Source organism: Roseovarius dicentrarchi, from assembly GCF_003316635.1.
GTDB lineage: Bacteria > Pseudomonadota > Alphaproteobacteria > Rhodobacterales > Rhodobacteraceae > Roseovarius > Roseovarius dicentrarchi.
The window spans coordinates 1-41,794 of the sequence record NZ_QNQP01000025.1 but is presented as its reverse complement, the minus strand read 5'-3'; the positions used below and the strand labels follow the sequence as shown (position 1 = coordinate 41,794).

Genomic DNA, 41,794 nt, shown 5'->3' with positions numbered 1-41,794 from the left:
CGCCTTTCCGGTGACGGAAAATCAGCCCGAAGGCTCCGTCTCGCAGGTCGTGTTTACCATCGGCGCGGACGGGCAGGCCGACAGCGTGACGGTCGAGCATCTGAACGACGCGGGGCTTGGCGGCTTTGACCGGCGATAGGGCGGTGTCGGGCAATATCTGATCGCGTCCACGGTCATTTGGCTTTTCGCGGTTGCTGCGCCCCGACCCGGCGGATTTTTGCCGCGCCTTTGCACGCTCTGCGCTTTAATTGGCGCGGCCCGTCCAAACGGACGGGGCGCAGGGGGCGGCGCCTGTGCGATCATCCCCGCAAAAGGCGCGTCACCCGGGGGACATGCCGCCACCGCCGTCGGCGACCACCGGCGGCGTTTTTGTCCCCTCTCGCAGCGCCGCGACCGGCCAGCATCACAGGAGCCTTGAATGAAACAGCACCACCGCAAACCGGCCCCTACACGTGCCACGGCGCTTGCCATGGCGCTTGCGCTGTCGTTCCTGCCTGCCGGGGCGCAGGCGCAGGATGGCGGCGGATCGGTCATCAACCCGGCGCTGGCGCAGCAGGCCGTCATGGAAATCCTGCCCGATATCCCCGCCGAGGTGGGCCTGTCGCCGAAAGACTATGTTTTCGGCAATGACCATACCGGCGATTTGCGAATGGTGCATGTCTTCATCGGGCCGGACGGCCATATGATGCCGCACGAGGCGTGGCGCCTGACCCATCCCGCGCAATGCCGCAAACAGGCGCGCGAGACGTTCGAGCCGGTGCAGATCCTGACCTTCGAGATTGTGCGCGAGACGGAAACCCATAACGGCCTGACGCGCCATCAATACTACGCCAACGCGCGGCTGTCCGATCTTGATGTCGGCCCCGAAAAACGTGTGATGGCGCGCAGATCCTCCACCGGCGGCGCGACCGTGGGGCGGTATCCGACGGGAAGCGGCGGCAGGCTGTCGCTGGCCGATTACGATGCGCTGGTCCCGGCATTCCGGGATGCGATGCAGAACCTCGGCATTGATTTCGGGGCGCCGGGCGATGGCTGCGGCGATATTCGCCTGACCCATCTTTATGGCGCCAAGGTGGATCAGGAATTCGGCTTTCTGGCCGGATATCAGAACGAATCGGTGCCGAGCATGACCTATGAATGGGATTTCGGCGGCGCGGGCGGGCAGGGCGATCAGATCGGGCGCCATGTCTACACCGCCAAGGGCACCTATACGGTGACCGTCCATATCGGCGGCGATGGCGTGCGCGCGGGCAGCGCAAGCATTGCCGTCGCCGTGGATGACGGGCCGATCCAGCCCAAGGACGGCACCTGGGCGATCAGCCTGGTCAACCACGAAACCGAAGGCTGCGCCCCCAAGATCGTCAGCGGCATCGAAAAGGCCATGGCCACGATGTTCGGCGACGAAAAGCGCGAGACGCTGACATTCGCCAAGCCGTTCCACCCCGAACCCCTGATGAAACACGCCGACAATCTGGACTGGGCGCAGCGCGGGATGAACACCTGGGACACCGTGGTTGCCGACAAATCGGTCAGCGGCATGAAACAAAAGGTGGTTCTGGTGGCCGAAGTCCTGTCGGAGACGCGGATCAACGAGGTCATGGATCATGAAATCATCATGTCGGAAAATATCGCCGCGCTGCTTGGCGGGTCCGAACGCTGCCTTGCCACCGGCACCTATGATTTGACATGGGTAGGCCCGTGATGGCGCGGCGCGCGGGCGCGCTGATCGGGCTGGCCGTGCTATGGGCCGGCCTTGCGCTGGCGGGGGGCGGTGCGGCGCTGGCGCAGCAGATCGGCAGTTATGCGGCTGTCGACGTGCGCGCGCTGAACCTGCGCGCGGCGCCGGACCCCCGCGCGCGGGTGATCCGCACGCTGCCGCGCGGCACGGTGGTCAGTATTCTGGACCGGCGGGGCGGATGGGCGCGGATCTTTGTGCAGGATGGCGGCGATGTCGAAGGCTGGCTTGCCGCGCGGTTTCTGCGCCGCAGCGCGCATGGCGGGGGAGCGGGGCAAGGGCATGGCCACCATCACGCCCGCCCGGCGCCGCTTCGCGTCAGCAAGCTGGATTTCGATTGCCGCGCGCCGCTGTTCGGCGATAGCGGCATCCGCAAATGCGTGGCCAGCGCGCGGGTGCAACTGGCGCATGGCGCGTATGACCCCGCCCGCGCGGGCAGCGTTCCGATTGTCTGCCGCGGGCAGATATCCTATCGCACCCGCGACGGCGCCTCGGCGCGAATGTTTGCCTATGACCGCGGCAGCATCGCCTATGACGACCGGCTGGGGCAATCCATGCGGATCAATTTCGATGTCCGCGCGATCAAGGCCAAGATCGACAGCGCCCACCTGACGGCGTTTTACTGCGCGCAGGGCTGACTGAACCTTCGCCGCGTTCGGGCAGACAGGTTTGGATGCCACCCGGTCAATGGCCCATAATCCGTCTTATGTAATGCGCGGATTTTGCCCGATCGCACGCGCGCCCCGGCAAGCCGTGCCGCCGGGGCGCGCCGGTGTCGCCCTCAGGTCAGCAACTGGCCCAGCAATGTGCCCGGCCCCGCGCCGGTGCTGGCACCCGGCCAGACGGCGGCGCCGGTGTGATACAGCCCCTCCAGCGGGGTGGTGCCGTCCGAATAGCCGCGCACCGGGCGGAACAGCGCGTTTTGCGACAGGTGGTGACTGCCGCAGACTTGATCGCCGCCGACAAGGTTGGGGTTGTCCGCCTCCAGATCCAGCGGCGAGACGCAGCGCATGTCCAGAATCTGGCCCCGCAGGCCGGGCGCGTGCCGCTCGACAATATCCAGAACGCGATCCGCGAACGGCTCCAGCGCGCTGGTCCAGTCGGTCGCCGCGATCTGGCCTGCCGCGTCGCCCTTGATGTCGCCCGGCACCATGCGCACCTGAAGCCACAGCGTATGCTTGCCCTCGGGCGCGCGGCTGGGGTCCACCGCCGTGGGCTGGCCGACGACGATCACCGGCGCCTCGGGCAGCAGCCCGGCCAGCGGTTGCTGGTAGGCCAGCGCCATCACGTCCAGACTGGGCGCGATGGTGACGTAGGCATAATCGCGCAGCTCGGCGCCCGCGCGCCAGTCGGGCAGATCCGACAGGGCCAGATGGATCATCACCGTGCCGGGCGCGTGGCGGAATGTGGCCAGCCCCGCGTCGTAATCGGCATCCGGGGTGCCGCCGGTCATCCGGGCCAGCGCGCCGGGCGCGACGTTGGCGATGATCGCCTTTTCAGCCGCAATCCGGCGGCCATCGGCGGTGATGACGGCCTGCGCCTTGCCGCCCTCGTGCAGGATCTGCGTGACTTCGGTGCCGCATTCCACGCTGCCGCCCTGCGCGGTGATTTCGGCCACCATGGCGCGAATGATGGTATCGGCGCCGCCCTTGCCCAGGGCCATGCCGCCGGCCTGATCGCCGAACGCCTCCAGATAGGGAAATATCGCGCCCGAGGCGATATCGGGCGCGTAATCCACATGCATCCCCCAAGGCGCCAGCGCGGCGCGGATCTGCTCGGATTCAAAGGTGCGATGCAGCCAGTCGCGCGGCGAGGACAGGGCAAACCGCGCAATATCGAACGTGCCGCCCCAGCCATGCTGGCGCAGCGCGTTAAAGCCCAGACCGGCCAGTGATGTCCATTTCATCGGGCTGGACATCAGCCCGCCGACCACGGCGGCCCGCGCGGCAAAGCCGTCGGTCAGCGCCTGCCATGTCTCGGCATCCTTGGCCGACAGGGCGCGGATGCGGCGCAGGTTCGCCTCCAGATCGGTGCCGACGCCAAACCACGTGCCATCCTCGAACACCGAGGCAAAGCAATGATCGGCGGCGACAAATTCGGCGCCCTGCGCCTCAAGCGCGGGTCCGAAATCGGCGTAGAAGGCGGAATTCTTGAAGTTGGTGATGTTCATCGCCGCCCAGTCATGGCGAAAGCCGGGCAGCGTCAGCTCCTGCGTCTTGACCGCGCCGCCGGGGGTGCCTGCCCGCTCCAGCACGCGGACGGACCAGCCCGCGCGCAGCAGGTAGAGCGCGCAGACCAGGCTGTTATGGCCCGATCCGATGATGATGGCGTCATGCGGGGGCTGGTCGGGCTGGGGCTGGTCGTGCCGGGGCTGGTCGGTCATGGAAGGCTCCGTTTATCTGCAATGGGTTACCCCATGACATATGCCCCAAAGACCAAAGCGCAAGCCGCCCTAGCCCGCCCGCACAACGCGCAGCTTGTCAATGCGGCGCCCGTCCATGCGCAGCACCTCGATGGACCAGCCGCCGATGCAGATCCGCTGGCCGGGGCGTGGCAGATGCCCCAGCCGGTCCAGCACCAGACCGGCCACCGTTTCAAAATCACGCTCCGCCGGCAGGTCCAGCGCCAGCAGATCGGCAAATTCGTCCGCCGGCATCCAGCCCGCGATCAGGTAGGCGCCGCCGGGCTGCGGCACCACCTTGGGCGGGGCGGCATCCGCGCCGGGAAAGGCGCCTGCAATCGCCTCCAGCACGTCCATGGGGGTGATGATCCCCTCGAAATGGCCGTGGTCGTCATAGACCAGCAGCAGATGCGCGGGCGCGGTGCGCAGCCGCTCGACCACCTCCAGCGCGCCCTGGGTGTCGCGCACGCGCGGCGCCGCGCGCAAGAGCGCGCGCAGATCCACCGGCTGCCCGGTCAGCACCGGCGCCAGCAGATCGCGCAGCACCAGCACGCCGATCACGTCGTCGGGGCTGCCGTCCCAGACCGGGATCTTGGTGCGGTTCAGCGCCTTCAGGCTGGGCAGGATATCGGCGGCGCGGCTGCCGGCCTCCAGCATCTCGACCTCGGTGCGGGGGGTCATCAGGCCGCGCGCGGTGCGGTCGGCGACGCGCATCACGCCGGCGATCATCTCGCTTTCGGCGCGGGCCATTGCGCCGGTGCTTTCGGCCTCGGCCACGATCAGGCGCACCTCTTCGTCGCTGACATGGTGGCGCGGCGGGCCGCCCTGGCCCAGAAGCGCCAGCACCAGCTGGCCCGAACGGTCCAGCAGCCACACCAGCGGCGCGGCGATGCGGGCGATCACCTGCATCATCGGCGCGATGCGGGCGGCGACCCGTTCGGGCGCGCGCAGGGCGATCTGTTTCGGCACCAGCTCGCCCACGATCAGCGACAGGTAGGTGATGACCACCACCACCGACCCGACGCCGGCAGGCTGCGCCACGGCGCCCGGCACCCCTGCCCCCTGCAACGCGGCGGCCAGACGCGCGCCCAGCGTGGCGCCGGAAAACGCCCCGGCCAGAATGCCGACCAGCGTGATGCCGATCTGCACGCTGGACAGGAACCGCCCCGGATCCTCGGCCAGCCGCAGCGCGGTGGCGGCGCCCCGGCTGCCCTTGGCCGCCAGCAGTTTCAGCCGGGCGGGCCGGGCCGACACGATGGCCAGATCGGACATGGCCAGCAGGCCGTTCAGCAGCGTCAGCAGGATGACAATCGCAGTCTCGGCGTACATTTGCCCCCCGGTTTACGGCGCATCCCCGCCAGCGGCAGGATATCAGGGATCGCCATGAATTCCAGCGCGGTCTGCGCCCGCACCGGGCGCCGGGCGGCAGGCCGGCTTGATCATCGCGCCCCGCATCTGCAATAGCTGGCCCAAAGGAGCGCCGCCAATGCCACATTCCCCCAAAACGCCGCGCCCGCCGCGCGTGGCAAAACCCGCCTGGATCGAGGCGGTGATGGCTGCGCTGCTGGCGGGTGTGGCCGGCTGGGTCGATGCGGTGGGGTTCCTGCATTTCGGCGGGCTGTTCCTGTCCTTCATGAGCGGCAACACCACCCGGCTGGGGGTCAGCGTGGCGCAGGGCAATCTGGGCGTCGCGTTCCTGCCCGCGCTGGTGATCGGCTGTTTCGTGCTGGGCGCGCTGGCCGGCACGTTGCTGGACCGCGCCGGGCGCAGCTATGGCGGGGTCTTGGTGCTGGTGGTGGTCATGGCGGGGCTGCTGGGCGCGCTGGCCCTGCTGCGCGGCGATCCGGGCGAAGCGCCGGTGGTGGCGCTGCTGGCGGCGATGATGGGAATGCAGAACACCGCGATGCAGGGCGTCGGCGGTCATGCGGTCGGGCTGACCTATCTGACCGGCAACCTGACCAAGCTGGGCCAGAACCTGGCCCGCCGCATCATGGGCGAGCCTGTGGGCGCCAAATGCCTGCTGTTTGCCGGGATGTGGTGCGCGCTGATCAGCGGCGCCATAGGCGGCGCGGCGACCTATGACCGGGCGGGCATGGCCGCGTTATGGCCGGTTGTGTGGCTTTTGGGCGTCATTGCAGCCCTGCGGGCCGGCTACATCTGGTATCGGCTGAAACAGTCCCCATATTGAGGGTGGCCATGGACGGGCGCCCTGCCCCATGCCATGGCCCTTCGGAGGATTGCACAAATGTTGATCTTTTGCCTTGCTGCCCTGATCCTGACGCTGCCGCTGCTGCCCCTGTTTGCGCCTGCCGCTGCCCCCGCACGCATCCCCGTCCCGGCCCAAGCACCGGCCCAAACATCTGCCAGCCGCGCATTGCCCGTTGCATAAACCGCGCCGCTAGGGTGTTATCTGGCCGATGACACAATCGCTGCGCGAGGTTCTGTCCTCGGTCAAATCCCTGCTGGTCGGCACTGCGGCCTTTACCATCGGCAACAGCCTGCTGGGCGTTGTCCTGCCGCTTCGGATGGAGGCGGCGGGATATCCCGTGGCGCTGACCGGCGCGATCATGGCGGCGTATTATTTCGGCCTTGCGCTGGGGGGCTGGCGCGGCAAGCGGGTGATCCTGCGCATCGGCCATATCCGCGCCTTTGCCGTGTTTGCGGCGCTGACGGCGGCGACCACGCTGGCCTATGCCAGCTTCTTTGACCCCGCCGCATGGGTGATATTCCGCATTATCAACGGCTTCTGCATTGCCGGCATGACCGCCACCATTGAAAGCTGGCTGAACATGCGCAGCAGCAACCAGACGCGCGGGCGCGTTCTGGGCTATTATATGCTGACGTTTTATCTGGCCATTGCGGCGGGGCAGACCATGGTGAACCTGGCTCCGGTGGCCGGGCCGGACCTGTTCATGCTGTCCGCCGCGCTGATCGGTCTGGCGCTGATCCCCGTCGCCGCAACCCGCCTGGGCGAGCCGAACCTGAGCGACAGCCGCGCGCTGCGGGTGCGCGACCTTTATGCCGCGTCGCAAGTGGGGGTGGTCGGCGCCGCCGTGGCCGGGCTGATGGTGGGATCGTTCTATGCGCTGGGGGTGGTCTTTGCCCGCCGCATCGGGCTGAGCGTGCCGGAGGCGGCCATGTTCATGAGCGTTGTCGTGCTGGGCGGGCTGGCCGCGCAGGTGCCGATGGGGATGCTGGCCGACCGGTTTGACCGGCGCATCGTCATGGCGGGCGCGCTGCTGGCGGTGGGCGGCGCGTGGGTGGCGCTGGCGGGGTTCATGGCCTCGGGCGTGCCGCTGATCGTGCTGCTGGCGGTGGCGCTGGCCTTTGGCGGCGCGATGAGCAGCGTCTATCCCTTGTGCGTTGCGCAAACCTTTGACCGGCTGGAGCGGCAGTATTACATCGCGGCGGCGGGGCGGCTGGTGATGGTCTATTCCATCGGCGCCACCATCGGCCCGCTGCTGGCCTCTGGGCTGATGGCGGTGTTCGGGCCGTCCAGCTTTTTCATGTTCGAATCCAGCGTGGCGATCCTCTATGCGCTGTTCGTTCTGGTGCGCGTCGCGCGCAGCCCCTGCCTGCCCGCCGAAGAGCGCGAGCCATATGTGACCCTGCCCGACGTCACCCCCGTCGCCATGGCGCTGGACCCGCGCACGCGGCCCGACCCGGACGGCGCGCAGGACGGCTAGAGCGGGCGCGTCTCCATCACGTAGGATTCAAAGAAATCGGAAAAGGTGGCAACGCGCAGCGGCAGCTGCTCATAGGGCGGATAATACAGCGTCAGCCAGATTTCCGGCGCGGACCAGTCCGGCAGCACCGCCGCCATGCGCCCCTGAGCGATATCGTCGCCGATGATGAAGCGCGGCAGCAGCGCGATCCCCTCGCCGCAGCGCACCAGCCCGGCCAGCAGATCGCCGTTATTGGCGCTGACGCGGCCCGCCGCCTTGTGGCTGTGCTGCGCCTTGCCGCGCGACAGGTGCCACAGCTCGGCCCGCTTGCCGTCGCGGTAGCCCAGACAGGCGTGATCGGCCAGATCCGCGGGCTTTTGCGGGGTGCCATGGGTGCGCAGATATTCGGGCGCGGCCACCAGAACGCGCGGCACCTTGCAAATCTTGCGCCAGATGGTGGATTTATCTCCGGGCGGGCCGGACACGCGAATGGCCAGATCGAAATCCCCCTCGACGATATCGACAAAGGCATCGGACAGATGCACATCGACCGTCGTTTCAGGATAAAGCAGGCCAAATTGCGACAGCACCGCCGGCAGCACCTGAACGCCCAGCGACAGCGGCGCGCTGATGCGCAGCCGCCCCGAGGTGATGCCCTCCGCCTCGCGGGTTTCCACCGCCGCCTCCTCCAGCGCGTCGGCCAGCGGCGCGGCGCGCGCGGCATAGACCGCCCCGGCCGAGGTCAGCGATACCTGCCGCGTCGTGCGCACCAGCAGCTGAACGCCCAGCCGCGCCTCCAGCGCGGCGATGGTGCGCGTCACCGATGCCGGTGTCATGCCCAGCTGCCGCGCCGCCCCGGCAAAGCTTTGCTGGTCGGCCACGGCCAGAAACACACGGATGGATTCCAGTTCGCCCATCTGCTATCATTACGATAACCGCAACAGTGAATGCAAGATTATATCTGTTCACGAAACATAACAGCGCGGCTATATTTTCAATCACACCGCAGGCCAATGGAACGGAGCGCGCCGCACCCCGTTGCCTAGGCCAGGGCGACACGATTCACGCAACCCCAGACAGGAGCTTTCAATGACCGTCAAACTCGCAATCATCTACTATTCCAGCTACGGCACCAACCACCAGATGGCGACCATCGCCGCCGATGCCGCCAAGGCTGCCGGCGCCGAAGTGCGCCTGCTGAAGGCCCGCGAAACCGCCCCCGCCGAGGTGGTCGCCGGTGTGGACGCGTGGAAGGCCCACGCCGACGCCACCGCCGACATCCCCGAGGCAACGGCCGAGGATATGGAATGGGCCAACGCCTACCTTATTTCCAGCGGCACCCGCTTTGGCGTGATGACCAGCCAGATGCGCGCCTTCATCGACACGCTGGGCGGCGTCTGGGGCAAGGGCGGTCTGGCGAACAAGCCGGTGACGGCCATGACCTCGGCCCAGAATACCCATGGCGGGCAGGAAACCACGCTGCAATCGCTCTACACCACCGTGATGCACTGGGGCGGCTTTGTCGTCGCGCCGGGATATACCGATGAGATCATCTTCAAGACCGGCGGCAACCCCTACGGCTACAGCCACACCCAGGGCGATGATTTCGACGATGCCGCCAAGGCCGCGATCGGCCATCAGACCCGCCGCCTGGTCGAGGTGGCCGCCAAGCTGGCCTGACCGGAGGCGCGCAAACACACAGCGCCGGGGCGCGTGACCGCCCCGGCGCCCTATTTCAGAAAGGATGGATTCGCATGGGACTTTTGGTTGACGGCGAATGGCACGATCAATGGTATGACACCAGCAGCAGAGGCGGCAAATTCGTGCGCGGCGACTCGCAGTTTCGCAACTGGATCACGCCCGACGGCGCGCCCGGCCCCACCGGCACCGGCGGGTTCAAGGCCGAGGCGGGCCGCTATCACCTATATGTGTCGCTGGCCTGCCCATGGGCCAACCGCGCGCTGATCCTGCGCAGCCTCAAGGGGCTGGAGGATGCCATCAGCGTTTCGGTCGTGCATCCGCATATGGGCGAAAACGGCTGGACGTTTCAGCCCGGCCCCGGTGTGATCGCCGACCCGGTGGGGGACGCAGATTACATGTATCAGGTCTATCTGCGCGCCGATCCCGAATATAGCGGCCGCGTCACCGTGCCGGTTCTGTGGGACTTGCAGCAGGGCACAATCGTCAATAACGAATCGGCGGAAATCATCCGCATGCTGAACTCGGCCTTTGACGGCATCGCCACCAAATCCGAGGATTACACCCCCGAGGATCTGCTGCCCCAGATCGACGAGATCAACGCATTCACCTATGACGCCATCAATAACGGCGTCTACAAGGCCGGCTTCGCCACCGATCAAAAGGTGTACGAGGACGAGGTGACCGCGCTGTTTTCCGCCCTCGACACGCTGGAGGACAAGCTGGGCAAGCAGCGTTTCCTGGTCGGCGACAGGATAACCGAGGCGGACTGGCGCCTGTTCACCACGCTGATCCGGTTCGATGCCGTCTATCACGGGCATTTCAAATGCAACCTGCGCCAGCTGATGGATTACGAGAACCTGTGGAGCTACACGCGCGAGCTGTATCAGTGGCCGGGCGTGGCCGAGACGGTCAATTTCGACCATATCAAGCAGCATTATTATACCAGCCACGACACGATCAACCCCAACCGCATCGTGCCCGCCGGCCCGCTTCTGGATCTGGACCGCGCGCCCAGCCGTAACGTTTAAAGCGTTTCGCCTTTAACCTGAGATATCAGATAAAGGCGAAACGCGCGCAACGTTGATATGTGGTGCGGGTTTCCCGAAAATCTGTGAGTCAGATCTTTCGCGAAACGCTTTAATCCGAAACCTCGTGCAGGCCGCGCGCCACAAGGGCCGCGGCCAGTGCCATAGCCGCAAACAGCACCAGCGTCACATGCGGCCCGGCCAATGACGCCACCGCGCCAAAGATGCCCGACGCCAGCAGCGCGACGCCGATCACCGTATTGGCCACCGCCGTATAGGTCGCGCGCCGCCCCTTGGGCGCCATATCCACCAGGTAGATCACGCGCCCCTGCCGCACGCCGTGATAGGCGATCATCAGCACGAACAGCACGCCGGGCAGCGCCCAGATGGTCCCCGAAACGCCTGCCAGATCCAGTGCCACCGCCGCCAGCAGCGCGGCCGCCCCGGCCACCCCCGACAGCATCAGAACGGCGCGGCTGGATCTGTCGGCCAGCCGCCCCCACACCCACGAGCTGAGCGCCGAGGCGATGGAGGATGCCAGCACCAGCGCGCCCAGCCGGTCAAACGCCCCCTGCCCCGCATCCGCGCCCAGCAGCACGATATAGGGCGGCGCCAGCGCCGTCGCCGTCAGCAGCCCGCGCACCCAGATGAACCGGCGCAGCTGCGCATCCTTGCGCAGGATGGCCAGCTGGCGCAGCGCGGGCATGCCGGTGTCGCCGGGGGCCCGCTCCTCCCAGATGGTGGAGAACACCAGCGACGCGCCCAGCCACAGCAGCGCCGCCAGCGCGATGGCAATCACCACCAGCGCCGCGCGGTCCACCGCGCCGCTGATCAGCACCAGCGCGAATATCACCACCGCCCCCGCGCCCAGTGATGTCGCGGTGCCGGTTGCCGCCCCGCGCCGCGACTGGCCCACCGTCTTGCCCAATATGTCGCTGTAGCTGACCGAGCAGATCGACCGCGACACCGCCAGCACCGCCAGCAGCGCGCAGATCACCGCGCCCGCCGCCGCCCCGCCCAGCGTGAGCGCGGCCAGCACGATCCCCGCCGCCGCCGCGCCCTGACCGACGCAGCCCGCGACCCACGCCCATTTGCGCCGGGCCATGGCCTGCACATGCGGCGCGGTAAACAGCTGCGGCAGCAGCGCGCCCGCCTCGCGGATCGGCACCAGTAGGCCGACGAAAACCGAGGACGCGCCCAAATGTGCCAGCAGCCAGGACAGCACCAGCTTGGGGTCGATCAGCCCGTCGGCGATCTTGGTCATGGACAGCGAGGCGGCATGGCGCAGGAAATTGGCCGGCTCGTGGCGCGTCTGCGCCGCGCTCAGCCCGCCGGTGCCGTTATTCTCGCCGGTCAGGGCATCGAACAGGCGGCGCGTCAGGGGCGGGCGGCTCATGCGGCGCCTCGTGATGCCGCGCGCTGGCGCTGGTCGCGCAGCGCCACGATCAGCGCCAGAACCACCACCAGCGCGATCAGGCCAAAGCCCGCCAGCATCGCCGTATCCCATGACGTGGCGCGCAGCGTGGTAAAGACCGCCGCCGTGATCACCGCGATCCCGACCGCGGTGCCGATGCGCTGCCCCGTCTGCATGATCGCGCCGGAGCTGCCCGCATAATCCAGCGGCACATCGGCCAGTGTCAGGGTCTGGTTCGGGCTGATGACCGTGCCCTGCGCCACACCGACAAAGGACAGCGACGCCAGCAGCCACCAGATGCTGATATGCCCGGCCTCATGCAGCACCACCACCAACATGCTCAGCCCCAGACCCAGCAGCGCCAACAGCAGCCCCCAGATCACCAGCTTGCGACCCAGCCGCGCCACGCGCACGCCGGCCCAATGCGCCGCATAGGCCGACAGCAGCGCAGCCGGGATGCCGAACGCGCCCGATTGCAGCGCGGTCTTGCCCGCGCCCTCCTGCACATACAATGCGACCAGAACCCAGACGCTGGTGATGCCCATGAAATACAATGCCATGATGGTGATGCCGTTGGTATAGCTGCGGGTGTGAAAGATCGCCAGATCCACCATCGGCTTCAGCCCCAGCCGGACATAGCGCCGCTCCCACCGGACCCAGGCCCAGGTCAGCAGCCCGCTCAGCGGCAGCAGCGCCCAGACCCACACGGCGCCGCTGCCCTCGACGAACGGGAACAGAACCGCCAGCACCGCCAGCCCCAGCAGCAGCGCGCCGACCGGATCCAGCGAGCGCAGCCCGCTGCCGGTGCGCGGCAGCCGCACGATCAGCGGGCGGGGAAACCACATCAGCCCCAGAATGATCGCCAGCGCGCCAATCGGCACATTGACCAGAAAGGTCAGCCGCCAGCCCAGATCAGGCCCGCCCAGTTCGATCAGCAAACCGCCCAAAACCGGGCCGATGGCCACCGACAGGCCCACCGTGGTGCCGAAATACCCGAACGCCTGCCCGCGCGCATCGCCGCGAAAATAATGCTGGATCATGCCCAGACCCTGGGGGTTCAGCAGCCCCGACCCGATCCCTTGGGCAAAGCGCGCGGCGTTCAGCCATTCGGCATTGGGCGCAAGCCCCGCCGCCACGGACGAGACGGTGAAAATCCCCACCCCGATCAGAAACAGCCCGCCGCGCCCCATGATGTCGCCCGCGCGCCCGGCGGCGACCAGCACCACGCCAAAGGTCAGCGCATAGCCCGACAGCACCCATTGCAGGTCGGATTGCGACGCGTCCAGCCCGATCCGGATCGACGGCAGCGCCACGTTGACGATGCTGACGCTGATCAGCGTCATGAAGATCGTGACCAGCAGCACGAACAGGATGCGCCAGCGGACCGGGTCGGTTGTGGGATCTGAAATGTCTGATTGGGCCTCTTGCGGCCCATCGGGGCTTGTCCGTGGCGACACCATTGCTGCGACTTTCCTTGCTTGGCCAGATCGGCCTTATAGGTCCGCCACATGGCAAAGACAAACGCCGCAAAGACAAACGGCGCAGCGCGGCGGGGGTTCCGCCGGCTGCGCCTGTTTTGCCGGGCCGCTTGCGCGGCTGCCGTCAGGTGGTGGTCAGATCATAGCCGGGTCAGGCGGGGGCCTTGACCAGAATCTTGACCTGGGATTTCTCGGACGACAGCACGTCAAAGCCTTCGGCGACGATATCATCCAGCTCGATCCGCTTGGTCACAAGGTTTTCGGCCTGGAAATAGCCGCGCGTCATCAGCTCCATCACCGCCGGGTAGACGTTGCGATAGCCGATGGTGCCCTTGATGTTGCGCTCGCTCAGGACGACATCGTTGGGGTTCAGCGATGCCTCGCCCTCCCAGATCGACACGATCAGGGCCTGCCCTTCGTAGCGGGTGACGTCGATGCACTGTTTGAACACGGCCGACACGCCTGTCACCTCGAACGCGACGTTGACGCCGCCGCCGCTGGCATCGCGGATTTCGGCCACCACGTCGACCTCGCCGGGGTCCAGCGCGACGGTCGCGCCCAGCTCCATCGCCTTTTCGCGGCGCTCCGGCGACGGCTCCACCACATAGACCTTGGAGGCGCCGGCCGCGCGCAGCGCCTCGACCACCAGAAGGCCGATTGGCCCGGCGCCGAATACGGCGGCGGTATCGCCGGCCTTCAACGCGCTGACGCGCACCGCGTGCAGCGCCACGGCGGCAGGTTCGACCAGCGCGCCCTGCTCCATCGACAGGCCGTCGGGCATCTTGTGCGCCATGCCCGCGGGCACCACGGAATAACCGGCAAAGCCCGCCGCGCCGCCCGACAGGCCCATGAAACCCATATCCTGACACAGGTTATACAGCCCGTCGCGGCAGGCGTCACATTTGCCGCAATGATAGATCGGCTCGATCGCCACGCGGTCGCCGACCTCGAACCCTTCGACCCCGTCGCCCAGTTCGGTAATCTCGCCGCAATATTCGTGGCCCATGGTGATGGGCGCCTTTTCACCGCTCAAGGGATGCTTTTCATCCGCCGGAATGAAAATCGGGCCGGCCAGGTATTCGTGCAGGTCACTGCCGCAAATACCGGTCCATGCGACCTTCAGCTTGACATGGCCGGGCTTGACCTGCGGTTCGTCAATATCCTCGACCCGGATATCCTTGGCGGCGTACCAAAGTGCAGCTTTCATGGCGATGCTCCTTTTGCAGTGTCCTTGTTCTGGCTGCATCATAGCAGCGGTCTGAAAGGGCCGCATTGATGCAGGTTAGTGCCGGGGCGTTAATTTTCGGCTAATATCGGTCTAAAAACCGCGCCGGTTGCCTTTTGCGTCGCCAATGCCCAGATCAGGGGCATACCGCCCAAAGGGGGAAGCCATGCTCTATTCCGTACTTGACCTTGCGCCCGTCCCCGAGGGGACAGACACGCGCGCCGCGATTGCCAGCAGCGTCGAATTGGCGAAACTGGCCGAGGGCGCCGGTTACACCCGTTACTGGCTGGCCGAGCATCACAATATGCCGGGCATTGCCAGCGCCGCCACGTCCGTTCTGATCGGCCATATCGCGGACGCGACGCGCACCATCCGCGTTGGCGCGGGGGGTATCATGCTACCCAACCACGCGCCCTTGGCGATTGCCGAGCAGTTCGGCACGCTGGCCACGATCCACCCGAACCGGATTGATCTGGGCCTAGGCCGGGCGCCGGGCGGGGATATGGCAGTGGCGCGGGCGCTGCGCCGGGGCGGCGATAACTTCCCCGAGGATGTGGTTGAACTGATGGGATATTTCGGCGATGCGCGCCCCGGCGCGCCGGTGGCCGCGCATCCGGGGCAAGGCACGCATGTGCCGGTCTATATCCTTGGCTCCAGTCTTTACGGTGCGCAGCTGGCGGCGCAGCTGGGCCTGCCCTATGCGTTCGCCTCGCATTTCGCGCCCGATGCGCTGGACCAGGCGGCGCAGATCTACCGCGAGCGGTTCACGCCGTCGCAATATCTGGACCGGCCCTATTTCATGCTGGCCGCCAACGTCTTTGCCGCCGATACCGATGCCGAAGGGGCGCGGCTGGCCACCTCCATGCAGCAGGCATTCGCGCGGCTGCGCACCGGTGTGCCCGGCAAGCTGCCCGCCCCGGTCGATGATATCGAGGCCGCCATCGGCGCCGACATGACCCGCGCGGTCAATCAGGCGCTGCGGGTGTCGGCGGTGGGGTCCAAGGCGACGATTGCGAAAACGCTGACCGCGCTCAAGGACCGCTACCAGCCTAATGAGATGATCCTTGCCAGCCAAATATGGGATCCGGCCGCGCGCCAGCATTCGCTGCGCCTTGCCGCCGAGGTGCTGGGGCAGATGGACGGGGTGCGCGCCGCCTGATCGCGCGGCATCCGGCGCCCCTGCCCTTGCATCGGCCCGGATTTTTGCGCCATATGTCGGCATCATCCGTTCCCTTGCCTGAAAGGTGCCCATATGAAGCCGCTTGCCAAATTCGCCGCCCTTGCCGCCGCGCTGATCGCCCCGCTGCCCGCGCTGGCGGAGATTGACCCCGTCACCCTGCGCCTTGCGCATGTGGTGAACGAACAGGACGCGTTTCACGCCGCCGCCACCAAGTTCCGCGATCTGGTGGCCGAGCGGTCGGACGGCGCCATCACGGTCGAGCTGTTCCCCAACGCGACGCTGGGCGACGAGCGCACGCTGCTGGAGGGGATGCAGATCGGCACCGTTGATATGGGCCTGATCACCAACGGGCCGGTGTCCAACTTCCTCGAAGACATGGCCGTGTTCGAGCTGCCGTTCCTGTTCCCCTCCTCCGAGGCGGCCTATGCCGTGCTGGACGGCGAGATCGGGCAGGAACTGCTGTCCCGTCTGGAGGAGGTCAACCTCAAGGGGCTGGCCTATGCCGAACGCGGTTTCCGCAACCTGACCAATTCGGAACGCGCGGTAAACACCCCCGCCGACATGGACGGGATGCGCATCCGCGTGATGGAAAACCCCGTTTATATCGACACCTTCCGCGAGCTGGGCGCCGACGCCATCCCCATGGCCTGGAACGAGGCGCTGACCGCCATGCAGCAGGGCACCATCGACGGGCAGGAAAACCCCGTGAACGTGGTCCATTCCTTCAAGCTGAACGAGACGCAGACAAACATGACCATGACGCGGCACTCTTATGCGCCCGCGATTTTCGTCATGGGCCTGCCGGTCTGGTCCAAGCTGGGCGAGCAGGCGCAGACCATCCTGAAGGATGCCGCGCAAGAGGCCGCCGAGTTTGAACGCGCGCTGAACGCGTCCGAGCAGGAGGAACAGATGCAGGCCCTGCGCGATGCCGGGATGGACATCAACGACAGCGCCGATCTGGCCGCCTTTGCCGAGGCGGTAAAGCCGGTCTACGAGAAATACGGCGCCAAGTTCGGCGACTACCTGCCCCGCATTCAGGAGCAGATCCGCGCAGGCGCGGCGCAGTAACATGCTGGCGGGCCTTGATGCGATTGACCGCCTGATCGGCGCGGTATTGAGGCCCGTGGTATTCCTCGGCATGGCCGCCCTGACGGCAGTCATCACCTTGCAAATCGCCAGCCGGGTATTGTTCACTTCCGTCTCGTGGACCGAGGAAGTCGCGCGGTTCCTGCTGATCTGGATCACCTTTCTGGGCGCGGCATTGGCGTGGCAGCAGGGGCGGCATCTGGCGGTATCGCTCTTGCGCGACAGCCTGCCGGACGGGGCGCGCCGGGTGGTGACGGGCGCGGCGATCCTGATAAGCCTTGCGTTCATGATCGCGCTGACGGTGATCGGCATCCGCTATATGAATGTGCAAAGCTTTCAAAAATCCCCCTCCTTGCGCATTTCGATGACCTATATCTACGCGGTCATGCCGCTGGCCGCGTCGCTGATGGCGGGGCTGTCGGTGATCGACCTGATCCGCCTGATGGCCGGGCGCCCTGCCCGCGCAGGATCGCCGCAATGAGCCTGATCCTGGCCGGTCTGTTTGTCCTGTTTCTGCTGATGGGCATTCCCATTGCGGTGGTGCTGGGCGCCGCCACCATGGGCGCGTTGCAGCTGGGGGGCGTGCCGCTGATGGTGGTGCCGCAGCAGATGTTTTCGGGCATCAACAGCTTTGCGCTGGTCGCTGTGCCGATGTTCGTGCTGGCCGGCGACGTGATGGCGCAGGGCGAGATTTCCAAGCGGCTGGTCGCCTTCGCCGATTCCATGTTTGGCTTTATCAAGGGCGGGCTGTCCATCGTGTCGGTGCTGGCGGGCATGTTTTTCGCCGCCATTTCCGGCTCGGGCGCGGCCACGACCGCTGCGGTCGGCGCCAGCCTTGTCCCCGAATTGAAGCGCAAGGGGTATGACCCCGCCGCCGCCGCGTCCCTGATCGCGGCATCCGGGACGATTGGCGTGGTGATCCCGCCATCCGTGCCGATGATCATCTACGCCGTGATCGCGCAGGAATCCGTGTCGAAACTGTTCCTGAACGGCTTCATCCCCGGCGTGGCGATGGGCGTGGGCCTGATCATCGTCGCACTGATCCAGGGGCATCGCCGCGCCTACCCGCGCGGCACGCCGTTCAACTTTGCCACCATCGGGCGCACGCTGCTGTCGGCCATGTGGGGCCTCTTTGCGCCGCTGATCATCCTTGGCGGCATCTTCTCGGGCATCTTCACGCCCAGCGAGGCGGCGGTGGTCGCGGTGAACTACGCCATCCTTGTGTCGCTGTTCATCTACCGCGACCTGACGCTGAAACAGCTCTACCGGATCGTGGTGCGCGCGGGCGTTACCACGGCTGTCATCATGTTCGTCATCTCCGCCTCCTCGGTGCTCAGCTGGGCATTATCCAGCTGGCAAGTGCCGGGCGCCATTGCAGATTTCGCGCTGGCGCTGACCGGCAACCTCTACATGCTGTTGCTGGTGATCATGCTGATCATCCTTGTGACCGGGGTGTTCCTTGAAACCGCGTCGGCGCTGGTGATCCTGACGCCCATGCTGCTGCCACTGGCGCTGCAACTGGGGCTTGGCACCGTGCATTTCGGCATCATCATCGTCGTCGGGCTGGCCATCGGCATGGTCACGCCCCCGGTTGCGATCAACCTGTTCGTCGCCTCCACCACCGCGAACCTGCCGATTGAGAAGATCACGCGCGCCGTGCTACCCTATCTGGGCATCCTGATCGTGGTGTATCTGATCATCGGCTTCGGCCCGCTTTTGTTCTGACGCCCCTTAAATAGACTGGCCCCCAATGCAAAACTACCTGAGCCATGACGCCACATCCCTCGCCGCGCTGGTCGCCAGCGGCGACGTATCCCCCCACGAGTTGCTGGAGGAGGCGATCACCCGCGCCGAGGCGCGCGATGGCGACATCAACGCCGTGTCACAGCGCCTTTATGATCATGGCCGCGCCGCGATTGACGCAGGCCTGCCCGATGGCCCGTTTCGCGGCGTGCCGTTCCTGCTAAAGGATGCCTCGGGCGAGCTGGAGGGCCACGTCACCGCCCACGGCGCGCGCCTTCTGGCGCAAAGCGCCCCGGCGGCGGCCGATTCCACGCTGGTTACCCGCTACAAGGCGGCGGGGCTGGTCATCTTTGGCCGCACCACGACGCCGGAATTCTCGCTTGCCGCCTCCACCGAAACCAGCCTGACCGGCGCCACGCGCAACCCGTGGGACACCACCCGCACCGCCGGCGGATCGTCGGGCGGCGCGGCGGCGGTGGTGGCGGCGGGCATCGTGCCGGCCTCGCATGGCAGCGACGGCGGCGGGTCGATCCGCATCCCGGCGTCCTGCTGCGGGCTATACGGGTTCAAACCGTCGCGCGCCCGCGTCCCCGCCGGCCCGCTGATCGGCGAGGGCTGGGGGAGCCTCTCTTGCGCGCATGTGCTGACGCGTTCCGTGCGCGACAGCGCCGCGATGCTGGACGCGACGCACGGCATGGCGCCGGGCGATCCCTATTGCGCCCCGCCCGTCGCCCGCCCCTATGCCGAGGAGGCGCGCACCGATCCCGGCCGCCTGCGCATCGGCTGGCACATCCCCCCCATGAACGGCGCCGAGGTCGCCCCCACCTGCCGCGAGGCAACCCATGACGCGGTCGCCCTGCTGGAATCGCTGGGCCATGAAATCGAGGAAGTCACCCTGCCCGGCAGCACCGAACATCTGCAACGCGCCATCTGGGTGCTGGTGGCCAGCAACGTCGCGCGCAACATCCACGCCATCGGCGCCGAGCGTGACCAGATCGTGACCGAGGCCGATGTTGATCCCGTCACATGGCGCGCCGTCACCGATGCCGCCAGCATGACCGCCGAAGATTACGCCAAGGCGCTCTATCACATCCACCAGCAAAGCCGCCTGATGGCCGATCTGCACAGCCGCCATGATGTGATCGTCTCGCCCACGCTGGCCACCCCGCCGGTCAAGCTGGGCGTGCAGCGCACCGATACTGACGATGTCGATGCCTATCACGCCGCGCTGGCCAATTTCACCCCCTTCACCCAGCTGCACAACATGACCGGCGCGCCCAGCGTGTCCGTGCCGCTCTACTGGGCGGGCGGGCTGCCCATCGGCACCATGCTGTCGGCCGATTTCGGGCGCGAGGATATCCTGTTTCGCCTGTCCGGCCAGCTGGAGCAGGCCCGCCCGTGGTTCGACCGCCTGCCGCCAATGGCGGGTTAGAGCCTAAAACACTTGCCCGGCCCTGCATTCTGCGCCAAACAGTTACGGAGGCAACTGAAAATGGCGGCATAAACCGTAACAGCGGGATGCGCCCATAGCAGGGACCGGGCCATGCGCCCGGCATGGCAGGCATGCAAGACACCACGACACGGATCGACACACTGGTCGGCGATCACGCGCGGCTGCTCTCCGAGCGGCTGCAAGCGCACCGCGCGCAGCTGTTCCCGCCCGACGCGCGCCGCGCGCTGCGCAAGTTTACCTCGGGCGAGGTGGCGCAGCTGCTGGGCGTCAAGGACGGGTATCTGCGCAAGCTGAGCCTTGAGGGCAAAGGCCCCGCGCCCGAAACCCGCGCAGGCGGTCGCCGCTACTATTCGCCCGAGGATATTCAGGCCCTGCGCCGCACGTTAGAGACGGGCGCAAAGACGCCCGGCACCTACCTGCCGGGCCGCCGCGCGGGTGACAAGCTGCAAGTGATCACCGTCATCAACTTCAAGGGCGGCTCGGGCAAGACCACCACGGCGGCGCATCTGGCGCAGAAAATGGCGCTGGACGGCTACCGCGTGCTGGCGATCGATCTGGACCCGCAGGCGTCGCTGTCGGCGCTGCACGGGTTTCAGCCCGAATTTGATCTGCTGGACGGCGGCACGCTCTATGATGCGATCCGCTACGACGATCCGGTGCCGCTGCGCGAGGTGATCCAGCAGACCTATTTCACCAATCTCGACATTGTCCCCGGCAACCTCGACCTGATGGAGTTCGAACACGACACCCCCCGCGCCCTGTCTGGCGAGGGTGGCGCGCTGTTCTTCACCCGCGTTGACGCGGCGCTGGCCAGTGTGGAGGGCGATTATGACGTGGTGGTGATCGACTGCCCGCCGCAGCTGGGTTTTCTGACCATGTCGGCGCTGTCGGCGGCGACGGCCATTCTGGTGACGGTGCATCCCCAGATGCTGGACGTCATGTCAATGTGCCAGTTCCTGCTGATGACGTCGAACCTCTTGGGCGTTGTGGGGGATGCGGGCGGCGATATGTCCTATGACTGGCTGCGCTATGTCGTCACCCGGTACGAGCCGGGGGACGGGCCGCAAAACCAGATGGTCAGCTTCATGCGCTCGATGTTCGGGGAACACGTGCTGAACCATACGGTGCTGAAATCAACGGCAATCTCGGATGCAGGCATCACCAAACAGACCCTCTACGAGGTCGAGAAATCACAATTCACCCGCGCCACCTATGAGCGCGCGCTGGAATCGCTGAACGCGGTCAATGGCGAGATCACCGATCTGGTGCAACAGGCATGGGGGCGCTGACATGGCACGCAAGAACCTGATGGACGGGCTGATGAACGCACCCTTGGCGCAGGCCCCTGCCCCGACCGCCCGCGTTGACGTGGAAAAGCCGCGCTATACCGGCGGCGCGATTGGCGCGGTCAGCCAGTCGATTGCGGCCCTGAAAAGCCGATCAGTGTCTGATATTGACACAGGTCTGATCGACGCGGGCGGGCTGGCCGACCGGATCGACACCGACGATCCCGATCACGCGGCGCTGCTCGCGTCGATCCGCGATCACGGGCAGCAGGTGCCGATATTGGTGCGCCCGCATCCCGAGGCCGAGGGGCGGTTTCAGATCGTTTATGGCCGCCGCCGGGTGGCCGCGCTGCGCGCGCTGGGGCAGCCCGCCCGCGCGCTGGTGCGCGATCTGGATGACCGGCAGCTGGTGCTGGCGCAGGGGCAGGAAAACAGCGCGCGCAAGGATCTGACCTTTATTGAAAAGGTGAATTTTGCCGCCCAGATGCGTGATGCCGATTATGACCGCAAGGCGATCTGCGATGCGCTGAGCGTGGATAAAACGGTGATTTCTCGGATGCTTTCGGTCGCAGACCGCGTGCCGACCGAGATGATCGAGCTGATCGGCGCCGCCCCCGGCGTGGGGCGCGACCGCTGGGGCGATCTGGCCGCGCGAATCGAGGCGGGCAAGATCACCCTGCCCGCCGCCGCCGCGATGATCGCCGCCCTGCCCGCCGGCACCGATTCCGACGCGCGGTTCGAGGCGGTGCTGCGCGCGGACGCACCCAAACCGCGCGCGAAATCGCAGACCGATACGATTGCGGGCTATGAAGGCCAGCCCATCGCGCGGCTGACGCGCGGCACTGGCGGCGCGGCGCTGGCGCTGCCGCCGGGCGATGACGGGTTCAGCGAATGGCTGGCCGGGGAGTTGCCGGACCTGCATCGCAGATGGCGAAAATCGCGCCGTGATTGACAAAAAAGCCCCCCGGAGGTGATTTCCGGGGGGCTTTTTCATGTGCTGTTGACAGCTGTCAACTGCCCGCCTCGGCCTGCTCCAGCGCGCGTTCGTAGTCCTGACCGGGGATCGCATCCAGCAGCGATTGGGTATAGGCGGTATCGGGGCTGTGCAGCACCTTGCCCGCCGGCCCCTGTTCGACGATCTGGCCCTTTTGCATGACGATGATGCGGTCGCAGATCCGCGCGGCAACGCGCAGGTCGTGGGTGATGAACAGCATCGACAGGTCCAGCCGCGTTTTCAGATCGGCCAGAAGGTCCAGCACCTGCGCCTGAATCGACACGTCCAGCGCCGATACAGCCTCGTCCGCGATGATGATTTTCGGGTCCAGCGCCAGCGCGCGGGCGATGCCGATACGCTGGCGCTGGCCGCCGGAAAATTCGTGCGGAAAGCGCATCATGGCCGATGCGTCCAGCCCGACCAGTTCCAGCAGCTCGCGCGCGCGCGCCTGCGCGGTGCGGCGGTCGGTGCCGTAGGCGATCAGCCCCTCGGTCAGGATGCGGCTGACGCGGGCGCGGGGGTTGAGGGACGAATAGGGGTCCTGGAAGATCATCTGCAACTTGCGGCGTTTGTCGCGCAGATCAGACCCGGACATATGCGCCAGATCGCCGCCGTCCATCATGACGCGGCCCGCGTCGGGCGTCAGCAGGCGCACGATGCAGCGGCCCACGGTGGATTTGCCCGAGCCGGACTCGCCCACGATGCCGATTGTCTCGCCTGCATATAGCTGAAAGCTGACGTCCTGCACGGCCTTGACCACGCGGCGCTTGCCGAAAAAACTGCCCGAGCCGGTGGAGAAGGTTTTCGTCAGCCCCTCGACCGTCAGGATCGGCGCGCGGGTCTGCGCCTCGGCCTCGCGGCGCTGGGTCAGGCGGGGGATCGCGTCAATCAGCGCGCGGGTGTAGGGGTGCTGCGGCTTCAGCAGCACCTCGTCCGCGCTGCCGGTTTCGACAATCTCGCCGGTCTGCATGACGATGACGCGGTCGGCGATGTCTGCGACCACGCCGAAATCATGGGTGATGAAGATGACGGCCATGCCGCGTTTGCGGCGCAGATCCTCGATCAGTTTCAGGATCTGCGCCTGCGTGGTCACATCGAGCGCGGTGGTGGGTTCGTCCGCAATCAGGATGTCAGGCTCCAGCGCCAATGCCATGGCGATCATCACGCGTTGGCGCTGGCCGCCGGACAGCTGGAACGGGTAGGCGCGGATGGCCGCATCGGGGTCGGGGATGCCGACCTCGTGCAGCAGCTCCAGCGCGCGCTTGCTGCGTTCGGTGCTGTTCAGCGCGCCATGCGCCTCGAACACTTCGGCGATCTGGGCGCCGATGCGCATCAGGGGGTTCAGCGCGCTCAGCGGTTCCTGAAAGATCATCGAGATGCGGCTGCCGCGCAGTTTAAGCATCTCTTTTTCAGGCAGGCCAAGGATGGATTTGCCGTCAAAGGTGATGGTGCCCTTAACCGGTTTCACCCCCTGCGGCAGCAGGCCCATCACGGCGTTGGCGGACATGGATTTGCCCGAGCCGGATTCGCCGACGATGCACAGGATCTCGCCCTTATCGAGGTCGAAATTGATGTTTTGCGCCGCAAATTTACGGTCGGCACCCTCGGGCAGGGCGATGGCAAGGTCGCGGATTTGCAGCAGGCTCATTCGGATTTCCTGGTCAAACGGGGGTTGAGCGCGTCATTCAGGCCCTCGCCGATCAGGTTCAGCGCCAGCACGGTCAAGAGGATCGCCATGCCGGGCAGGAAGGACAGCCACCATGCGGTGCGGATCACGGTGCGCGCGGCGCCGATCATGTAGCCCCATGACATGATGTTCGGATCGCCAAGGCCAAGGAAGGACAGCGAGCTTTCCAGCAGGATCGCCTGCGCGATCATCAGGGACGCCAGCACGATGATCGGGGGCAGGGCGTTCGGCAGGATGTGGCGCAGGATGATCTGCGTATTGCCAAGGCCGGAGAGGGTCGCCGCCTCGACAAATTCGCGGGTGCGCAAGCTCAGCACTTCGCCGCGCACGAGGCGCGCGACGGGGGGCCATGATACGACCGCAATGGCGATGATGACAAAGGTCAGGCTGGGCTGGAAGATGGCCAGCAGCACGATGGCCAGCGCAAAGCTGGGGATGGTCTGGAAAAACTCGGTAAAGCGCATCAGCGCGTCATCAACGCGCCCGGCGAAATACCCCGCGCAGGCACCCACCGGCACGCCGATGGCCAGCGCGACGATGGTGGAGACAAGGCCGACCAGCAGGCTGACATAGGCCCCATGCGCCAGCCCCGACAGCACGTCGCGCCCCAGCGCATCGGTGCCAAGCGGCAGGCCGTCCTGCGTGAAGGGGGGCAGAAACGGGCGTTGCACCATTTTCCACGGGCTTTGCGGGAAGAGGACCGGCGCAAGAATGGCGGCCAGAATGACGATTGCCAGAATGACCAGACCGATGACAGCGCCGCGGTTATAACGGAAGCGTTTCCAGAAATCTCTCATGTTGTCAGCCTTATACGGGGGTCGACAATGACATAGACGACATCGGTGATCAGGTTGAACAGCAGCACCATCGCCGCTGAAATGTAGAAAACCCCAAGGATCACGTTGTAATCGCGCTGGTTGATCGCCTCGAACATCAGGCGGCCAATGCCGGGCCATGCGAACACGGTTTCCGTCAGGATCGCGCCGCCGAAGATTTGCCCCGCTTGCAGGCCCGCCAGCGTGATCACCGGCAGCAGCGCGTTGCGCAGGATGTGCCGGCGCTGGATCACGCCGCGGCGCAGCCCCTTGGCGCGGGCGGTTTTGACGAAATCAAGGCGCGACACTTCCAGCATCGAGGCGCGCGTCATGCGCATGTAAATCGCGGTGAAAAACAGGCCCAGCGTGGTGGCGGGCAGGATCAGATGCTTGGCCACGTCCAGCACATGCGCCAGCCCGGTATAGCCCGCGCCGATGGACGAATAGCCAAACCCCGGCAGCCAGCCCAGCCAGACGGAAAACACCAGCGACGCCATCAGCGCCACCCAGAAGAGGGGGGTCGCGTAGAACAGCAGCGCCAGCGTGGAAATCACCGTATCGCCCCAGCTGCCCTGCCGGGCAGAGGCGGCAACGCCCGCGATCACGCCCAGCACCAGCGACAGCACGAACGCCACGCCGGTCAGCAGCAGCGTGGCGGGCAGGCGGTCGGCAATCAGGTCAGCCACCGGCATCTGCTGGCGAAAGGAAAAGCCCAGATCCAGCTGCACCGCGCCCTTGATATAGATCCACAGCTGCACATAAAGCGGCTGATCAAGGCCAAAGCGCGTGCGCAGATCGGCCAGGAATTTCTCGTCCGCCGCGCCGGCCTCGCCGGCCATGACGGCGGCGGGGTCGCCGGGGGCGGCGTGGATCAGCAGGAAGTTGAAGACAAGGATAGCCAGCAGGATAAACACCGCCTTGACCAGTCTGCCCAGAATGAACCGTGTCAAGTTATCTGCCCCATATTCATGTTGCATTCCAAAATGGACCGGGGCGCCGTGGCGCCCCGGTGTGATCGTCGCAAGCGTTTAGTCCTGATCGATCCACACGAAGCGGAAGCCGTCATTGACGCCGAACGCGGTGTTCACCGGGTTCTTGATGTTGCAGCGGTAGATGGTGGGAAAGCCCAGCTCCAGCAGCCACAGGTTGGGCACGTCCGACACGATCTGATCCTGGATCGTCTTGTAGGCGACAGCGCGGGCCTCGGGGTCGGCCATCAGGGCGGCCTCGTCCCACAGCTTGTCCATCTCGGCGTTCTGGTAGTTGGCGACGTTGTTCCACGGGCTGCCCGGTTCGGCATTGTCGCCCATATAGGTCCGCGACACGCCCAGGGCCGGATCGCCGTACTGATAGATATAGGTGAACGCCAGATCGAAATCGCGATCCGCGATCTTCTGGTTCCAGCCGGCCACGTCCGACGGGATGGTTTCGACATTCATGCCGATTTCGATCAGGTTCTGTTTGACCGCCTCGGCCCAGCGGGTCCATGTCTCGCCGTAGGGCATGCCCAGCAGGCGGATCGTCTCGCCGTTATAGCTGGACTCGGCCAGCAGCGCCTTGGCCTTTTCCGGGTCATAGCCGATGTCGGGCGTGTCGGCGTCATAGAACTTGGTCGCCGAGGATACCGGGCCGGTCGCCACCTTGCCCAGACCGTTCCACAGCGCGTCGCGCGCAAAGTCGCGGTCCAGCGCGTGCATCATGGCGCGGCGCACCTTGACGTCGTCCAGCGGGGGGTTGTTCAGGTTGACCCACATCCACGAATGGGGCGCGAAATACTCGAAACCCTTTTCCGTCATGCAGGTGTTGTCCATGTCGCGGATGCGCGGCACGTCGAAATTCTCGACCGCGCCGCCGGGCAGCAGATCGACCTTGCCGGTCTCGTAGGCGACGGCGCGCGACGCGGCGTCGGGGATGATGTGGTAATACACCTCGTCGATATAGGGCAGGCCGTCCATGTAGTAATCTTCGTTCTTCACGAAGTGGATATAGCTGCCCTTGGACCATTCCTTGAACTTGAAAGGGCCGGTGCCGATGGGTTTGTTGTTCGCCGGATTGTTGGCGTGATCGTCCGTGTCATAGATGTGCTTGGGCAGCATCGGCGCGGTGCCGGCCTCGAAAATCCCCAGGAACGGGCCAAAGGGCTGCTTAAGGTTGAACACCAGCGTGTGGTCGTCGGGGGTTTCGATGCTTTCGACATGCTCCAGATAGGTGCGTGTGCGCGTGTTGTTCTCGCGCAGGAAAACATCCATCGACCATTTCGCATCCTCGGATGTGAACGGCTCGCCGTCATGGAACACCACGCCCTGGCGCAGCTTGAACGTGTAGGTCTTGCCGTCGTCGGAAATCTCCCAGGATTCGGCCAGCTGCGGCTCGGGCGAGAGGTCGAAATTGTAGCGCATCAGGCTTTCAAAGATGTCGCCCGACACCATCTGCGTCGGCGCGTTCTGGATCAGGCCCAGCATCAGTCCGGGCGGTTCGGGCTGCATCACCACGTTCAGCGTGCCGCCGGATTGCGGCTCGCCGTCCTGCGCGGTGGCGGCCCCGGCCAGCGCGCCGCTCAGCGCCAGCGCCATCATGGCCGCTGCGATATTTTTCGGTTTCAGCATCAGTCTCTCTCCCCCGATTTATGTTTTGGTCGGCTTTTCTGGCATGCCTGCGCACCGGCGTCAAACAGGGCGGACCCTGCGCGCGGCCGGGGCGCGCGGCGGGGGCAAAAGGCCGATATCTGCCCCGCCGGTCTTGAATCAGCATGCATCAATGTGATTGAACCGGCAATTATTAACTGCGATGCTCCGCGCCATCCACCACCACCAAGGGACCGGGAATGAAAGTCTTTTTCGACGAACGCCAGCTTGGCCATGCGCCCGACACCTATTTCCGCCGCGGCGCCGCGATGCCCCATCCCGAGCAGCCCCAGCGCGCCGAAATCCTGCGCGACATGCTGGCAGGCGAAGGGTTCGCGATTGCCGCGCCGCGCGATCACGGGCTGGACCCGATCAAGGCGGTGCATAACCCCGATTACGTTGACTTTCTGCCCCATGCCCACGCGCGGTTCGTCGCCAGCGCCGGGCCGGATGCGCTGGCCATTCCGACCATGCATCCCGGCCTGCGCCGCGGGAAAGAGCCGCGCGACATTCACGGGCAGATGGGCTGGTGGATGACCGACACGTCAACACCGCTGACCGAAAACACATGGGACGCTGCCTATTGGTCCGCCCAGACCGCGATCGAGACGGCCGAGGCGGTTCTGTCCGGCGCACGCGCCGCCTATGCGCTGTGCCGTCCGCCGGGGCATCACGCGATGCGCGACTGCGCCAACGGGTTCTGTTTTTTCAACAACGCCTGCATCGCGGCGCACCATCTGACGTCTAAATTCAAGCGCGTGGCGCTGATCGACGTGGATGTGCATACCGGCAACGGATCGCTGGATATCCTGTACGAGCGGGGCGATATCTTCTTTTGCTCGCTGCATCCCGACCCGGCGACCTACCCCACATTCTACCTCGGCCACGCCGATGAGACGGGGGAGGGCGCAGGGCTGGGTGCGTCTCTGAACGTGCTGTTAGAGCAGGGCGCGAGCCAGGATGACGTGCTGTCAGCCCTTGACACCGCCCTTGCCGCAATCGGCGAATTCGCCCCCGATGCGCTGGTCGTCTCCTTGGGCTTTGACATGGCCGCAGATGATCCGCTGGCGGCGGTTGCCGTCTATCCCGACGGGTTCGCCGAAATGGCCCGCCGCCTTGCGGCGCTGAACCTGCCGACCGCGCTGGTGCAGGAGGGCGGGTATCTGGGCCCGTCGCTGGCCGACAACGCGCGCGCTTTCTTAACCACTTTCCGCGAGGCCACGACATGAGCGACACACCCAAGGATATGAACGGCGCCGAAAGCGTTGTGCGCAGCCTGCACAAGGGCGGCGTTGATGTCTGTTTCGCCAATCCCGGCACGTCCGAGATGCAATTCGTCGATGCGCTGGACCGGACCAAGCTGATGCGCTGCGTTCTGGGCCTCTTTGAGGGGGTCGCAACCGGCGCTGCCGATGGATACGCGCGCATGGCGGGCAAACCGGCGGTGACGCTGCTGCATCTGGCCCCCGGCTTCGCCAACGCGGCGGCCAACCTGCACAACGCGCGCAAGGCCCGCGTGCCGATGGTCAACCTTGTCGGCGATCACGCGCTGCGCCATCAGCAATATGACGCGCCCCTGTCGGCGGACGTGGAAGGCGCCTGCGCGCCCTTCAGCGACTGGGTGAAATCAGGCACGGATGCGGGCAGTTTCGCCCGCGACGCCATGCAGGCGCTGGCCGTGGCCAAAGGCGCGCCGAACCGCATCGCCACCCTGATCGCGCCCGCAGATATCGGCTGGGACGAGGGCGGCATCATGGCCCCGGTGGTGGCGTCCGAAGGACCGGCAAAGCTGGACGAGGACGCGCTGACCGCCTCCGTCGCCGCGCTGGAATCGGGCGAACGGACCATCATCATTGCCGGAAATTCCGTGCTGGAGGACACAGCCGCGCTGGCCCTGCTGCAAGGCATCGCAGACAAGACCGGCGCCGATATCATCGCCCCCAACGCCAACCGCCGGCTGGAGCGCGGGCAGGGCAGGGCGCCGATCAACCGGCTGCCCTATCCGATCAACATGGCGCTGGAGGTGCTGGCCCCCTACACCCGCGCGATCCTGATCGAAACCGTCCCGCCCGTCGCGTTTTTCGCCTACCCGGACCGGCCCAGCCTGCTGCTGCCCGAGGGTTGCGATACCGTCTCGCTCTGCGGCCATGACGGCGACGGCCCCGCCGCCATCGCCGCGCTGGCCGGCCGCATCGGCGCGACCCCGGCCAAACCGCAGGACACCCCCGCGCCCGCCCGGCCCCAATCCGGCGCGATCACGCTGGACAATATCGCCGCCGCGCTGGCCAATGCGCTGCCCGAGGATGCCATCGTGATTGACGAGGCGATCTCCAGCGGCGGCTCCACCTTCCCTGCTGGCAGCATGGCGCGCCCCAATTCGTGGCTGGCGCTCACCGGCGGGTCCATCGGCATCGGCATCCCGCTGTCGGCGGGCGCCGCCATCGCCTGCCCGGATCGCCCGGTGATCACGCTGCAAGCCGACGGCTCGGCGATGTACACCATCCAAGGCCTCTGGACCCAGGCGCGCGAGGGGTCGAACGTGACCACGATCATCCTGGCCAACCGCGCCTATGAGATCCTCAAGGGCGAGCTGCACAATGTCGGCGCGCAGCCCGGCCCCGATGCGCTGTCGATGCTGAACCTCGACCGCCCGCACCTCGATTTTGTCGCCATGGCCCGCGGCATGGGCGTGCCGGGCCGCCGGGTGGAGGATGTGCGCGACCTGATGCAAGCGATTGAAGACGCGGCCCGCGAACCCGGCCCCTACCTGATCGAAGCGATGCTTTAACCATAAAGGACGACACCATGGCACTGGATGCAGACCTGCAAGCAAAGATCATTCAGGCGGTCGCCGATGGCTTTGACGACCAAATCGCGTTTACCCAGGGGCTGGTGCAAATGCCGTCGCTGCGCGGCCATGAACACGCCATTCAGGACCATCTGCACCGCACATTGCAATCGCGCGGCTATGCGATGGACCGCTTCCGGATGGACCACGCCGCCATCGCCGCCCATCCCGGCGGCTCGAAAATCACCGAAGGTCATTCAGACGCGCCCATCGTGGTCGGCATCCACCGGCCCCGTCAGGAAACGGGCCGCTCCCTGATCCTGCAATCGCACCTCGATGTGGTCCCCGAGGGGCTGCATGATATGTGGTCGGACCCGCCCTTTTCGGGGAAAGTCGAAGGAGACTGGATGTTTGGCCGCGGCGCGGGCGACATGAAGGCGGGCGCGGCGGCGAATATATTCGCGCTCGACGCGCTGCGCCGCATCGGGATGCAGCCCGCCGCGACCGTCTATGTCCAGTCGGTGGTGGAGGAGGAATCCACCGGCAACGGCGCCCTGCAAACCTACCTTCAGGGCTACACCGCCGACGCCGTGCTGATCCCCGAACCCGAGGATGAAAAGCTGGTCCGCGCCAATGTCGGCGTGATCTGGTTTCAGGTCCAGCTGCGCGGCGTGCCGAAACATGTGCGCGAAATGGGCGAGGGCGCCAACGCGATTGACGCCGCCACCCGCGTCACCGCCGCCCTGCGCGAGATCGAGGCAGAGTGGAACGCGGACAAGGCCAATCACCCGCATTTCGAGGATGAGGCCCACCCCATTAACCTTAACATCGGCAAGATCGAGGGCGGCGACTGGGCCTCCTCCGTGCCGTCATGGTGCAATATCGACTGCCGCGTATCGCTCTACCCCGGCGTCAGCGCCGATGATGCGGCCCGCCAGATCACGGACCGCATCGCCGCCTTTGCCGCCTCTGATGGGTTCCTGAAAAACAACCCGCCCAAGGTGGTGTTCAACGGTTTCTACGCCGAAGGCTACGTTCTGGAGGAAGGCACCGACGCCGAGGCGACATTGGCAAACGCGCACCTGTCCGCACTCGGCGCGCCGCTGGAATCGTTCATGACGCCCAGCTACTTGGACACGCGGGTTTACGCGCTCTATAACCAGATTCCGGCGCTGTGTTATGGCCCGATTTCGCGAAATATCCACGGCATCGACGAATGCGTCAGCTTGTCTTCGGTCCAGCGCATCACCGCCGCGATGGCCCTCTTCATCGCCGAATGGTGCGGGCTGGAGCCTGCCGCCTGATGTCCCGCGCGGGTCTGCCACCGGTGATCGACCGGGCGCCGCCGCGCGTTGAGCAGGCCGATCTGCTGGCCCATGACGCGCCGGCGATCACGCCCCAGCGGGCGGCCGAAATCGCGCGCGAGATTTATGGAATCAGCGGCACTATCCGGCCCCTTGGTGCCGAAAAGGACGCGAATTTCCACATCACGCTGGCGGGCGGCGCCGAGGCGCTGCTGAAAATCACCAACGCCGCCGAAGACCCCGCCGTGACCGACATGCAAAGCCGCGTGCTGATCCATCTGGCGGGCGCCGATCCGTCGCTGCCGGTGCCGCGCGTCCATGCCACGCGCGGCGGCGCGGCCAGCGCCACCGTGCAGCAGGGCGGGCACACCCATGTCGTGCGCCTGCTCAGCTACTTGCCCGGCACGGTTCTGGCCGGCGCCACCGCGCCGCCCGGACTGCACGGCGCGCTGGGGGCGCTTCTGGCGCGGCTGACGGTGGCGATGCGCGGGTTTTTCCACCCCGCCGCCGGGCATGTCCTGCAATGGGATATCAAGCAGGCGCACCGCCTGCGCCCGATGCTGGAGGCGATCACAGATTCCGCCCTGCGCGCCCGCCTGACTGCCCTGCTGGACCGGTTCGACGCCGATATCGCCCCCCGCCTGCCGCATCTGCGCGCGCAGGTGGTGCATAATGATTTCAACCCGCACAACATCCTGGTAAACGGCGCGCAACCCGTTGGTATCATTGACTTTGGCGACATGGTACACACCCCCATCGTCTGCGATCTGGCGGTTGCCTGCTCCTACCAGATCGCCGCCGGGCCGGACCCGCTGGCACATATCGCGCGGCTGCTGGCGGGCTACGCCAGCATCCTGCCGCCGGAGCCGGAGGAAATCGCGCTGCTGCCCGATCTGATCCGCCTGCGCCATGCCACCACGCTGACGCTGGGCGCATGGCGCGCGCGCCGCTGGCCCGACAATGCGGCCTATATCCTGCGCAACGCCGCCGCATCGCGCAAGGGGCTGGAGGCGCTGGACGCCATGCCGCCGGGCGCCCCTGCGCGCGCCTTGCGCGCCAGTGTGAAGGAGACCGCACGATGACCATGGTTAACGCCTATGACGGCAACAAAATCAGTCTCGAACCCGCCGATCAGGCTCTGATCGCGCGGCGGCAAAAGGTGCTGGGACCGGCCTACCGATTGTTCTATGACACGCCGCTGCACCCCGTAAAGGGGCAGGGCGTGTGGCTGTGGGACAGCGCCGGAAACCGTTACCTGGATGCCTATAATAACGTGGTGTCGGTCGGCCATTGCCACCCGGCGGTCACGCAGGCGATTGCCGCGCAGGCCGGCACGCTGAACACGCACACCCGCTACCTGCACGACGGCCCGGTAGACTATGCCGAGCGCCTGCTCGCCACCATGCCGGGCGCGCTGGGGCATGTGATGTTCACCTGCACCGGGTCGGAGGCGAACGATCTGGCGCTGCGCATCGCGCGCGCCCACACGGGGCGGCAAGGCGTGATCGTCACCCGCCTCGCCTATCACGGCGTGACCGAGGCGGTGGCCGAACTGTCGCCGTCGCTGGGCGCGGGCGTGCCGCGCGGCGCGCGCGTGCGGCTGATGGATGCGCCCGATGGCGGCCCCGATCAGGGCGCGCGCATGGCCGCCAATCTGGCCGCCGCGATTGCCGAGATGCGCAAGGACGGCATCGAACCGGCGGCCTTCATCTGCGATACGGTGTTCTCCAGCGACGGGCTGTTCCCGGATCCGGCGGGGTTTCTCGGGCCCGCCGTTAACCTTATCCGCGCCGAGGGCGGCATTTTCATCGCCGACGAGGTGCAGCCGGGTTTCGCCCGCACCGGCGATGCGTTCTGGGGCTTCCAGCGTCACGGCGTGGTGCCCGACATGGTGACGATGGGCAAGCCGATGGGCAACGGCTTTCCCGTCTCGGGCGTGGCGATGCGGCCCGAGCTGGTGGCGGAATTCGGCTCGAACGCGCGGTATTTCAACACGTTCGGCGGCAATCCGGTGGCCTGCGCCGCCGGAATGGCGGTGCTGGACGTGATCGAAAACGAGGGCTTGCAGGAAAATTCGCGCCGCGTCGGCGCCTGGCTGAAGGCGGGCCTGCAAGAGCTGAATATCGGCCCGGTGCGCGGCGCGGGGCTGTTCGTGGCGGTGGATTGCCTGACAAACGGCGCCCCCGATGCGGCTCTGGCGCGGCATATCGTTAACCATATGCGCAACAATGGCGTGCTGATCAGCGCAACGGGGCCGGGCGCGAATGTGCTGAAGATCCGCCCGCCGCTGGTGATGCAAGAGGCCGAGGCGCAGATATTGATCGACGCGGTCGCCGCGGCGCGGCGCGCCGCATGATCGCCGCCCGCGCCACCGCCGCGCTGATCGCCGGATTTGCCCGCGCCATCACGGCGGTGCGCGGCATCTGGCAGGGCGTGGCGCCGGTGCCGGACCAGCGCATTTACTACGCCAACCACGCCAGCCACGGCGATTTCGTGCTGGTCTGGACGGTGCTGCCCCGCGCCCTGCGCCGCCGCACGCGCCCGGTCGCGGGGGCCGATTACTGGCAGGCGTCCCGGCTGCGGCGCTTCATCGGGCGCGACGTCTTTAACGCCGTGCTGATCGACCGCGACCCGGCCAGCCGCCGCGCCGATCCCGTGGCGCAGATGGGCAACGCGCTGGCCAGCGGGGGCAGCCTGATCCTGTTCCCCGAGGGGACGCGCAACACCGGCAGTCAGCGGCTGCTGCCGTTCAAATCCGGGCTGTTTCATCTGGCCGCGCAGAACCCCGGAATTGATCTGGTCCCGGTCTGGATCGAGAACCTGAACCGCGTCATGCCCAAGGGCGCGCATGTGCCTGTGCCGCTGATCTGCACCGTTACATTCGGCGCGCCCCTGCGGCTGGACGGCGAGGACAAGACCACCTTCCTCAGCCGCGCCGAAGCCGCGCTGATCGCGCTCGCACCCCCTGAAAGGCCCTGATATGGACACGCATTTCGTCATCCTGCTCGCCTGTGTTCTGGCCGTCCTGCTGATCGCCACGATCGCCGCGCAGATCTTGAGGCGCCGCGCGCCGCCGGGCGATCTGACGATCCAGAACCTGACCGCGCGCATCAATGCGTGGTGGGTCATGGTCGGCGTCATCGCGCTGGCCTTTGCGTTCGGCACCGCCGGCGTGGTGATCCTGTTTGCGCTTTGCTCCTTCGCCGCGCTGCGCGAATTTCTGACGCTGACGAATACGCGCGCCGCCGATCACTGGGCGCTGGTGGCGGCGGTGTTCATCGTGCTGCCGCTGCAATATGTGCTGGTCGGAATCGGCTGGTATGGGCTCTATTCCATCCTGATCCCGGTCTATGCGTTCCTGTTCATGCCGATCCTGTCAGCGCTGCGCGGGCAGACGGAAAACTTCCTGATCGCGGTGTCCGAGGCGCAATGGGCGCTGATGATCGCTGTGTTCTGCGTCAGCCATGTGCCCGCGCTGCTGAGCCTTGAAATACCGGGCTACGAGGGGCAGAACCTGCTGCTGATCTTTTTTCTGATCGTCGTCGTGCAATCCTCGGACGTGCTGCAATATGTCTGGGGCAAGGCGATCGGCCGGCGCAAGATTGCGCCAACGCTCTCGCCGTCGAAAACGCTGGAGGGGCTAGTGGGCGGCGTCCTTAGCGCCAGTGTGCTGGGCGCGGCGCTGTTCTGGATCACGCCGTTTACCATAATTCAGGCGTTCGGGCTGTCGCTGGTCATCACGTTGATGGGGTTCTTCGGCGGGCTGGTGATGTCGGCGATCAAACGCGACCGGGGGGTCAAGGACTGGGGCCACCTGATTGCCGGGCATGGCGGGTTCATTGACCGGCTGGATTCGGTGATCTTCTCGGCGCCGATCTTCTTTCACATCGTGCGGTTTTACTGGAGCGTCACCTGATGGCGGATTTGCAGAACCGCCGCCCCCTGAGCAGCCGGGACACCAAATGGGCCGCGCGCATCGCCGCATGGCTGGCGGGGCGCGGCGTGACGCCGAACGCCATTTCGCAGGCCAGCATGGTGGCCGCGTTGGGGGCGGGGTTGGCCTTTGCCGCCAGCGCACAGGCAGGCGGCATCGCGGCGGGCGCGCTGCTGATCCTGGGCGCGCTGGCGTGCCAGATCCGGCTCTTGTGCAACCTGTTTGATGGCATGGTCGCGGTTGAGGGCGGGCGCAGCGCGCCGGATGGGCCGCTGTGGAACGAATTTCCCGACCGGGTGTCGGACCTGCTGATTCTGGCCGGGGCAGGGGTGGGCGCAGGATACCCCGCGCTGGGGCTGGCGGCGGGGGCGCTGGCGGTGCTGACCGCCTACACCCGCGAGCTGGGCGCGAATACCGGGCTGGCGCCCGATTTCAGCGGCCCGATGGCAAAACCGCAGCGGATGGCGGTGATCATCATTGCGGCTCTGATCGCGGTGTTAGAGCCGCTTTTTGCCGCGCAAGGCACCGTTTTGGCCGCAGCGCTGTGGATCATTGCCATCGGCGCGGCGATCACCAGTATCAGGCGCGCCGCGCGGATCCGCGCGGCGCTGCTGGCAAGGTAAGCTGCCCGGTCAGCGGGTCAGCGCCTCGACGATCTGTTCGGCCGCTTCTTCGGCGGTGAGATCGACGGTATTCACGGTCAGTTCCGCCGTTTCCGGTTCCTCATAGGGGCTGTCGATGCCGGTGAAGTTCTTCAGATCGCCCGCCCGCGCCTTTTTATAAAGGCCCTTGACGTCGCGCGCCTCGGCCACTTCCAGCGGGGTGTTTACGAACACCTCGATAAACTCGCCCTCTTCCATCATGTCGCGCACCATCCGCCGCTCGGACCGGAAGGGGGAAATGAAGGCTGTCAAAACGATCAGCCCCGCATCGGTCATCAGGCGCGCCACCTCGCCGACGCGGCGGATGTTTTCCACCCGGTCGGCATCGGTAAAGCCCAGATCGCGGTTCAGCCCGTGGCGCACGTTGTCGCCGTCCAGAAGGAACGTATGCTTGCCCATCGCGTGCAGTTTCTTCTCCACGATGTTCGCAATCGTGGATTTGCCCGAACCCGAGAGGCCGGTGAACCACACCACCTTGGCCGTCTGGTTTTTGGCGCTGGCATGGGCGCTGCGGTCCACGTCCAGCGCCTGCCAATGGATGTTCTGGCTGCGGCGCAGGGCGAAATGCACCATGCCGGCGGCGACGGTCGCGTTGCTGATCCGGTCGATCAGGATGAACCCGCCCAGATCGGGGTTGTCCTCATATGCCTCGAACGGTATGGCGCGGTCGGTCGAGATATTGACCACGCCGATCGCGTTCAGGCTGAGCGTGCTGGAGGCCAGATGTTCCAGCGTGTTGACGTTCACCTCGTATTTCGGCTCGGTCACTGTTGCCGTCATCGTCTGGGTGCCGATTTTCAGCAGGTAGGGGCGGCCCGGCAGCATTTCCGCCTCGCCCATCCAGACCAATGTCGCCTCGAACTGGTCGGCCACCTCGCAAGGGGCATCGGCCTGCACGATCACGTCGCCGCGCGAGCAGTCAATCTCATCGGTGAAGGTGAGCGTCACCGATTGCCCGGCAACCGCGCGATCCAGCTCGCCATCATAGGTGACGATGGATTTCACGCGGCTGGTCTTGCCCGAGGGCAGCACGCGGATGCCATCGCCGGGGCGCACGGTGCCAGAGCCGATCTGCCCCGAAAACCCGCGAAAATCGAGGTTCGGCCGGTTGACCCATTGCACCGCCATGCGCAGCGGGCGGTCCTGCATCTGCGCCACGTTCAGCGGCGCCTCCTCCAGATGGGTCAACAGGGGCGGGCCCTGATACCACGGCATATTTTCGGACTGGGTGACGATATTATCGCCCGCCAGCCCTGAAATCGGGATCGGCAGAAACGTGGTCAGGCCGATCTGTTCGGCGAAATGGGAGTATTCCTTGACGATCTCGTAAAACCGTTCCTGGCTGTAATCGACAAGATCCATCTTGTTGACCGCCAGCACGACGTTCTTGATGCCCAGCAGATTAACCAGATAGGAATGCCGACGCGTCTGGGTCAGCACGCCCTGCCGCGCGTCGATCAGAATCACGGCCAGATCGGCGGTGGAGGCGCCGGTGACCATGTTGCGGGTGTATTGCTCATGCCCCGGCGTGTCGGCGACGATGAATTTGCGCTTGTCGGTCGAGAAGAAGCGGTAGGCGACGTCAATCGTGATGCCCTGCTCACGCTCCGCCGCCAGCCCATCCACCAGCAGGGCAAAGTCGATGTTCTGCCCCTGCGTGCCGCTGATTTTGCTGTCATTTTCCAGCGAGGCAAGCTGATCCTCGAAAATCATCTTGCTGTCGTATAGCAGCCGGCCGATCAGCGTGGATTTACCATCATCCACCGATCCGCAGGTGATGAAGCGCAGCATCGTCTTGTGCTGGTGTTTGTCCAGATAGGCGTCGATATCCGACGCAATCAGATCCTCGGTGACGTAGACGGCATCCTTGGCGGCGGTCATCAGAAATACCCCTCTTGCTTTTTCTTCTCCATCGACGCGGCCTGATCGTGGTCAATGGCGCGGCCCTGCCGTTCGGATGTGGTGGTCAGCAGCATTTCCTGAATGATCTCGGGCAGGGTGGCTGCCGTGCTTTCGACCGCGCCGGTCAGGGGGTAGCAGCCCAGCGTGCGGAAGCGGATGGAGCGCGTCACAGGCGCCTCCCCGTTCAGCGGAAAGCGGTCATCGTCCACCATCAGCAGCATCCCGTCGCGGATCACCGTCGGGCGCGGGGCGGAATAGTAAAGCGGCACGATCTCGATCTGCTCAAGGTGGATATATTGCCAGATGTCCAGCTCCGTCCAGTTGGACAGGGGGAAGACGCGGATGCTCTCGCCCTTGGATTTTCGGGCGTTATAGAGTTTCCACAGCTCGGGCCGCTGGTTTTTCGGATCCCAGCGGTGATTGGCGGTGCGGAAGGAAAACACCCGCTCCTTGGCGCGGGATTTCTCCTCGTCCCGGCGGGCGCCGCCGAAGGCGACATCGAAATTATATTTGGTCAGCGCCTGTTTCAGCCCTTCGGTTTTCCACATGTCGGTGTGCAGCCCGCCATGATCGAATGGGTTGATGCCCTTCGCCACCGCCTCGGGGTTTTGGTACACCAGCAGGTCCATCCCCGCATCGCGCGCGGCACGTTCGCGCAGCGCGTACATGTCGCGGAATTTCCACGTCGTATCCACATGCAGCAAAGGAAAGGGCGGAGGCGAGGGATAGAACGCCTTTTTCGCCAGATGCAGCATGCAGGCGGAATCCTTGCCCACGGAATACAGCATGACGGGATTGTCGGCGTTTGCCATCACCTCGCGCATGATGTGAATGCTCTCGGCCTCAAGCCGCTGCAAATGGGTCAGCGTCGTTTCGGGCAAGGTCGATTCCTGCACTGTCATTTTTCAGCCTCGTGAATGCGTTTGCATGGTATTTGCCAAATTTCCCTGTCCCAAGGAAGAGGCGCGGACCAAATCGGCCAAACTATCCCCTTTTGCGCAAATCACGTGGCTTTCGTGCCGCCCGGACGCGGCAGCGCGCAACACTGTTCCGGAACGCATCAGTTGACGCGAATGGGGCAGGGCGTTTAAACGCGGGGGAAGTTAGCCGCGCGCGGCGCAATCCCAAAAGGGGCACACATATGTTGCGACTGGCCGCCGGGCTGTCTGCTGTCATCTGCTGGATCAACCGGATCGTCGGGATGGTGTTCTCGTGGCTGGCGCTGGGGGTGGTGCTGGTCTGTTTCACCGTGGTCGTGCAGCGCTATATCTTTGGCGTCAGCTATCTGTGGATGCAGGATTTATACATCTGGCTGAGCGGCGCGATGTTCACCGCCGTGGCCGGGTTCGCGTTTCTGCGCGACGATCATGTGCGCGTCGATATCTTCTATCGCCCTGCCCGTGTGCGCACCCGCGCGATCGTCGATCTGTTCGGTACGCTGTTTTTCCTGTTGCCCTTCACCTGGGTTGTCGCGGCTTATTCCATCCCGTTCGTGCGCCGCTCGTGGTCCTATGCCGAAGGGTCGGCCAATGTGGGCGGCATGCCGGGACTGTTCATTCTGAAAACATTCATTCTGGCCTTTGCCGGGCTACTGGCGCTGCAAGGCGTCGCCACCATCTGCCGGTCCGTTCTGGTGCTGGCCGGGCGGCGTGATCTGGTGCCGCCCATGATGCGCTACCCCGAAACAGGCCCCGATGCCGAAGCTGCCGCCGTGGAAGGAAAATACTGATGGACCCGGTTTTGATCGGCGAGATCCTCGCCGGGCTGATGTTTTTCGGCATCATCGGTTTTCTTCTGCTGGGCTTCCCGGTGGCGTTCACGCTGGCGGGCGTGTCGCTGATGTTCGGCGGCGTCGGCATGTGGCTGGGCGTGTTCGACCCCAGCAATTTCGGCGCGCTGCCGAACCGCTATATCGGCTTCATGACCAACGAGGTGTTGGTGGCCGTGCCGCTCTTTATCTTCATGGGCGTGATGCTGGAACGCTCGCGCATTGCCGAGCAGCTGCTTCTGACGATGGGCAAGCTGTTTGGCAATCTGCGCGGCGGGCTGGGGATTTCGGTGATCCTCGTCGGTGCGATGCTGGCCGCCTCAACCGGAGTTGTCGGCGCGACGGTGGTCACGATGGGCCTGATCTCGCTGCCCGCCATGCTGCGGGCGGGGTATGATCCGAAGCTGTCGACCGGCGTGATCTGCGCGTCTGGCACCTTGGGGCAGATCGTGCCGCCCTCGACCGTGCTGATTTTCATGGGTGACATGCTGTCGGGCATCAACAGCCAGGTACAGATGGAAAAGGGCAATTTTGCCCCCGTGCCGGTCTCGGTCGGTGATCTCTTTGCCGGGGCGCTGCTGCCGGGGTTCATGCTGGTCGGGCTGTATCTGGCCTATACCGTTTTCAAGGCTGTGACCGACCCGGCATCCTGCCCCGCCACGCCGGTCCCCGAGGCTGAAAAGGGCGATCTGCTGCGCGAGGTCTTCTCGGCGCTGATCCCGCCCATGCTGCTGATTCTGGCCGTGTTAGGGTCGATCCTTGGCGGTATCGCCACCCCGACCGAGGCGGCATCGGTCGGCGCCGTCGGCGCCATGGTGCTGGCCGCCCTGCGCTGGCGCCTGTCCTTCACCATCCTGCGCGAGACGGTGATCGCCACCGCGACGATCACCTCGATGGTGTTCATCGTGCTGCTGGGCGCGTCGGTGTTTTCGGTGGTGTTCCGCCTGATGGGCGGCGACAATCTGGTGCATGAATTCCTGGGCAACCTGCCGGGCGGCACGCTGACCGCGGTGGCGATGGTGATGGCGATCATGTTCCTGCTGGGCTTCATCCTCGACACGTTCGAGATCATCTTTATCGTCATCCCGATCACCGCGCCGGTGCTGCTGATGATGGATGTCGATCCGATCTGGCTGGGGGTTTTGGTGGGGGTGAACCTGCAAACCTCCTTCCTGACCCCGCCCTTCGGCTTTGCCCTGTTCTACCTGCGCGGCGTGGCGCCGCCCGACCTGCCGACATGGGCCATCTACCGCGGCATCATCCCTTTCGTCGGCCTGCAAGTGCTGGCGATCGCGCTGCTGTTTATGTTCCCCGGCATCGTCACATGGCTGCCCCGGCTGATTGCGGGGTAGGGGGCGTGGGTTTTCAAAAACCTCTCGGGTTTTGAACGGGGTTTGTGGTGGCGGAAAATAGGACCTTTTTTGAGCGTTCCAGAAAGGAGCTTTTTTGGAAGGGGCGGCGGCTACAGGAGCTGAAGTCAACTTTCGCAGCATTATCGGAAATGATAGTAGTTGGGTCTATTCTGTCCGATCTAAGCAAGGTGTAATATGCGATTTTTCCTACTTTTTCTGTTTTCCGTGTCGTTCGCGACCAGTGGGTTTGCTGCGTGCAACATTGTCAACGGAGTGGCCTACGGAGATTGCGCTGGTGTATCGGTGAACACGGGGCGCACGTCATTTCAAGTGATCGATACTTACCGCACTTTGTCGGGTATTTCGGAAGGCGCACAAGTACTCTCCGGTGGATCGCTCGTGGTGTCCGGAACGGTCCAACGGGTGATTGTAGAGCAAGGCGGTATGAACCGCCCCTTGTTTGCCGGAGACCCAGAAGTAAGGATGCTGGGTTATGGAAAAGAACAAATGTGGAAACAGATATTCACCGGAGGTGCGCGAGCGTGCCGTGCGGATGGTGTTCGAACATCAGG

Annotated in this window: 36 protein-coding genes; 24 read left to right on the top strand and 12 right to left on the bottom strand. The window is 65.6% G+C overall.

Annotated elements, in window-relative coordinates:
• Positions 1-418 precede the first annotated feature (418 nt).
• Both DQ230_RS14660 and DQ230_RS14655 read left to right on the top strand, forming a co-directional pair.
• Positions 419-1,702, top strand: coding sequence for a PKD domain-containing protein (locus tag DQ230_RS14660; RefSeq protein WP_113913354.1), 1,284 nt, complete (start codon positions 419-421; stop codon positions 1,700-1,702).
• Complete coding sequence (locus DQ230_RS14655) at positions 1,687-2,373, top strand: SH3 domain-containing protein (RefSeq protein ID WP_113913353.1); 687 nt, start codon at positions 1,687-1,689, stop codon at positions 2,371-2,373. Before DQ230_RS14660 ends, DQ230_RS14655 begins: the two co-directional genes overlap by 16 nt.
• A gap of 143 nt (positions 2,374-2,516) precedes the next feature.
• Here DQ230_RS14655 and DQ230_RS14650 read toward each other — a convergent pair whose 3' ends face one another.
• Positions 2,517-4,118 carry a phytoene desaturase family protein gene (locus tag DQ230_RS14650; RefSeq protein ID WP_113913352.1) on the bottom strand — a complete coding sequence of 534 codons (1,602 nt, stop codon included), beginning with the start codon at positions 4,116-4,118 and terminating at the stop codon, positions 2,517-2,519.
• A gap of 69 nt (positions 4,119-4,187) precedes the next feature.
• Positions 4,188-5,465, bottom strand: coding sequence for a hemolysin family protein (locus DQ230_RS14645; protein ID WP_113913351.1), 1,278 nt, complete (start codon positions 5,463-5,465; stop codon positions 4,188-4,190).
• Between the two features lie 157 nt (positions 5,466-5,622).
• On the opposite strand from DQ230_RS14645, the gene DQ230_RS14640 reads away from it, so the two are divergent.
• Together DQ230_RS14640 and DQ230_RS14635 are read left to right on the top strand one after the other, a co-directional pair.
• Positions 5,623-6,324, top strand: coding sequence for a YoaK family protein (locus DQ230_RS14640; protein ID WP_113913350.1), 702 nt, complete (start codon positions 5,623-5,625; stop codon positions 6,322-6,324).
• Between the two features lie 229 nt (positions 6,325-6,553).
• Positions 6,554-7,822, top strand: coding sequence for an MFS transporter (locus DQ230_RS14635; RefSeq protein ID WP_113913349.1), 1,269 nt, complete (start codon positions 6,554-6,556; stop codon positions 7,820-7,822).
• Here DQ230_RS14635 and DQ230_RS14630 read toward each other — a convergent pair.
• Positions 7,819-8,718, bottom strand: coding sequence for a LysR family transcriptional regulator (locus DQ230_RS14630; RefSeq protein ID WP_113913348.1), 900 nt, complete (start codon positions 8,716-8,718; stop codon positions 7,819-7,821). The genes DQ230_RS14635 and DQ230_RS14630 overlap by 4 nt on opposite strands.
• A gap of 172 nt (positions 8,719-8,890) precedes the next feature.
• On the opposite strand from DQ230_RS14630, the gene DQ230_RS14625 reads away from it, so the two are divergent.
• Complete coding sequence (locus DQ230_RS14625; protein WP_113913347.1) at positions 8,891-9,481, top strand: NAD(P)H-dependent oxidoreductase; 591 nt, start codon at positions 8,891-8,893, stop codon at positions 9,479-9,481.
• A gap of 74 nt (positions 9,482-9,555) precedes the next feature.
• Entirely contained in the window at positions 9,556-10,530 is a 975-nt protein-coding gene (locus tag DQ230_RS14620) for a glutathione S-transferase family protein (protein ID WP_113913346.1), read from the top strand.
• Between the two features lie 109 nt (positions 10,531-10,639).
• Here the strand turns inward: DQ230_RS14620 and DQ230_RS14615 are convergent, their stop codons facing one another.
• The 3 genes from DQ230_RS14615 to DQ230_RS14605 all read right to left on the bottom strand — a co-directional run bounded on the left by DQ230_RS14615 (position 10,640) and on the right by DQ230_RS14605 (position 14,626).
• Complete coding sequence (locus DQ230_RS14615; protein WP_113913345.1) at positions 10,640-11,923, bottom strand: MFS transporter; 1,284 nt, start codon at positions 11,921-11,923, stop codon at positions 10,640-10,642.
• Positions 11,920-13,401: an MFS transporter gene (locus DQ230_RS14610; protein ID WP_113913344.1), complete on the bottom strand. Its 1,482-nt coding sequence runs from the start codon at positions 13,399-13,401 to the stop codon at positions 11,920-11,922. The genes DQ230_RS14615 and DQ230_RS14610 overlap by 4 nt, the downstream gene beginning before the upstream one ends.
• Positions 13,402-13,570: 169 nt before the next feature.
• A complete protein-coding gene (locus tag DQ230_RS14605) occupies positions 13,571-14,626 on the bottom strand; it encodes a 2,3-butanediol dehydrogenase (protein ID WP_113913343.1) in 1,056 nt (351 codons plus the stop codon).
• Positions 14,627-14,810: 184 nt separating this feature from the next.
• Here DQ230_RS14605 and DQ230_RS14600 point away from each other — a divergent pair, with 184 nt between their 5' ends.
• From DQ230_RS14600 to repB, 7 genes are all read left to right on the top strand, one after another.
• Entirely contained in the window at positions 14,811-15,803 is a 993-nt protein-coding gene (locus DQ230_RS14600) for an LLM class flavin-dependent oxidoreductase (protein WP_113913342.1), read from the top strand.
• 93 nt (positions 15,804-15,896) lie between these two features.
• Positions 15,897-16,892 (top strand): TRAP transporter substrate-binding protein, encoded by a 996-nt coding sequence (locus DQ230_RS14595; protein WP_113913341.1) that lies wholly within the window; start codon positions 15,897-15,899, stop codon positions 16,890-16,892.
• 1 nt (position 16,893) lies between these two features.
• Entirely contained in the window at positions 16,894-17,391 is a 498-nt protein-coding gene (locus DQ230_RS14590; RefSeq protein WP_113913340.1) for a TRAP transporter small permease, read from the top strand.
• The gene (locus tag DQ230_RS14585) at positions 17,388-18,635 is read left to right on the top strand and encodes a TRAP transporter large permease (protein WP_113913339.1); all 1,248 of its coding nucleotides are present in this window, start codon (positions 17,388-17,390) and stop codon (positions 18,633-18,635) included. Before DQ230_RS14590 ends, DQ230_RS14585 begins: the two co-directional genes overlap by 4 nt.
• Positions 18,636-18,660: 25 nt before the next feature.
• On the top strand, positions 18,661-20,085 hold the full coding sequence (locus tag DQ230_RS14580; RefSeq protein WP_113913338.1) for an amidase: 1,425 nt from the start codon (positions 18,661-18,663) through the stop codon (positions 20,083-20,085).
• 122 nt (positions 20,086-20,207) lie between these two features.
• Positions 20,208-21,395 (top strand): plasmid partitioning protein RepA, encoded by a 1,188-nt coding sequence (gene repA, locus DQ230_RS14575; RefSeq protein ID WP_420820892.1) that lies wholly within the window; start codon positions 20,208-20,210, stop codon positions 21,393-21,395.
• A gap of 1 nt (position 21,396) precedes the next feature.
• A complete protein-coding gene (gene repB / locus DQ230_RS14570; RefSeq protein ID WP_113913337.1) occupies positions 21,397-22,344 on the top strand; it encodes a plasmid partitioning protein RepB in 948 nt (315 codons plus the stop codon).
• A 58-nt stretch (positions 22,345-22,402) separates the two neighbouring features.
• Here the strand turns inward: repB and DQ230_RS14565 are convergent, their stop codons facing one another.
• The 4 genes from DQ230_RS14565 to DQ230_RS14550 are packed head-to-tail and all read right to left on the bottom strand — an operon-like array spanning position 22,403 to position 27,494.
• The gene (locus tag DQ230_RS14565; protein ID WP_113913336.1) at positions 22,403-24,034 is read right to left on the bottom strand and encodes an ABC transporter ATP-binding protein; all 1,632 of its coding nucleotides are present in this window, start codon (positions 24,032-24,034) and stop codon (positions 22,403-22,405) included.
• Positions 24,031-24,870, bottom strand: coding sequence for an ABC transporter permease (locus tag DQ230_RS14560; protein ID WP_113913335.1), 840 nt, complete (start codon positions 24,868-24,870; stop codon positions 24,031-24,033). Before DQ230_RS14560 ends, DQ230_RS14565 begins: the two co-directional genes overlap by 4 nt.
• Positions 24,867-25,865, bottom strand: coding sequence for an ABC transporter permease (locus DQ230_RS14555; protein ID WP_203228083.1), 999 nt, complete (start codon positions 25,863-25,865; stop codon positions 24,867-24,869). Before DQ230_RS14555 ends, DQ230_RS14560 begins: the two co-directional genes overlap by 4 nt.
• 51 nt (positions 25,866-25,916) lie before the next feature.
• Positions 25,917-27,494, bottom strand: a complete 1,578-nt coding sequence (locus DQ230_RS14550) for an ABC transporter substrate-binding protein (RefSeq protein ID WP_113913334.1) — start codon at positions 27,492-27,494, stop codon at positions 25,917-25,919.
• Between the two features lie 218 nt (positions 27,495-27,712).
• Here DQ230_RS14550 and DQ230_RS14545 point away from each other — a divergent pair, with 218 nt between their 5' ends.
• The 8 genes from DQ230_RS14545 to DQ230_RS14510 are packed head-to-tail and all read left to right on the top strand — an operon-like array spanning position 27,713 to position 36,161.
• On the top strand, positions 27,713-28,741 hold the full coding sequence (locus DQ230_RS14545; RefSeq protein ID WP_113913333.1) for a histone deacetylase family protein: 1,029 nt from the start codon (positions 27,713-27,715) through the stop codon (positions 28,739-28,741).
• On the top strand, positions 28,738-30,300 hold the full coding sequence (locus DQ230_RS14540) for an acetolactate synthase large subunit (RefSeq protein ID WP_113913332.1): 1,563 nt from the start codon (positions 28,738-28,740) through the stop codon (positions 30,298-30,300). Before DQ230_RS14545 ends, DQ230_RS14540 begins: the two co-directional genes overlap by 4 nt.
• Positions 30,301-30,317: 17 nt before the next feature.
• Positions 30,318-31,604: an ArgE/DapE family deacylase gene (locus DQ230_RS14535; protein WP_113913331.1), complete on the top strand. Its 1,287-nt coding sequence runs from the start codon at positions 30,318-30,320 to the stop codon at positions 31,602-31,604.
• Positions 31,604-32,686: a phosphotransferase gene (locus DQ230_RS14530; RefSeq protein WP_238987549.1), complete on the top strand. Its 1,083-nt coding sequence runs from the start codon at positions 31,604-31,606 to the stop codon at positions 32,684-32,686. The genes DQ230_RS14535 and DQ230_RS14530 overlap by 1 nt, the downstream gene beginning before the upstream one ends.
• The gene (locus DQ230_RS14525; RefSeq protein ID WP_113913329.1) at positions 32,683-33,960 is read left to right on the top strand and encodes an aspartate aminotransferase family protein; all 1,278 of its coding nucleotides are present in this window, start codon (positions 32,683-32,685) and stop codon (positions 33,958-33,960) included. The genes DQ230_RS14530 and DQ230_RS14525 overlap by 4 nt, the downstream gene beginning before the upstream one ends.
• Positions 33,957-34,583, top strand: coding sequence for a lysophospholipid acyltransferase family protein (locus tag DQ230_RS14520; protein ID WP_113913328.1), 627 nt, complete (start codon positions 33,957-33,959; stop codon positions 34,581-34,583). The genes DQ230_RS14525 and DQ230_RS14520 overlap by 4 nt, the downstream gene beginning before the upstream one ends.
• A gap of 1 nt (position 34,584) precedes the next feature.
• Positions 34,585-35,520 (top strand): phosphatidate cytidylyltransferase, encoded by a 936-nt coding sequence (locus DQ230_RS14515; RefSeq protein WP_113913327.1) that lies wholly within the window; start codon positions 34,585-34,587, stop codon positions 35,518-35,520.
• Positions 35,520-36,161, top strand: a complete 642-nt coding sequence (locus tag DQ230_RS14510) for a CDP-alcohol phosphatidyltransferase family protein (protein WP_113913326.1) — start codon at positions 35,520-35,522, stop codon at positions 36,159-36,161. Before DQ230_RS14515 ends, DQ230_RS14510 begins: the two co-directional genes overlap by 1 nt.
• Positions 36,162-36,170: 9 nt before the next feature.
• Here DQ230_RS14510 and cysN read toward each other — a convergent pair whose 3' ends face one another.
• Together cysN and cysD are read right to left on the bottom strand one after the other, a co-directional pair.
• Positions 36,171-38,081, bottom strand: coding sequence for a sulfate adenylyltransferase subunit CysN (cysN, locus tag DQ230_RS14505; protein WP_113913325.1), 1,911 nt, complete (start codon positions 38,079-38,081; stop codon positions 36,171-36,173).
• Positions 38,081-39,004: a sulfate adenylyltransferase subunit CysD gene (cysD, locus tag DQ230_RS14500; protein WP_113913324.1), complete on the bottom strand. Its 924-nt coding sequence runs from the start codon at positions 39,002-39,004 to the stop codon at positions 38,081-38,083. The genes cysN and cysD overlap by 1 nt, the downstream gene beginning before the upstream one ends.
• 242 nt (positions 39,005-39,246) lie before the next feature.
• Between cysD and DQ230_RS14495 the strand changes: the two genes are divergently transcribed.
• From DQ230_RS14495 to DQ230_RS17270, 3 genes are all read left to right on the top strand, one after another.
• Positions 39,247-39,831, top strand: coding sequence for a TRAP transporter small permease subunit (locus tag DQ230_RS14495; RefSeq protein ID WP_420820893.1), 585 nt, complete (start codon positions 39,247-39,249; stop codon positions 39,829-39,831).
• On the top strand, positions 39,831-41,222 hold the full coding sequence (locus tag DQ230_RS14490; protein WP_113913322.1) for a TRAP transporter large permease: 1,392 nt from the start codon (positions 39,831-39,833) through the stop codon (positions 41,220-41,222). The genes DQ230_RS14495 and DQ230_RS14490 overlap by 1 nt, the downstream gene beginning before the upstream one ends.
• A gap of 195 nt (positions 41,223-41,417) precedes the next feature.
• On the top strand, positions 41,418-41,794 hold a 377-nt coding region (locus DQ230_RS17270), incomplete at its 3' end, for a hypothetical protein (RefSeq protein WP_203228082.1).

Coding starts and splice junctions, on each gene's coding strand:
- DQ230_RS14660 (WP_113913354.1), top strand. CDS start 419: ATGAAACAGCACCACCGCAAACCGGCCCCTACACGTGCCACGGCGCTT.
- DQ230_RS14655 (WP_113913353.1), top strand. CDS start 1,687: ATGGGTAGGCCCGTGATGGCGCGGCGCGCGGGCGCGCTGATCGGGCTG.
- DQ230_RS14650 (WP_113913352.1), bottom strand. CDS start 4,118: ATGACCGACCAGCCCCGGCACGACCAGCCCCAGCCCGACCAGCCCCCG.
- DQ230_RS14645 (WP_113913351.1), bottom strand. CDS start 5,465: ATGTACGCCGAGACTGCGATTGTCATCCTGCTGACGCTGCTGAACGGC.
- DQ230_RS14640 (WP_113913350.1), top strand. CDS start 5,623: ATGCCACATTCCCCCAAAACGCCGCGCCCGCCGCGCGTGGCAAAACCC.
- DQ230_RS14635 (WP_113913349.1), top strand. CDS start 6,554: ATGACACAATCGCTGCGCGAGGTTCTGTCCTCGGTCAAATCCCTGCTG.
- DQ230_RS14630 (WP_113913348.1), bottom strand. CDS start 8,718: ATGGGCGAACTGGAATCCATCCGTGTGTTTCTGGCCGTGGCCGACCAG.
- DQ230_RS14625 (WP_113913347.1), top strand. CDS start 8,891: ATGACCGTCAAACTCGCAATCATCTACTATTCCAGCTACGGCACCAAC.
- DQ230_RS14620 (WP_113913346.1), top strand. CDS start 9,556: ATGGGACTTTTGGTTGACGGCGAATGGCACGATCAATGGTATGACACC.
- DQ230_RS14615 (WP_113913345.1), bottom strand. CDS start 11,923: ATGAGCCGCCCGCCCCTGACGCGCCGCCTGTTCGATGCCCTGACCGGC.
- DQ230_RS14610 (WP_113913344.1), bottom strand. CDS start 13,401: ATGGTGTCGCCACGGACAAGCCCCGATGGGCCGCAAGAGGCCCAATCA.
- DQ230_RS14605 (WP_113913343.1), bottom strand. CDS start 14,626: ATGAAAGCTGCACTTTGGTACGCCGCCAAGGATATCCGGGTCGAGGAT.
- DQ230_RS14600 (WP_113913342.1), top strand. CDS start 14,811: ATGCTCTATTCCGTACTTGACCTTGCGCCCGTCCCCGAGGGGACAGAC.
- DQ230_RS14595 (WP_113913341.1), top strand. CDS start 15,897: ATGAAGCCGCTTGCCAAATTCGCCGCCCTTGCCGCCGCGCTGATCGCC.
- DQ230_RS14590 (WP_113913340.1), top strand. CDS start 16,894: ATGCTGGCGGGCCTTGATGCGATTGACCGCCTGATCGGCGCGGTATTG.
- DQ230_RS14585 (WP_113913339.1), top strand. CDS start 17,388: ATGAGCCTGATCCTGGCCGGTCTGTTTGTCCTGTTTCTGCTGATGGGC.
- DQ230_RS14580 (WP_113913338.1), top strand. CDS start 18,661: ATGCAAAACTACCTGAGCCATGACGCCACATCCCTCGCCGCGCTGGTC.
- repA (WP_420820892.1), top strand. CDS start 20,208: ATGGCAGGCATGCAAGACACCACGACACGGATCGACACACTGGTCGGC.
- repB (WP_113913337.1), top strand. CDS start 21,397: ATGGCACGCAAGAACCTGATGGACGGGCTGATGAACGCACCCTTGGCG.
- DQ230_RS14565 (WP_113913336.1), bottom strand. CDS start 24,034: ATGAGCCTGCTGCAAATCCGCGACCTTGCCATCGCCCTGCCCGAGGGT.
- DQ230_RS14560 (WP_113913335.1), bottom strand. CDS start 24,870: ATGAGAGATTTCTGGAAACGCTTCCGTTATAACCGCGGCGCTGTCATC.
- DQ230_RS14555 (WP_203228083.1), bottom strand. CDS start 25,865: ATGCAACATGAATATGGGGCAGATAACTTGACACGGTTCATTCTGGGC.
- DQ230_RS14550 (WP_113913334.1), bottom strand. CDS start 27,494: ATGCTGAAACCGAAAAATATCGCAGCGGCCATGATGGCGCTGGCGCTG.
- DQ230_RS14545 (WP_113913333.1), top strand. CDS start 27,713: ATGAAAGTCTTTTTCGACGAACGCCAGCTTGGCCATGCGCCCGACACC.
- DQ230_RS14540 (WP_113913332.1), top strand. CDS start 28,738: ATGAGCGACACACCCAAGGATATGAACGGCGCCGAAAGCGTTGTGCGC.
- DQ230_RS14535 (WP_113913331.1), top strand. CDS start 30,318: ATGGCACTGGATGCAGACCTGCAAGCAAAGATCATTCAGGCGGTCGCC.
- DQ230_RS14530 (WP_238987549.1), top strand. CDS start 31,604: ATGTCCCGCGCGGGTCTGCCACCGGTGATCGACCGGGCGCCGCCGCGC.
- DQ230_RS14525 (WP_113913329.1), top strand. CDS start 32,683: ATGACCATGGTTAACGCCTATGACGGCAACAAAATCAGTCTCGAACCC.
- DQ230_RS14520 (WP_113913328.1), top strand. CDS start 33,957: ATGATCGCCGCCCGCGCCACCGCCGCGCTGATCGCCGGATTTGCCCGC.
- DQ230_RS14515 (WP_113913327.1), top strand. CDS start 34,585: ATGGACACGCATTTCGTCATCCTGCTCGCCTGTGTTCTGGCCGTCCTG.
- DQ230_RS14510 (WP_113913326.1), top strand. CDS start 35,520: ATGGCGGATTTGCAGAACCGCCGCCCCCTGAGCAGCCGGGACACCAAA.
- cysN (WP_113913325.1), bottom strand. CDS start 38,081: ATGACCGCCGCCAAGGATGCCGTCTACGTCACCGAGGATCTGATTGCG.
- cysD (WP_113913324.1), bottom strand. CDS start 39,004: ATGACAGTGCAGGAATCGACCTTGCCCGAAACGACGCTGACCCATTTG.
- DQ230_RS14490 (WP_113913322.1), top strand. CDS start 39,831: ATGGACCCGGTTTTGATCGGCGAGATCCTCGCCGGGCTGATGTTTTTC.